The organism is Microbacterium sp. P26 (assembly GCF_023712585.1).
Lineage (GTDB): Bacteria > Actinomycetota > Actinomycetes > Actinomycetales > Microbacteriaceae > Microbacterium > Microbacterium algihabitans_A.
Genome location: NZ_JAMAXZ010000003.1, coordinates 396,774 through 454,444, shown reverse-complemented (window position 1 = coordinate 454,444; position 57,671 = coordinate 396,774). Strand labels below are relative to the sequence as shown.

The window sequence follows — 57,671 nt, the reverse complement described above, 5'->3', positions numbered from 1 at the left end:
CCGATTCCCAGCAACGGTGGCACGGCCAGCGGCGCGAGGATTGACGCGATGCGACCGATGCCCGCGGCCCAGCCGGAGCCGGTCGCTCGCAGCGGCGTCGGATACGTCTCGGGGGTCGCAGCGTAGAGGGCACCCCAGGCGCCGAGGTTGAAGAACGACAGCGCCATGCCGGCGGCGATCACGGAGACCTCTCCGGATGCCGTGCCGAAGAACACCGCCGACACCGCCGACCCGGCGAGGAACACCGCGAGCGTCGGGCGACGCCCCCATGCCTCGATGAGCCACGCGGCGACCGCGTAGCCCGGCAACTGGGCGAGCGTGATGATGAGGGTGAAGCCGAACGAGCGGACGAGGTCGTAACCCTGGCTCACGAGGATCGTCGGGATCCAGATGAACGCGCCGTAGTACGAGAAGTTCACGCAGAACCACAGCACCCACAGGCTCGCCGTGCGCACCCGCAGCGCCGGGGCCCACAGGGCGCTCACTCGCGGGCGCGGAGCGGGGACGGATGCCGTGACCCCCTCGGCCGAGGGCTCGAGCGACACGCGACCGGCGGCGGCCTCGAGATCGCGCACGATCGCGACCGCTTCGGTGTTGCGGCCGCGCGAGGCCAGCCATCGGGGCGACTCGGGCAGGCCCCAGCGCACGACGAGGGCGTAGACCGCGGGGATCGCGCCGAGCGCGAACGCCCAGCGCCAGCCGTCGGCCGACGACGGGACGACGAGGTAGCCGATGAGCGCGGCGGCGGTCCAGCCGACCGCCCAGAACGCCTCGAGGAAGACGATGAGGCGCCCGCGCATGCGGGCCGGGGCGAACTCGCTCACGTAGGTCGAGGCCACGGGCAGCTCGGCACCGAGACCGAGGCCGACCACGAAGCGCAGCACCAGCAGGGCGGCGAGACCGCCCACCAGGGCGCTCGCCCCCGTCGCGACGCCGTAGATCAGCAGGGTGAGGGCGAACACGTGGCGCCGGCCGAACCGATCGGCGAGAAGGCCGCCGAGGCTCGCTCCGATCGCCATTCCCGCGAAGCCCGCCGACGCGATCCACGAGGCCTCACTCGGCGCGAGCTTCCACTGCACGCTGAGGGCGGCGATGACGAACGAGATGAGCCCGACGTCCATGGCGTCGAGGGCCCACCCCAGCCCCGACCCACCCAGGATCCGCCCGTGCCGCCGCGTGAACGGCAGAGCATCGAGGCGTTCGGACACCCGGATGGTGTCGGTGGCGATGCTCACCGGATGCCGAAGGCGCTGGCAGGCGTCTGGGCCGGGGTGTCGGCGAGCATGTCGTGAACGAGGGGCAGCACCTTCGTACCGTACAGCTCGATGCTCGACATCAGCTTGTCGTGCGAGATGGAGCCGCTGGCGAACTTGAGCTGGAAGCGCGAGTTGCCGAGGGCCCGCACGGTGGCGGCGATCTTCGTGGCGACCGTCTCGGGCGAACCGATGTACATCGATCCCTCGGGCCCGACGTCGTGCTGGAAGCGCATGCGGTTGTATTCGGGCCAGCCGCGCTCGCGTCCGATCGTGTTGTTGAGCTCGGCGACGCCTTCGAACGCCTCTTCCCAGGCCTGCTGGTCGGTCTCGGCGACGTGGCCGGGCGAGTGCACCGAGATCGGCATCTGCGGCTTTCCGAGCTCGTCGAGCGACCGGCGGTACAGGTCGGCGTAGGGGCGGAACCGCGCGGCCGATCCGCCGATGATCGCAAGGACGAGACCGTAGCCGTAGCGCGCCGTGCGCACGACCGACTCCGGAGAGCCGCCGACGCCGACCCACGCCGTCAGCCCGTTCTCGGTCTTGGGGTACACGTCGGCATCCTGCAGCGCGGCGCGCGTGCGGCCCGACCAGGTGACGGGCTTCTCGTCGCGCAGCAGCGAGAACAGCTCGAGCTTCTCTTCGAACAGCTGCTCGTAGTCGGCGAGGTCGTAACCGAACAGCGGGAACGACTCGATGAACGAGCCGCGCCCGAGGATGACCTCGGCCCGGCCGTTCGAGAGGGCATCGAGCGTCGCGAACCGCTCGTACACGCGTACCGGGTCGTCGCTCGAGAGCACCGTCACGGCGCTGCCGAGGTGGATGTTCTCGGTGCGGGCGGCCGCGGCGGCCAGCACCATTTCGGGGCTCGTGACGGCGAAGTCCTTGCGGTGGTGCTCCCCCACGCCGAAGAACGACAGCCCGACCTGGTCGGCCAGCACCGCCTGTTCCACGACGTTGCGGATGGTCTGAGCGTCGGACTGCAGCGACCCGTCGGGGCCGCGCGAAATGTCTCCGAAGGTGTCGAGGCCGAGCTCGAGGGGGCGAACGTCCATGAGGTCTCCTTGCATTCGGATGAATGAACTTTACGCGGGCGCCGGGTATTCCCCGAAACCGGCGAGGGGCGCGCCACCGTGGTGACGCCCCTCGAGGAGATCAGGCGGAGGCCAGAGCCGCGCGCAGCGTGTCGAGCCCCACGCCGCCGATGTCGAGCGCGCGCGTGTGGAACTGCTTCATCGAGAAGTCGGCGCCGCGGCGCTCCTGCTCCTCGTCGCGCACCTGCTCCCAGATGCGCTGGCCCACCTTGTACGACGGTGCCTGTCCGGGCCAGCCGAGGTAGCGGTTGACCTCGAAGCGCACGAACTCCTCGCTCATGTTGACGTTCTTCAGCATGAACGCGAGCGCGTAGTCGTGGTCCCACGTGCCGGTGCCGTCGAGGCGGGGCTTCTGCAGGTGCACGCCGATGTCGAGCACCACACGCGCGGCGCGCATGCGCTGGCCGTCGAGCATACCCAGGCGGTCGGCGGGGTCGTCGAGGTAGCCGAGCTGCTCCATCAGGCGCTCCGCGTAGAGCGCCCAGCCTTCGGCGTGCCCGCTCGTGCCGGCCAGCAGCCGGCGCCACGAGTTGAGCTCGGCGCGGTTGTGCACGGCCTGCGCGATCTGCAGGTGGTGGCCCGGAACGCCCTCGTGGTAGACCGTGGTCAGCTCGCGCCAGGTGTCGAACGTGTCGACGCCCTCGGGCACCGACCACCACATGCGGCCCGGGCGCGAGAAGTCGTCGGTGGGGCCGGTGTAGTAGATGCCGCCCTCGTTGGTCGGGGCGATCATGCACTCGAGGTGGCGGATCGGCTCGGCGATGTCGAAGTGCGTGCGACCGAGCTCCTCGACGGCTTTGTCGCTCGTGCGCTGCATCCACTCCTGCAGGGCCTTGGTGCCGCGGAGCTTGCGCGACTCGTCCTGCTCGAGGAACGCCACGGCCTCCTCCACGGTGGAGCCCGGCAGGATCTCGTTCGCGATGGCCTCCTGCTCGGCGACCATGCGGGCGAGCTCTTGAACACCCCACTCGTACGTCTCGTCGAGGTCGACCTCCGCGCCGAGGAAGTGCCGCGACTGCAGGGCGTACACCTCACGACCCACGGCATCGACCTCACCCGCGGCCGGTGCGAGCTCCTTCGACAGGAACGCCGCGAGACCGTCGTAGGCCACCCGCGCCGCGTTGGAGTTCTCGGCGAGGTCGCGCGCGAGCGAGGCCGGCAGCTGCCCCTCTTCGGGGGCGGCGTCCCCGACGAATTCGGCGAAGAAGCCCGTGTCGGAGGTGTAGCGAGCGATCTGGGTCACGACCTCGCTCACCTGGCGACGCGCGGGAACGACGCCCTCGGCGATGCCCTGGCGCAGCGTCGCGACGTACCCGTCGATGGCCGCCGGCAACGCCCTCATGCGGTCGGAGATGGTCGACCAGTCGTCGACCGTCGCGGTGGGCATGAGGTCGAAGGTCGAGCGGATGTCCTGCGCGGGCGAGGCGATGACGTTCAGGTCGCGCAGGTGGGTCTTGGCCTCGTGCTGCTCGATCATGAGGTCGAGCTCGCGCACGAGGTCCATCTTGGTGACGGTGTCGATCGCGTCGGTCGCCTCGGCCGTCTCGAGCGCGGACTTCGTCGAGCGCGCCTCCGACACGAGGGCCTCCGCGCCCGCGGGGCTGTAGTCGCCGAAGCGACCGTTGTGCTCGAAGCGGCCGATGTAGGTCGCGAGCGTCGGGTCCTTCTCCGCCAGGGTGTCGACCCACGCGTCCGCGATCGTGTCGATCGGCGTGGGGGTGCGTTGTGCGTCAGTCATCTTCCGAGCCTAGGGAAGGCGCGGCGCCCGCGCACACCCCCGGGGATGGTTCCGGATGCCGGCGTTCGCCCCCGCCGCGCGCGTGGGTCACGTCGCGGTGGGTGATTCCTGATGCTGTGCCCCGGTTCGACCGCGCGCGGCGAGGACCCGCGTCGCCACCGGTTCCGGATGCCACACGCCGGGCTCGGTGGCGGGGCGCGGCGACCTCAGGGGCTAGTGCCCGGCCTCGTCCCAATCGCCGCCGCGGCCGATCTGCACGTCGAGCGGAACCGACAGATCGGCGGCGTCGGCCATGCGCGCGCGCACGATCTTCTCGACGTCGTCCCACTCCCCCGCGGCCACCTCGACCACGAGTTCGTCGTGGATCTGCAGCAGCACGCGCGAGCGCAGGTCGGCGTCGGCGAGATCGCGCTGGATGTGGAACAGCGCGACCTTCATGATGTCGGCGGCGCTGCCCTGGATGGGCGCGTTGAGCGCGGCGCGCTCGGCGTTCTCGCGCAGCACGCGATTCATGCTCGTGAGGTCGGGGAACGGCCGGCGTCGACCGAAGATCGTCTCGGTGTAGCCGTCTTGGCGGGCCTGCTCGACCGACCCGCGCAGGTAGTCGCGCACGGCGCCGAAGCGGGCGAAATACTCGAGCATGAGCTTCTTGGCCTCGGACTGCTCGATGCGCAGCTGCTTCGACAGGCCGAACGCCGACAGGCCGTAGACCAGGCCGTACGACATTGCCTTGACCTTCGTGCGCATGGCCGGGGTGACCTCGGCCGGCTCGACGCCGAAGACGCGCGCGCCGACGAAGCGGTGCAGGTCTTCGCCCGAGTTGAAGGCCTCGATGAGCCCCGGGTCGCCCGAGAGGTGCGCCATGATGCGCATCTCGATCTGCGAGTAGTCGGCGGTCAGGAGCGTCTCGTAGCCCTCGCCCACGACGAACGCCGCGCGGATGCGACGGCTCTCTTCGGTGCGGATCGGGATGTTCTGCAGGTTCGGGTCGGTGCTCGACAGGCGCCCGGTCTGACTGCCGGTCTGCACGTAGGTGGTGTGGATGCGACCGTCGGCACCCGTGGCCGTGTCGAGCGCGTCGATGATCTGCTTCAGCTTCGTCGCCTCGCGGTGGCGCAGCAGCAGGTCGAGGAACGGGTGCGGCGCGCTCTCTTGCAGGTCGGCGAGGGCCGCGGCATCCGTCGTGTATCCGCTCTTGGTCTTGCGGGTCTTCGGCAGCTGCAGCTCGTCGAACAGCACCTCTTGCAGCTGCTTCGGAGAACCGAGGTTGACCTCGTGACCGATCGCGGCGTAGGCGTCGCGCGCGAGCGCATCGGCGCGGGCGCCGAGCTCGGTCGAGAAGCTCGACAGCTTCTCGTGCGACACCGCGACACCCGCGAGCTCCATGTCGGCGAGGGCGGTGAGCGTGGGCAGTTCGATGTCGTCGAGCACGCTCGCGACCGTCTCGGGCATGTCGGCGCGCTGCGCCTCGGCGACGCGGCGCGTGAACCACGACAGCTGGCTCGGGGTCGCACCCTCGGTCTCGGGAACCAACTGCGTCGGGTCGGCGACCGGCAGCTTCTCGTCGAGCATGCGCTCCACGAGGTCGCCGAGCGTCTTGTCGGGGAAGCTCGGGCGCACGAGCCACCCGGCGAGGATCACGTCGAACGCCACGCCGGCCACCGTCACGCCCTCGCGGGCGAGCGCCTTGATCTGGGGCTTCGCGTCGGCGAAGACCTTGGGGGCGTCGGATGCCAGCCACTCGGCCAGCGCGTCGCGCACCGCCGGCGTCCACTCGGCCTCGACCGCGGCGTCGGCCGAGGCGAGTCCGATCGCGGTGGGCGCGCCGCCGGCCAGCGTCACGGTGACCCCGACCTCGCCGGTTGCCGCTGCGGCCCACGCCGCGAGGGCGGCGGCATCGAGCTGCGAGGGCGTCGGGGCGGTCGCGGTGGGGCGCTGCTCTTCGACGATGCCCGCGTCGCCGCCGAGCGCGTCGAACACGCGCGGCAGGAGGGTGCGGAACTCGAGGCGAGCGAAGATGTCGCGGACGGCCTGGGCGTCGAGCGGGTGCATCTTCAGCTCGCCGGGACCGACGGGGAGCTCGACGTCGCGCAGCAGGCGGTTGAGCGAACGGTTGCGGCGCACGCCGTCGATGTGCTCGCGCAGGTTGTTGCCCACCACGCCGGTGATCTTGTCGGCGTTCTCGAGCAGGGCATCGAGCGAGCCCCACTGGGTCAGCCACTTCACGGCGGTCTTCTCGCCGACCTTGGGCACACCCGGCAGGTTGTCGCTCGTCTCGCCGACGAGGGCGGCGATCTCGGGATACTGCGCGGGCGGCAGGCCGTACTTCTCGATGACGGCCTCGGTGTCGTAGCGCTTGAGCTGCGAGACACCCTGCACGTTGGGGTACAGCAGCGTGACGTCGTCGGTCACGAGTTGGATCGTGTCGCGGTCGCCCGAGCACACCAGCACCGTGAAGCCCTGCTCCTCGCCCTGGGTGGCGAGGGTGGCGAGGATGTCGTCGGCCTCGAAGTCTTCTTTCGTCAGCACCGGCACGCCCATCGCGCGCAGGCAGTCCTGCAGCAGCGGGATCTGCCCCTTGAACTCCGCGGGCGACTCGCTGCGGTTCGCTTTGTACTCGGCGTACTCGCGCGTGCGGAACGACTGCCGCGACGTGTCGAACGCCACGGCGAGGTGCGTGGGCTTCTCGGCCTTGACGAGGTTCACGAACATCGACAGGAACCCGTAGATGCCGTTGGTGTGCTGGCCGTCCTTCGTCGAAAAGTTGTCGACCGGCAACGCGTAGAACGCCCGATAGGCCAGCGAGTGGCCGTCGACGACGAGGAGAGTAGGCTTTTCGGCATCCGTCACCCCTCCAGCGTAACGAGAACCACGGACACTCCCCCGGCCCGGCCCGATCGAAGGCGATGATGACCTCCACGACCCCTGACACGTCCGCCGGCCTCGACTGGGCGAAGCAGCGCGGAATGGGCGCCCTCGCCGAGAAGATGGGCATCGAGTGGGTCGAGTTCACCGTCGACCGCTGCGTCGCCACCATGCCCGTCGAGGGCAACACCCAGCCCGTCGGCCTGCTGCACGGCGGGGCCTATGTGGTGCTCGGCGAGTCGCTCGGTTCGATGGCCGCGAACCTCTTCGCCGGTTCGGGGCGTCTCGCTGTCGGCATCGACATCAACGCCACGCACACCCGCTCGGCCACCTCGGGCATCGTCACGGGCGTGTGCACCCCGATCCACCTCGGTCGCTCGCTCACCGTGCACGAGATCGCGGTGTCCGATGAACAGGGTCGCCGATGCTCGACGATCCGCATCACGAACCTCATCAAGGACGCCCCCGCGCGCTGACCGCGGGTGGAGGTCCCTGAGCTCGTCGAAGGGTCCGGGCCCTGCGTGCGACCGAGGGCTTCGACGGGCTCAGCCACCTGTGCCGCGCGGGTTCTGCGTGTGTCCGGTGGCTTCGACGGGCTCAGCCACCTGTGCCGCGAGGGTCTTGCGTGCGACCGGTGGCTTCGACGGGCTCAGCCACCTGTGCGCCGGAAACGACGAATGGATGCCACCGAAGTGGCATCCATTCCGTGTCGCAGAGAGCGTCAGGCCTTCTTGGGGGCCAGCTGCTCGATGATCGCCTTGGCGACGTCCTGCATGGTGAGGCGGCGGTCCATCGACGCCTTCTGGATCCAGCGGAAGGCCTCGGGCTCGCTCAGGCCCATCTTCTCGTTGAGCAGGCCCTTGGCCCGGTCGACGAGCTTGCGGGTCTCGAAGCGCTCGACCATGTCGGCGACCTCGGCCTCGAGCGTGATGATCTGCTCGTAGCGAGCCAGCGCGATCTCGATCGCCGGGAGCAGGTCGTTCGGCGTGAAGGGCTTGACCACGTAGGCCAGGGCGCCGGCCTCGCTCGCGCGCTCGACCAGCTCTTTCTGGCTGAACGCGGTGAGCAGCACCACGGGGGCGATGTGGTTCTTGCTGAGCTTCTCGGCGGCGCTGATGCCGTCGAGCTGCGGCATCTTGACGTCCATGATGACGAGGTCGGGGCGCAGCTCGGTGGCCAGCTGGACGGCGGTCTCGCCGTCGCCCGCTTCGCCCACGACGTCGTACCCGTTGTCGCGGAGGATCTCGACGATGTCGAGGCGGATGAGCGACTCGTCTTCCGCGACGACGACGCGGCGGGGTGCGGTCGGGGCGGTAGCCGGAGCGGCTTCTTGATCAGTCACGGGACCATCCTAGAACGACGAATACGGACAACCCCGGTCTCGACCGGGATGTGGGAAAGCGTGCCGGTGGTGGGACTCGAACCCACACGTCTTGCGACAAAGCATTTTGAGTGCTCCGCGTCTGCCATTCCGCCACACCGGCAGGTGTTGCGTTCCCAACTTACCGGGGGGAACGCGACGACGCGCGCCGGAGAACCGGCGCGCGTCGTCGGAGGGTCAGACCTCCTGGTAACCGGGAGCCGCACCGTGCACGGCATCGCCCACGCGGTGCACGCGCAGGTCGTTGGTCGAGCCGGCGATTCCGGGAGGGGAACCCGAGATCACGACCACCTTGTCGCCGACCTTGGCCAGGTCGTGCGAGAGCAGGTAGTCGTCGACCTGCAGGAACATCTTGTCGGTGTGCGACACGTGCTCGACCAGAGTCGAGCGCACGCCCCACGTCAGCGCCAGGCGGCGGCGGATGCCGGGCTCGGGCGTGAACGCGATCATGGGGATCGTCGAGCGCAGGCGCGACATGCGACGGGCCGAGTCGCCCGACTCGGTGAAGACGCAGAGGTACTTGGCCTCGACGAAGTCGGCGACCTCGACGGCGGCGAGGGTGATGGCGCCACCCTGCGTGCGGGGCTTGTTTGTCAAGGGCGCGATGCGCTCCAGGCCGTGCTCCTCGGTCGACTCGACGATGCGGGCCATCGTCTCGACGACGACGACCGGGTAGTCGCCGACGCTGGTCTCGCCCGAGAGCATCACGGCATCCGCGCCATCGAGCACGGCGTTGGCGACGTCGCTGGTCTCGGCGCGCGTGGGCACCGGGCTGTTGATCATCGACTCGAGCATCTGCGTCGCCACGATGACGGGCTTGGCCATGCGACGGGCGAGCTCGACCGCGCGCTTCTGCACGATCGGCACGGCTTCCAGCGGCAGCTCGACGCCGAGGTCGCCGCGGGCGACCATGATGCCGTCGAAAGCGTCGATGATCTCTTCGAGGTTGTCGACCGCCTGCGGCTTCTCGATCTTCGCGATGACGGGCACGTATCGCCCCTCTTCGGCCATGATCTCGTGCACGCGCTCGATGTCTTTCGCATCACGCACGAACGACAGCGCGATGAGGTCGGCACCGGCGTTCAGGCCCCAGCGGAGGTCGGCTTCGTCCTTCTCGCTCAGCGCGGGGACGTTGACGGCGACGCCGGGCAGGTTGATGCCCTTGTTGTTCGAGACCGGACCGCCCACGACGACGCGGGTGGTGACGACGGTGCCGTCGGTCTCGACGACCTCGACGCGCACCTTTCCGTCGTCGATCAGCAGGAAGTCGCCGGGGCGGACGTCCTGGGGCAGACCCTTGAAGGTCGTGCCGACGATCTCTTTGGTGCCGAGGATGTCTTCGATGGTGATCTTGAAGATGTCGCCGGGCAGCAGGTCGTGGGGACCGTTCTCGAACTTGCCGAGGCGGATCTTCGGTCCCTGCAGGTCGACGAGGGCGGCGACCGGGCGACCGGCGTCCTCCGCGGCCTTCCGCACGTTGGCGAAGTTGGCGTCGTGCACGGAGTAATCTCCGTGGCTCAAGTTGAGGCGGGCGACGTCCACCCCGGCGTCGATGATGGCGCGAACCATCTCATACGACGACGTGGCGGGCCCGAGTGTTGCGACGATCTTGGCGCGTCTCATCCGTTTTCAAGCTCCGTGAGGATTTTCGGGAAGTGGCCGATCGGCCCTTGCCAGCTTAGGCGGGCAGGAGGCCGATGGCGACATCGGTCGGGCGCACCGGTGCGGGCAGCACCGTTTCGCCCATGAGGAACGTGTCGACCTCCGCGGCCGCGGCGCGACCCTCGGCGATGGCCCACACGATGAGGGACTGACCGCGACCCGCGTCGCCGGCCACGAACACTCCGGGCGTCGTGGTGGCGTACGTCGCGTCGCGCTCGAGGTTGCCGCGGTTCGTGAACTGCGTGCCGAGCTGCTGCTCGAGCGCTTCGCGCTCGGGGCCGGTGAAGCCCATCGCGATCAGCACGAGGTCGGCGGGGATCTCGCGCTCGGTGCCGCTCTTGGGCACACGACGACCGTCGAGGTACTCGGTCTCGGCGACGCGCAGTGCGCGCACCTCGCCCGCGGCGTTGCCGAGGAACTCCACGGTGGAGGCGAGGAACGTGCGCTCCCCGCCCTCTTCGTGAGCGGATGCCATCTCGAACAGGTTCGGCATCATCGGCCACGGCTGCTCGGCCGGGCGCTCCGAGGGGGGCTGCTTGCCGATCGCGAGGTTGGTCACGCTCAGCGCGCCCTGACGGTGCGCGGTGCCGATGCAGTCGGCGCCGGTGTCGCCGCCGCCGATGACGACGACGTGCTTGCCCTCGGCGGTGATCTGGTGCGGCACCTGGTCGCCCGCGACGGCCTTGTTGCCCTCGATGAGGTACTCCATCGCGTAGTGCACACCGTCGAGGTCGCGGCCCGGGATCGCGAGGTCGCGCGGCACCGTGGAGCCGGTGGCCACCACGACCGCGTCGTAGCGCGCGCGCAGGTCGCTCCACGAGATGTCCTTGCCGATCTCGACGCCCGCGCGGAAACGCGTGCCCTCGGCCTGCATCTGGCGCAGGCGCAGCTCGAGGTGGCGCTTCTCCATCTTGAAGTCGGGGATGCCGTAGCGCAGCAGACCGCCGATGCGGTCGTCGCGCTCGAACACGGCGACCGTGTGCCCGGCGCGCGTGAGCTGCTGGGCGGCGGCGAGTCCGGCGGGGCCGGAGCCCACGACGGCGACCGTCTTGCCGGTCAGGCGCTCGGGCGGCTCGGGCTCGACCCAGCCGTTGCCGAACGCCTCGTCGATGATCGAGACCTCGACCTGCTTGATCGTGACGGCCGGCTGGTTGATGCCGAGCACGCATGAGCTCTCGCAGGGCGCGGGGCACAGGCGACCGGTGAACTCCGGGAAGTTGTTGGTCGCGTGCAGACGCTCGATGGCCGCGCGACCCTCGCCGCGCCACGTGAGGTCGTTCCACTCGGGGATCAGGTTCCCGAGCGGGCAGCCCTTGTGGCAGAACGGGATGCCGCAGTCCATGCAGCGACCGGCCTGGCGCTTGATGACGGCCGAATCACCCGGCTCGTACACCTCTTTCCAGTCCATGATGCGGACCGGAACGGGACGACGCTTCGGAAGCTCGCGCTCCGTGGTCTTGAGAAAACCTTTCGGGTCAGCCACCCGTCACCTCCAGAATGCGCTTCCAGACGACGTCGCCGTCGGGGTCGAGCCCCTCCGACACCGCCTCCTGGCGGGTCTGCAGCACGGCGGCGTAGTCGCGCGGCAGCACCCGGACGAAGTTGTCCACCTCGGTCTCGAAGTCGTCGAGCAGACGACGCGCGAGGGTGGAATCGGTCTCCGCGACGTGCTTTTCGAGCAGGTCGCGCAGGATCTCGGCATCCCCTGCTCCGAGGGGACCGAGTTCGAGCTCACCGGATGCCATGGCCTCGCGGTTCACGAGGTCGCGGTCGAGCCTGTAGACGTAGGCCTGGCCGCCCGACATGCCGGCACCCAGGTTGCGGCCCGTGGCGCCGAGGATCACGGCGAGACCACCGGTCATGTACTCGAGCGCGTGGTCGCCCACGCCCTCGACGACCGCGGTCGCACCCGAGTTGCGCACGAGGAAGCGCTCACCCACGACGCCGTTGAGGAACATCTGCCCCTGCGTGGCGCCGTAGCCGATGACGTTTCCGGCGATGACGTTCTCGGACGCGGCGAAGGTCGAACCGCGCGGCGGGCGCACGACGATCGTGCCACCCGAGAGGCCCTTGCCGACGTAGTCGTTCGAGTCGCCCTCGAGGCGCAGCGTGATCCCGGCGGGCATGAACGCGCCGAACGACTGCCCGGCCGAACCGGTCAGGCGCACGTCGATCGTGTTCTCGGGCAGTCCGTGCTCGCCCCGCGCCTTGGTGACGTGGTGGCCGAGCATGGTTCCGACCGCGCGAGCGGTGTTGCGGATCGGCAGGTCGATCGTGAGCTGACCGCCGTGAGCGATGACGTCCTGCGCGCGCTCGATGAGCTGCACGTCGAAGTGCTCCTCGAGTTCGTGGTCCTGGTCGCGCGCGTGGCGACGCGGCTCGTCGTCGGCGAAGCGGGGTCCTTCGAGGATGGGCGCGAGGTTGAGGCCGCGCGCCTTCCAGTGCTGGATCGCTTCGTTGGCATCCAGGAGCTCCGAACGGCCGACGATCTCGTCGATCGAGCGGTAGCCCAGGGCGGCGAGGTACTCGCGCACCTCCTGGGCGATGAACTCCATGAAGTTGATGACGTACTCGGCCTTGCCGGTGAAGCGCTCGCGCAGCACGGGGTTCTGCGTCGCGACGCCCACGGGGCAGGTGTCGAGGTGGCACACGCGCATCATGATGCAGCCCGAGACCACGAGCGGGGCGGTGGCGAAGCCGAACTCCTCGGCGCCGAGCAGGGCGCCGATGATGACGTCGCGACCGGTCTTCATCTGACCGTCGACCTGCACCACGACGCGGTCGCGCATGCCGTTGAGCATGAGCGTCTGCTGCGTCTCGGCCAGGCCCAGCTCCCACGGGGTGCCGGCGTGCTTGAGCGAGTTCATGGGGCTTGCGCCCGTGCCGCCGTCTTGACCGGAAACCAGGATGACGTCGCTCAGCGCCTTGGCGACACCCGCCGCGACCGCACCGATCCCCGACTGGCTGACCAGCTTGGTGTGGATGCGGGCCGAGGGGTTGGCGCGCTTGAGGTCGAAGATGAGCTGCTTGAGGTCTTCGATCGAGTAGATGTCGTGGTGCGGCGGGGGCGAGATGAGCCCGACGCCCGCGGTCGCGTGACGCGTGCGCGCCACCCACGGGTACACCTTGGTCGGCGGCAGCTGACCGCCCTCGCCGGGCTTGGCGCCCTGCGCGAGCTTGATCTGGATGTCGTCGGCCTTCGTCAGGTAGAGGCTCGTCACCCCGAAGCGACCGGATGCCACCTGCTTGATGGCACTACGACGCTCGGGGTCGAGCAGACGGTCGACGTCTTCTCCGCCCTCACCGGTGTTCGACTTGCCGCCGATGCGGTTCATCGCGACGGCGAGCACCTCGTGCGCCTCTTTCGAGATCGAGCCGTAGCTCATCGCACCGGTGGAGAAGCGCTTGACGATCGCCGAGACGGGCTCGACCTCGTCGATCGGCACAGCCGGACGCAGGCCCGTGCGCAGGCCGAACAGACCACGCAGCGTCTTCAGCTCGTGCGCCTGGTCGTCGATCAGGTTCGTGTACTCGCGGAAGATGTCGTACCGGCGCTCGCGCGTGGCGTGCTGCAGACGGAACACCGTGTCGGGGTTGAACAGGTGCGGTGCCCCGTCGCGGCGCCACTGGTACTCGCCACCGGTCCACAGGCGCTCGTGCGCACGGGCCGCCGCGTCCTGCGGGTAGGCGTACTCGTGGCGCGCGGCGTTCTCGGCCGCGATGACGTCGAGTCCGACGCCGCCGAGCTTGGTCTCGGTGCCGGTGAAGTACGCGTCGACGAAGTCGCGCGAGAGGCCCACGGCCTCGAACACCTGGGCGCCGGCGTACGACGACACCGTCGAGATGCCCATCTTCGACATGATCTTCAGCACGCCCTTGCCGAGCGCGTAGATCAGATTCTTGACGGCCTTCTCGGGCGTGATGTCGGTGATGAAGCCCGCGCGCACCAGGTATTCGACGGTCTCCATCGCCAGGTACGGGTTGACCGCCGAGGCGCCGTAGCCGATGAGGGTGGCCACGTGGTGCACCTCGCGCACATCCCCGGCCTCGACCACGAGACCGACCTTCATGCGGGTCTCTTTGCGGATCAGGTGGTGGTGCACGGCCGCGAGCATGAGCAGCGACGGGATCGGCGCCAGGTCTTTGTTGGAGTCGCGGTCGCTGAGCACGATGAACTCGGCGCCGTCCTCGATGGCCTGGTCGACCTCGGTGCACATCTGCGTCAGGCGCTTCTGCAGACCCTTGTGCCCGGCCTCGACGCGGTACAGACCGCGGATCGTCACCGACGACCGGCCCGGCAGGGCGGTGTCGATGTGCTGGATCTTCGCGAGCTCGTCGTTGTCGATCACAGGGAAGTCGAGGGTCACCGTGCGCGTGTGGTCGGGTCCCCACGCCAGCAGGTTGCGCTCGGGGCCGAGACCCAGCGAGAGAGACGTGACGACCTCTTCGCGGATCGAGTCGAGCGGCGGGTTGGTGACCTGCGCGAACTGCTGCGAGAAGTAGTCGAACAGCAGACGCGGGCGGTCGCTGAGCACCGCGACGGGTGCGTCGCTGCCCATGGCGCCGAGCGGCTCGGTGCCGCCCTGACCCATCGGGGTCAGCAGCATGCGCACCTCCTCTTCGGTGTAGCCGAAGGTGCGCTGGCGGCGCGTGATCGAGGCGATGGGGTGCACGATGTGCTCGCGCTCGGGCAGCTCGCTGAGCTTGACGCGGCCCTTGCTGACCCACTCGCCCCAGGGCTGCGAGGCGGCGAGGTCGGCCTTGATCTCCTCGTCTTCGACGATGCGGCGCTGGGCCGTGTCGACGAGGAACATGCGGCCCGGCTGCAGGCGGCCGCGGCGCTTGATGCGCTCGGGCGCGAAGTCGAGCACGCCGGTCTCGGAGCCGATGACCACGAGGCCGTCGGTCGTCTCTGTCCAGCGGCCCGGGCGCAGCCCGTTGCGGTCGAGGGTGGCGCCCACGAGCGTGCCGTCGGTGAAGATCAGCGCGGCGGGGCCGTCCCACGGCTCCATCTGCATGGAGTGGTAGTCGTAGAAGGCGCGCAGGTCGGGGTCGATCGTGGCCTGCTTCTCGTAGGCCTCGGGCACCATCATCATCACCGCGTGCGGCAGGCTGCGACCGGTGAGGGTCAGCAGCTCGAGCACCTCGTCGAACGACGCCGAGTCGCTCGCGCCCTCGGTGCAGATGGGCAGCAGGGGGCGAACGTCGCCGATGAGCTCGGACTCGAGCTGCGACTGACGCGCCCGCATCCAGTTGCGGTTGCCCTTGACGGTGTTGATCTCGCCGTTGTGCGCGAGCATGCGCAGCGGCTGCGCGAGCGGCCACGACGGGAACGTGTTCGTGGAGTAGCGCGAGTGCACGACCGCGAGCTCCGAGGCGAAGCGCTCGTCGGAGAGGTCGGGGTAGAACGGCTCGAGCTGCAGCGTGGTGACCATGCCCTTGTAGCCGAGCGTGCGGCTCGACAGCGACACGAAGTACGCCTCGAGCTCGTGACGCGCGCGCTTGCGCAGGCGGTAGACGCGGCGGTCGAGCGCGATGCCCGAGAGCGCCGTCTCGTCGCCCGTGGCCGGACGCGAGACGAACAGCTGCTCGAACGCGGGCCGCGCCTCGAAGGCGAGCTTGCCGAGGTGCTCCGTGTCGACGGGCACCTCGCGCCAGCCGAGCACCTCGAGGTTCTCGTGACGCGCGAGCTCCTCGATGCCCGACTTCATGGCCTGACGCTCGTCGTGGCCGAGCGGCAGGAAGATCATGCCCGCGGCGTACTCCCCCACCGGCGGCAGATCGAAGTCGACGACCTCGCGCAGGAACGCGTCGGGCATCTGGGTCAGGATGCCGGCACCGTCACCCGTGCCCGCGTCGGAGCCGATGGCGCCACGGTGCTCGAGGTTGCGCAGCGCCGTCAGCGCCAGGTCGATGATGTCGTGACCGGCTTCGCCGCGGAGAGTGGCGACCATGGCGAGGCCACAGGCGTCTTTCTCGAACGACGGGTCGTACATTCCCTGTCGGGCGGGGAATGTGCCTCCGACGGTGTCGGAGCGCAGGCTGGAAGCCATATCAACCGTCCTCACGTTGATGCTTCGAATGGGACGACGTCGGCCCAGAGTGTTAGTTCGTGGCGGGGCTGCTTGTGGCGCTGGTGCCGACGGTGTCGCTCGTCGCGGGCGGCTCGCTCACGTCGACGAAGTCAGAGGGGTCGCCTGAGTCTACAGCCCCCGGAGCCTTCGACTCGCGCCCGGGCGCGTAGGGCGAGGGCTCGAGACCGAGGTGGCGGCGCGACTGCACGATGAAGATGACGATGCCGAGGATCGCGCCGAAGATGGCGGCCCACACGTTCGTGCGCAGCCCCAGGATGATGTCGCTCGGGTCGACGCGGATCGACTCCCACACGATGCGGCCGGCGGAGTACCAGACCAGGTAGATCGCGAACTGCTTGCCCCACTGCAGGGTGAAGCGCTTGCCGACGGAGAGGATGACCGCGGCGCCCAGCAGGTTCCAGATGACCTCGTAGGCGAAGGTGGGGTGGAACAAGGTGCCGGCGGGCAGGCCGACCGGGATGGCCGGGTTGCCGGAGTCGATCTGCAGACCCCAGGGCAGGTCGGTGGGCTGGCCGAAGAGCTCCTGGTTGAACCAGTTGCCGAAGCGACCCATGGCCTGGGCGATGATGAGGCCCGGCGCGAGCGCGTCGGCGAAGGTCCAGAAGCGGATGCCGGTCCACTTGCACCCGAGGAAGGCGCCGATCGCGCCGCCGATGAGGGCGCCGTAGATGGCGATGCCGCCCTCCCAGATGGCCCACACCGATCCGGGCTGCGTGATGTTCCACGGGTTGGAGCCGGGGCCGAAGTAGAAGCCCGCGTGCGTGGCCACGTGGTAGATGCGCGCCGCGACGATCGCGAGGGGCACCGCCAGCAGGCAGATGTCGATGACGACCCACTTCTCGGCGCCGCGACGCGTCAGACGGGCGTTCGTGAGGAACACCGCGACGATGATGCCCGCGACGATGCACAGGGCATAGAAGTGGATGCGGAGCGGACCGAGATCGACGTAGGAGATCGTCGGGCTCGGGATGCTGGCGAGCACGCCGGAGGCGGCGCTCGAGAGGGCGAACGTCATGCAGACGAGTCTAGGCGCGCTTCGAAGCGCCCGCGGACAGCTCCTTCGCGAGCGAGGAGAGCCCCTCGACGCCGCCGTCGCGCAGCGCTTTGACCAGTGCGGTTCCGACGATCGCGCCGTCGGCGTACTCCACGACACCCGCGACCTGCTCGGCGTTCGAGATGCCGATCCCGACGCACGCGTGCGCGGCACCGAACGAGCGCAGGCGCTCGACGAGGTTCCGCGCGGCGGCATCGAGCGAGGTGCGCTCGCCCGTGATGCCCATGGTCGACACGGTGTAGACGAAGCCGGTGGAGGCCTCGACGATCATCTTCAGACGCTCGTCCGACGAGGTGGGGGCGGCGAGGAACACGCGGTCGAGGCCGGCGCGCTTGCTCGTCTCGATCCACTGCGACGCGGCATCCGGGGTCACATCGGGCGTGATGAGGCCCGCACCGCCCGCGGCGGCGAGCTCGTCGGCGTAACGGTCGACGCCGTACTGCTCGACGAGGTTCCAGTACGTCATGACGAGGATCGGCACCTCGGTGCGCGCGGTGACCTCGCGGATGATCGTGAACAGATCGCGCATGCGGAACCCGTTCGCGAGCGCCGTCTGCGTCGCTTCCTGAATGACCAGGCCGTCCATCACCGGGTCGCTGTAGGGCGGGCCGAGCTCGATGACGTCGGCTCCGGCCTCGGCCAGAGCGACGGCCGCCTCGATGCTCGTGGCGACGTCGGGGAAGCCGGCGGGAAGGTAGCCGACGAAGGCGCCGCGGCCCTCGGCGTGGGCGGCGTCGATGGCCGCTGAGACGCGAGAGGTCACAGCTCGACTCCCGCGCCGCTGGCGGCGTCCGGAGCCGGGGTCACGTCGACGGGCGAGCCGGGGGCGGATGCCACGGTCTCGGCCGCACGCGTCTGCGGGGTGCCCTCGGGCCCCTCGGGTGCGTGCTCGGCGTCGTACAGGTCGAAGTAGCGCGCCGCGGTGTCCATGTCCTTATCGCCGCGACCCGAGAGGTTGATGGCGATCACGGCATCCGGACCCAGCTCGCGACCGATGCGCAGGGCTCCGGCGAGGGCGTGGGCCGACTCGATGGCCGGGATGATGCCCTCGGTGCGCGAGAGCAGACGCAGGGCCTGCATGGCCTCGTCGTCAGTGGCGGGGATGTACTGGGCGCGGCCGATGTCAGCGAGCCACGCGTGCTCGGGGCCGACGCCCGGGTAGTCGAGCCCGGCCGAGATGGAGTGCGACTCGGTGGTCTGGCCGTCTTCGTCCTGCAGCACGTAGGTGCGCGCACCGTGCAGGACGCCGGGGCGACCCCGCTCGATCGAGGCCGCGTGCTTGGGAGTGTCGACGCCGTCGCCCGCCGCCTCGACGCCGTAGAGGGCGACGCCCTCGTCGTCGAGGAACGCGTCGAACATGCCGATCGCGTTCGATCCGCCGCCGACGCACGCGAACACGGCGTCGGGGAGGCGGCCGAGGCGCTCGAGGAACTCCGCGCGGGTCTCTTCGCCGATGATCTTCTGGAAGTCGCGCACCATCGCCGGGAACGGGTGCGGCCCCGCGGCGGTGCCGAAGATGTAGTTGGTCGTCTCGACCGAGGCGACCCAGTCGCGGTAGGCCTCGTTGATCGCGTCTTTCAGCGTGCGCGAGCCGGTCGTGACGGGGATGACCTCGGCGCCGAGAAGTCGCATGCGGGCCACGTTGAGCGCCTGGCGCTCAGTGTCGACCTCGCCCATGTAGACGACGCACTCGAGACCGAACAGGGCGGCGGCGGTCGCGGTGGCGACGCCGTGCTGGCCGGCTCCGGTCTCGGCGATCACGCGCGTCTTGCCGAGGCGCTTGGTCAGCAGCGCCTGGCCCAGCACGTTGTTGATCTTGTGCGACCCGGTGTGGTTGAGGTCTTCGCGCTTGAGGAAGACGCGCGCGCCTCCCGCGTGCTCGGCGAACCGCGGAACCTCGGTCAGCACCGAGGGGCGACCCGCGTAGTCGTGCAGCAGAGCGCGCAGCTCGGTGTGGAACTCCGGGTCGGCCATCGCCGACTCGTAGACCGCGGTGAGCTCGTCGATCGCCGCGATGAGCGATTCGGGCATGTAGCGCCCGCCGAAGTCGCCGAAGAACGGCCCCTTCTGATCGCGCAGCTTCTGGTCGGGCACGGTGGTCATCAGGACTCCTGGAGGAACGCGCGGAGCGTGGCGACGGGGTCGCCGGTGACGAGGGCCTCGCCCACGAGCACGACGTCGGCACCCGCCGCGCGGTAGTGCGCCACGTCGGCGGGGGCGAGGACGGCCGATTCGGCGATCTTCACGGCATCCGCGGGAAAACGCTCGACCAGCGAACCGAACAGGTCGCGGTCGAGCTCGAAGGTCGAGAGGTTGCGGGCGTTGACGCCGATCAGCTTGGCGCCCAGCTGCGACGCGCGCTCGAGCTCGTCGGCCGAGTGCGTCTCGACGAGGGCGGTCATGCCCAGGTCGCTGACGAGGCCGTAGAGCTGGCCAAGGGTCTTGTCGTCGAGGGCCGCGACGATGAGCAGCACCAGGTCGGCTCCCGACGCGCGCGCCTCGAGCACCTGGTAGGGCGTCGCGATGAAGTCCTTGCGCAGCACGGGGACACTCACGGCGGCACGAACGGCCTCGAGGTCGGCGAGGCTGCCCTTGAACTTGCGCCCCTCGGTGAGCACCGAGATCGCCGACGCGCCGCCCTCTTCGTACAGGCGCGCCTGACGAGCGGGGTCGGGGATCGAGGCGAGGTCGCCGCGCGAGGGGCTCGCGCGCTTGACCTCGGCGATGATCTTCACGCGGTCGGCGGGGGCCAGCATCGCGAGCGCATCGCGAGCCGGGGTCTGCGCGAGGGCATCGCGCTCGACGTCCGCGAGCGGACGCGCCTGGGCGCGCTGCTCGGCGTCTTCCACCGCTCCGGCCGTGAGATCGGCCAGCACGATCAGTGGGCCTTCGGGTTGGACTTCGCGCCGTTCGCGCCGTAACCGGCCTTGGTCATGACGAGGCCGACGATCGCGCCCACGACGAGCAGACCCACGGACGCCCACACCATGACCGGCATGTCGAACCAGAAGAACAGCGTGCCGAGCGTGATGGCGACCAGCATGATGATCACGGTCGTCCAGGCGGCGGGCGAGTGTCCGTGGCCGGGATCGCCGATGGGGTTGCTCATGGGGCTCCTTACAGTCGCGCGCGAGCGCGGGGGAAAGCGTGCGTCCAGTCTACCGAAACGGTGGTGCGGTCCCCGCGCCGACGTCTCGATGTCGCGAGGATGGCTCAGGCGGTCGGGTCGTCGCCGCGCGAGAGGTCGTCCCACGAGTCAATCGCGTCGTGCGGACGACCGGTGCCGGTCACCGCCGCCTCCTCGGCCGTGCGGTACTTGCGGCTCGCGCCCGAGGCCCAGCGTCGCGCCGTGACGAGGGTGAAGACGGATGCCGCGAGCAGCACGATCTGCGCGACGAAGGTCACGGCCGGCCACGGCGTGAGCGAGAGGTCTTGGACGAGGGCGGCCACGGCATCCGTGCCTGAGATCCCCGTCGCATCGGTGACGGTCGCCGCGGTCGCCGACACGGGGGTGGCGAACAGCAGCTGCGCGGTGCCGAACCCGACGAGGGCGGCGATCAGCACGCCGAGCGCCCCGAAGACGTACCGCATGACGGGGCCGACGATCGAGAGGGCGGCGCCCAGGGCGAGGGCGGCGAGGCTCAGCGGGGTGAGCACGGGCAGGGCCTCGGCGCCGGGCACCGCGAGCGTCTGCTGCGATCCGTCGTCGAGGGTGACGTCGATCCAGGTCTGGGTCGACGCGATCACGCCGATCGCGCCGGTCAGGAGCATCGCGAGCACCGCCGTCGAGCGGGCGCGACGCATCAGCGCTCCCCCACGACCGGGTGCAGGTCGTCGGCGTCGAAGCAGGTGTGGTCGCCCGTGTGGCACGCGGCGCCGACCTGGTCGACCTCGATCAGCAGGGTGTCGCCGTCGCAGTCCAGGCGCGCGCCCTTGACCAGCTGGATGTGGCCGGACGTGTCGCCCTTGCGCCAGTACTCCTGCCGTGATCGCGACCAGAACGTCACGCGACCGGTGGTGAGCGTGCGGTTCAGAGCCTCGGCATCCATCCACCCCACCATCAGCACCTCGCGCGAGTCGAACTGCTGGATCACCGCGGCCACGAGACCGTCGGCGTCGTACTTCACACGGTCGACGCTCATCGGCGCACCTCGATCCCTTCGGCGGCCATGGCGTCTTTGACCTGTCCCACGGTGAGCTGGCCGGAGTGGAACACGGATGCCGCGAGCACGGCGTCGGCGCCGGCCTGCACGGCCGGGGCGAAGTGCTCGAGCGCGCCCGCCCCGCCCGAGGCGATGACCGGGACCGCGGCGACCTGACGCATGAGGCGCACGAGCTCGAGGTCGAAGCCCTGCTTGGTGCCGTCGGCGTCGATCGAGTTGACGAGAAGTTCGCCGGCTCCGCGCTCGACCGCCTCGCGCGCCCATTCGAGGGCGTCGAGCGTGGTCTCGGTGCGGCCGCCGTGGGTGGTCACGACGAAGCCCGAGGGGGTGGATGCCGCGCGCTTGACGTCGAGCGAGAGCACGATCACCTGCGCGCCGAAGCGGTCGGCGATCTCGTCGATCAGGGCCGGTCGCGCGATCGCGGCCGAGTTGACGCCGATCTTGTCGGCGCCCACGGCGAGCAGGCGGGCGACGTCGTCGCTCGAGCGCACTCCTCCGCCGACGGTGAGCGGGATGAAGACCTGCTCGGCCGTGCGGCGCACGACGTCGTAGGTCGTGGAGCGCTCGTCAACGGTGGCGGTGACGTCGAGGAAGGTGACCTCGTCGGCACCCTGCTCGAAGTAGAGCTTCGCGAGCTCGACCGGGTCGCCCATGTCGCGCAGGTCGAGGAAGTTGACGCCCTTGACGACGCGGCCCGCGGCGACGTCGAGGCAGGGGATGACGCGACGCGCGAGGGTCATCAGAGCCTCGCGGCGAGGATCTCGGTGACGAGGATCGCGCGCGCGCCGATCGCGTAGAGGGCGTCCATCACCTGGTTGACGTCGCGGCGCGGGCTCATGACCCGCACGGCCACCCACTCGGGGTCGCGCAGCGGCGAGATCGTGGGCGACTCCAGGCCCGGGGCCACGGCGACGGCCTGCTCGATCAGGTGAGCGGGCAGGTCGTAATCGATCAGCACGTAGGTGCGGGCGGCGAGCACGCCCCGCAGGCGCCGCAGCAGCGTCTCGGTGCCCTCGGCTTCCTGGGGGCCGGCGATCAGCACGGCGTCGGACTCGAGCAGGACCGGCCCGAAGATCTCGAGACCGGCCTGGCGCAGCGTGGTTCCGGTCGAGACGACGTCGGCCACGGCATCCGCCACCCCGAGCTGCACGGCCGATTCGACCGCGCCGTCGAGCGGGACGATGTCGACGGCGATGCCGCGCTCGTCGAGGAAGGCGTCGACCAGGCCCGGGTAGGCCGTCGCGACGCGCAGACCCTCGAGGTCGGCGATGTCGGTGAAACGGCCGGGGCGGCCGGCGAAGCGGAACGTCGAACCGGCGAAGCCGAGCGACTCGACCTCGCGGGCGCCGGGCATGCGGGCGTCGAGCAGCAGGTCGCGGCCGGTGATGCCGACGTCGAGCGCACCCGAGCCGACGTAGGTCGCGATGTCACGCGGACGGAGGTAGAAGAACTCGACCTCGTTCACGGGGTCGACGGTGTACAGGTCTTTCGAGTCGCGACGTCCGGTGTACCCGGCCTCCGAGAGCATCTCGGCGGCGGTCTCGGCGAGCGACCCCTTGTTCGGCACGGCGATTCGCAGCATGACGGGGGCTTTCGTGTTGTGTGAGCGTGTGGAGGGCGAGCGCGGCTCAGAGATGTCGGTAGACGTCCTGGAGCGACAGGCCCTTCGCGAGCATGAGCGTCTGCAGGTGGTAGAGCAGCTGCGAGATCTCTTCGGCCGCGGCCTCGTCGGACTCGTATTCGGCGGCCATCCACACCTCGGCGGCCTCTTCGACGATCTTCTTGCCGATGGCGTGCACGCCGGCATCCAGCTGAGCGACGGTGCCGGAGCCGGCGGGTCGCTCGACGGCCTTGGCGCTGAGTTCCGCGAACAGGTCGTCGAAAGTTTTCACGGTTCCAGGGTATCGGGTCGGCGGGGGTGGGGCTGTCCGCCCGGGGGTGTGTGCGGGGCGGGGAGCGTTCCCGAGGGGTGAGGTTCGGCGGCCGGGCTCAGTGGCGGTGGCGGGCGGCCGAGGCGCGCAGCGACTGGATCGCGCGGTCGGGGTCGTCGGCGCCGAACACCGCGGAGCCCGCGACGAACGTGTCGGCCCCGGCTTCGGCGGCCTGGGCGATCGTGGATTCGCCGATGCCGCCGTCGACCTGCAGCCAGACGCTCGCGCCGCGGCGCTTCGCCTCGTCGGCGAGCGAGCGGAGCTTCGGCATGGTCTCGGGCATGAACGACTGCCCCCCGAAACCGGGCTCGACGGTCATCACGAGGATCTGGTCGAACTCGTTGAGCGAGTCGAAGAGGTTCTCGACCGGGGTTCCGGGCTTCACGGCCACTCCGGCCCGCGCGCCCATCGCGCGCAGCTGCCGGGCGAGCGCGACGGGCGACGCCGCGGCCTCGAGATGGAAGGTCACGGAGGCCGCACCCAGCTCGGCGTACGCCGGAGCCCAGCGGTCGGGGTCGTCGATCATCAGGTGCACGTCCAGCGGAACGGGGCTGGTCTCCTGGATGCGGCCCACCATCTGCGGCCCGAACGTGAGGTTGGGCACGAAGTGGTTGTCCATGACGTCGACGTGCACGAAGTCGGCCCCCGCGATGCGTGCGAGCTCGGCCTCCATGTTCACGAAGTCGGCGGCGAGGATGCTCGGGTTGATGCGCGGGGCGTCGGTAGGCACCCGACCATTATGGGCGCGTCGTCGTCGCCGCCGATCGCGTGAGGGGTCGATAAGTGTCGCCGAGAGCTCGTCCAGGCGACACAAACTGACGCCTCGCGCGCTCCCCGCGCCGGCGCGTGCGCGGGCTCAGCGCTTGCGCAGCAGCGCGATCGACATCGCGTCGGTGCCGTGGCGGTGCGGCCACAGCTGCGCCCGCAGCGACCCGTCGGCCTGGGCGGGCAGGTCGATCTCGACCTCGGCGATCTCGCGCACCACCGCGCGCGCGTCGAGCTCCTCGACCTCCTCGCCGAGCGCGCGCTTCACCTCGGCCAGCACGCCCGAGGTCTCGGCCAGGTGTGGCGAGCACGTGACGTAGGCCACGACTCCCCCGGACCTCAAAGCCTCGAAGGCCGCGAGCACGAGCTCCTGCTGCAGCGCGGTGAGGTCGGGCACGTCGGCCGGCGTCTTGCGCCAACGCGCTTCGGGTCGACGTCGCAGGGCGCCGATGCCGGTGCACGGGGCGTCGACGAGGATGCGGTCGTACTCCCCCGGCATCCGCGCCGCGCGCTCGCGCCCGTCCTCTTCGCTCACCTCGACGTCGAGGGGCACGGATGCCACGGCCTGGCGCACCAGCCCCGCTCGGGCCGGAGCGATCTCGTTGGCGTCCAGCGTGGCCCCATGGGCGAGGGCCTCGGCGGCGAGCAGCGCGGTCTTGCCGCCGGGGCCCGCGCACAGGTCGAGCCAGCGCTCGCCCTCGCGCACGGGAAGGGCGCGGCTGAGGGCGAGGGCGGCGAGCTGCGACCCTTCGTCCTGCACGCGGATCGTGCCGCCGGACGAACGGATCAGCCCCTCGGGGTCTCCCCCGCGGGTGGTGAAGGCGGTCGGGGCGTACTTCGTCGGGGTCGCGTCGTCGGGCACCGCGGCGAGGCCCGGCAGGGCGATCATCGCCACGCGTGGGGCGGCGTTGTCGGCTTCGAGCAGTCCGTCGAGCTCGTCGGCGCGGCCCTCGGCGGTGAGGGCGCGGCGCAGCGCCCGCACGATCCACACGGGGTGCGAGGTGGTCAGGCCGAGGCGCTCGTCGTCGCTGCGCGCGGCCGCCGAGATGGTCTGCATCCACTGCCCCGGATTGTCGCGCGACACCCGGCGCAACACCGCGTTGGCGAAGCCCGCGGCTCCGCGGCCCCCGCCGTGCCGACGCGCGAGCTCGACCGACTCGTTCACCGCGGCATGCGAGGCGACGCGGGTCGACAGCAGCTGATGCACGCCCAAGCGGAGGGCGTCGAGCACGGCCGGGTCGATCCGGTCGACCGTGCGGTCGGCGGCTGCGGCGATGATCGCGTCGTACGTGCCCCGCCGGCGCAGGGTGCCGTAGGTCAGCTCGGTCGCGAGACCGGCGTCTTTGGCATCGAGCTTTTGACGGGTGATCGCGTGCGGCAGCAGCAGGTTGGCGTACGCCTCGTCTCCCGAGACGGCGCGCAGCACCTCGTAGGCCACAGCACGGGCTCCCTGCACGGTCATGCGCCGAGCTCCGGCTCGTCGGTGCGCAGGCCACGAAACCAATCGCTCGCGTTCATCGCTCCCTTTCCTGCGGGTTGCACGGTGTCGAGGCGCAGCGGCGTGGTGCCCGTGCCGACGACGACGTCTTTTCCGGATGCCGCGACCCGGCCCGGCGGCAACGGGGGCGCATCGGCGGGGGCGGCGCGCAGCACTTTGAAGCGCGCCCCGTCGAGAGTGGTGTGGGCCCCGGGTTCGGGCGTGACCCCGGCGATCTGGTGCAGGAGGCTCTCGGCATCCCGGGTGAGATCGAGGGCGCCGTCGTCGAGGGTGAGCTTGGGTGCGAGGGTCGGCTCGCCCTGCTGAGCTGTCGCGGTCGCCGAGCCGTCGGCGATGCCGTCGACCACGCGGGCCAGCAGCGGAGCGCCGATCTCGGCGAGGTCGTCGAGCACCGTGGCCGAGGTGGCCCCGGCCGGTACCTCGTAGCGCTCCTCGGCGAACACGTCGCCGGCGTCGAGCGCGGCGACGAGCTGGAAGACGCTCGCGCCCGTGACCGCATCGCCCGCCATGAGCGCGCGCTGCACGGGGGCGGCACCGCGCCAGCGCGGGAGCAGCGAGAAGTGCAGGTTGATCCAGCCGTGCGCGGGCATCGACAGCAGCGGTTCGCGCACGAGCCCGCCGTAGGCCACGATCACCCCGAGTTCGGGCTCGAGCTCCGCGATGCGGGCGGTGACGTCGGTGTCGAGGCGGTCGGCCTTGATGATCGGCAGACCGAGCTCGTCGGCGGCCTGCGCGACCGGCGACGGGGTCAGCACGCGCTTGCGGCCGAGGGGCGCGTCGTCGCGCGTGACGACCGCGGCGATCTCGTGCGGCCCCGACGCGAGGGCGCGCAGGGAAGGGACGGCGACGGCGGGTGTGCCGGCGAAGACGAGGCGCATGGGTCTCCTCAGAGTCTCGGGGTCGTGACGGGTGCGTGACCCGCTCAGAGGTCGGGCTCGGGGATGTCGAGGCGGACTCTGAGCGTACTGCGCGGCTTGGGGCCCCGATCTTTGCGCGACTTGCGCGCGCGCAGGGCGTCGGCGATCACCCCGGCGCGCAGGGCCTCGGCGACGGCGCGGCCGTGGGCGTAGTCGAAGCGCACCAGCGCGCGGGAGGTCGCGACGTCGGGCGTCTCCGACGTGTCGACCGGGCCGAGGATCGCGAGCGGGTCGAGGTCGGGCACGCTCTCGCGCAGCGACTCGAGCAGCACGTCGACGCTCCGGGCGTGTCCGTCGACGCTCGCGACGCGCACGGCGGGCGGCATCCGCAGGGGAAGGCGCTCGATGAGTTCTCCGCGCGCGTACGCCGGGTGGGTCCAGGTCGCCAGCGCCCGGGCGACCGGCCCCGCGACACCGACCAGGTGCACGGGGGCTCCGGGGGCGGCCAGGGCTGCGGCGTTCGACCACCAGCGCAGGCAGTGCTCGGCGATGCGCAGGGCTTCGTTCTGCAGCATCCGGTCGCCATCGAGCAGGATCACCGCCTTGTAGCCGCCGCGCGCGAGCGGCTCGGCCCCGCGCGTGGCGATCACGAGGGCGGGGGTGGCGTCGACCTCGGCGACGGGATGGGCGCCGTCGGCGACGATCACCCGCGTGTTCGGGAAGGCGCGGCCGAGCTCGTCGGCGGTGCGCTCGCTGCCCGAGGAGGCCATGCGGAGCTTGGTCGAGCCGCAGTGCCCGCAGGCCCACGCGTGCGCGCTGCGTCCGCACCACGCGCACACGGGCACGGCGCCGGGGCGCGCGGCGCGCAGCGGGCCGGCGCAGTGCTGGCAGCGCGCGGGGCGTCGGCAGTCCGCGCAGATGAGCGACGGGGCGTAGCCGGGGCGGGCGACCTGCACGAGCACGGGGCCGTGCTGGAGAGCCTCGCGCGCCGCCGCGAACGCCGACGAGGGCACGCGCGACTGCCGCTGCTCGCCCTCGCGCGTGGCGCTGAGCACGACGCGGGGGCTCTGCCGCCGCGCCTGCGGCACCTCCCGCGCGTAGCCGACCTCGACGAGGCGCTGCACGTCGGTGGTGCGGGTGTGGCCGGCGAACACGAGCGCCGATCCCTCGAGCTCCTGGCGCACGAGCGCGGCGTCGCGAGCGTGCACGCCGGGCGACAGGGGCTCGGCGAGCAAGGTGTCGCCGTCGTCCCAGATCGCGACGAGACCGGTGTCGTGCGCGGGGGCGTAGACGGCGGAGCGGCGGCCCACGACGATGCAGGGCACCGGCGCGAGGGCGCGGAGATACTGGGCGTAGCGCGCGGGACCGGACTGGTCGGAGTCGTCGCGCACCACGGCATCCGGAGTCACGAGCTCGGCCAGAGCCGCCAACAGCTGCGCCTGGTCGCGGTAGTCGGGCACGACGAGCACGGCGCTGCGCCCCCGCGCGAGCGTGTGCACGGCGGCCGCGGCGAGCAGGTCGGCCCACGCACCGCGCGGACGTTCCGGATGCGGATGCGGCGGGGCGTCGACGGCCAGTCGCTCCCCCGCGTCGAGGGCGTCGGCCAGCCCCGGGTAGGGCTGCAGCAGGGCCGTGGCGCGCTCGCGCGCCGCGGGCACCACCTCGGGCGTCTCGGGCGCGGGGGCCGCGGCCCACGCCTTCTCGGCGCGGACCATGCGCTTGGGCACTGCCAGGCGCAGCACGTCGCTCACCGAGCCCGCCGCGCGGTCGGCGACCCGCCGTGCGAGCGTGTACAGCCGCTCGGGCAGCACTGGCATGGGCGAGACGACCGCCTCAACCGCCGACAGGGGCCGCTCGGTGCCGTCGTCGGCGACCACCTCGATGACGAAGGCGTCCATCATGCGACCGGCCGAGCGCAGCGGCACCTTCACCCGCACGCCCGGCGCGACATCGGCGACGAGCGGGTGCGGGACGGCGTAGTCGAACAGCCGGTCGAGCTGGGGCACGGGCGACTCGAGCTGCACGCGCGCGACGCGCCGCTCACTCACGAGATCGCTCCCCGGGGGCTGCGTCGATCATCGAGCCGGGGCGCACTCCCCCACGCACTCTCAGAGTCCGGCGGCGGTGCGGAGCTCGTCGACGCGGTCGGTGCGCTCCCACGGGAAGTCGGGCAGCTCGCGGCCGAAGTGGCCGTAGGTGGCCGTCTTCGCGTAGATCGGGCGCAGCAGGTCGAGCTGCTCGACGATCGCGGCCGGGCGCAGGTCGAACACGTCGCGGATCGCCTTCACGATCACCTCGTCGGCCACGTGCGCGGTGCCGAACGACTCGACGTACAGACCCACGGGGTTGGCCTTGCCGATCGCGTAGGCGACCTGCACCTCGAGGCGGTCGGCCAGACCCGCGGCGACGGCGTTCTTCGCGACCCAGCGCATGGCGTAGGCGGCCGAGCGGTCGACCTTGGACGGGTCTTTCCCGCTGAACGCACCGCCGCCGTGACGCGAGGCGCCGCCGTAGGTGTCGATGATGATCTTGCGGCCGGTGAGGCCGGCATCGCCCTTGGGGCCGCCGATGACGAAGGGACCGGCCGGGTTGATGTAGTACTTCACGTCGGGCAGCGCGAGGCCCGTCTCGGCGAGCACCGGGTCGATGACCGCGGCCTGCACCTCGGCGCGCAGGTCTTCCTGCGAGATGTCGGGGTGGTGCTGCGTCGACAGCACGACCGAGTCGACCGTGCGCGGAACGTGACCCTCGTAGCCGAGCGTGACCTGGGTCTTGCCGTCGGGGCGCAGGAACGGCAGCGAGCCGTCTTTGCGCACGGATGCCAGGCGCTCGGCGATGCGGTGAGCGGTCCAGACGGCCATGGGCATGAGCTGCGGCGTCTCATTGGTCGCGAAACCGAACATGATGCCCTGGTCGCCGGCACCCTGCAGGTCGCGGGGATCGACCGAGCCGCGCTCGCGCTGCTCGAACGCCTTGTTGACGCCCGCGGCGATGTCGGACGACTGCGCGCCGATCGACACGCTCACGCCGCACGACTCGCCGTCGAAGCCGGTGTCGCTCGAGGTGTAGCCGATGCGGTTGACCACGTCGCGCACGATCGCGGGGATCTCGACGTAGGCGCTCGTGGACACCTCGCCGGCCACGTGCACGAGCCCCGTGGTGACGAGCGTCTCGACGGCCACGCGACCGGTGGGGTCGTCGGTGAGGATCGCGTCGAGGATGCTGTCGGAGATCTGGTCGCAGATCTTGTCGGGGTGTCCTTCGGTGACGGACTCGGACGTGAACAGGCGCAGGTCGGTCAAGACGACTCCGGGAAAGTTGAGGGCTGGGGACGGGCACAAGTATGCCCCGGGCGGCGGTGGGCCGCCCGGGGCATCGTCACATCTGTGAACAGATCACGAAATGCGTCGGCTGTGGATCACTCCGCAGCGCGCAGGCGCAGCTTGTCTTCGTGGATCTCGTGCAGCGCAATCGTGAGGGGCTTGTCTTCGACGGTGGAGTCGACCAGCGGTCCCACGTTGTCGAAGAGGTTTCCCTCGTGCAGGTCGGAGTAGTAGTCGTTGATCTGGCGCGCACGCTTGGACGCGTAGATCACAAGCTGGTACTTCGAGTCGACCTTGTCGAGCAGAGCGTCGATGGGCGGGTCGATGATGCCCTTGTCACGTCCGGCCATGGGGAACCTCCTGGTTCGGCGGGATGGGGTGGATGCGGCGCTCGAGCGCCGAAGCATCCTCGTATTCTAGCCGACGCCGACGCGGCCTGTGCCGAGGGGCGTCGGGTGGGTCGGGGTGAGCGGGTTCGAAGCGGATTCCGCACGTCGGGGCGGGAAAATTCCGCCCCGACGCACAGACCGCGCCCCGAACCGGGAAGCTCAGTGCTGCGCCGACGCGAGCTCGACGACCTGGGCGGCCGCGTGAGCCACCTCGTCGTTGACGACGCGGTAGTCGAACTCGTTCTGCGCGGCGAGCTCGACGCGGGCCGTGCGCAGGCGTCGGGCGCGCTCCTCGGCATCCTCGGTCCCGCGCCCGACCAGGCGCTGGACGAGCTCGTCCCAGCTCGGCGGCAGGAGGAACACCAGGGTGGCCGATGGATCGGCCGCGCGCACCTGACGGGCACCCTGCAGGTCGATCTCGAGCAGAGCGGTGCCGCCCTCGGCGAGAACGCGCTCGATCGGAGCGCGCGGCGTGCCGTAGCGGTTCTTGTTGTGCACGACGGCCCACTCCAGCAGCTCCCCCGCCTCGACCAGACGGTCGAACTCGGCGTCGTCGACGAAGTAGTAGTGCTCGCCCTCGACCTCTCCCGGGCGGGCGCTGCGCGTGGTCGCCGAGACCGAGAGGTGGATCTCGGGGTAGTTCTCCTTGATGTGCGCGGCGACCGTGCCCTTGCCCACCGCGGTGGGACCGGCGAGCACGATGAGGCGGCTGCGACCCTCGCGGGGGCCGGGCTCGGGCCAGCGCGTGTCGAGGTAGTCGCGCAGCGCGTCGCGCTGACGCGAGCCCAGACCGCCCAGACGCTTCACCGGCGAGATGCCGAGCGAGGCGAGGATGCGGTCGCGCTTGCTCTCGCCGATCGCGGGGATCGCCGTGAGGAACTCGGTCACGCGCATCGCCCCGGCCGCCGACAGCGGGTCGGCGAGGCCGCGGCGCAGCAGCTCCTGCGGCGAGATCACGCGGGTCGACACGTCGCGCTTGAGCGCGGCGCGCTCGCGACGAGCCTCGACGGCGCGGCGCGAGGCGGCGGCGCGGTCGACCTCGGGCGGACGACGGGTTTCAGCCATGCAGGGACTCCCGGTAGAGCGCGGCGCGCTCGTCGATGCGGGCGGCGAGACGGTCGGGTCCGACCGCGAGGATGCTGCGGCTCTCGTTCGCGACGACGGCGGATGCCACGTAGCCGAACAAACGGCGCAGGTCGGCGGGCGCGGCCCCCTGCGCGCCGAAACCGGGAGCGAGGATCGGCATGCCCGCCAGCGCCACGTCGCCCAGCCCGAACGCCGAGCGATCCACGGTGGCGCCGACCACGACGCCGACCGGGCCGAGGGCTCCGGGGGCGCCGATGTTCGCCTGGTTCACGTCGTGCGCCACACGGGCCGCGACGTGCTCGTGATCGCCCACGGCGAGGGCGTCGTCGACGATCGCGCTCTGCAGCGCACGCGCCTCGGGGTTGCTCGTCGCGGTCAGCACGAACGCGCCCTTGCCGTGGTGCACGGCCAGGGCCAACGCCTCGCGCAGCGAGTCGGCGCCGAGGTAGGGCGAGAGGGTCACGGCATCCGCCTCGAGAGGAGAACCGGGCGAGAGCCAGGCGTGCGCGTAGCCCTCCATGGTCGTGCCGATGTCGCCGCGCTTGGCGTCGGCGATCACGAGGAGCCCCGCGTCGCGCGCGGCGGCCATCACGTCTTCGAGGGCGGCGAACCCGCGGGAGCCGTAGCGCTCGTAGAACGCCACCTGCGGCTTGACCACGCCGACCCGCCCGCGGGCGGCCTCGACGGTGCGCAGGCCGAACTCCCGCGCGCCCTCGGCCGTGGCATCCAGCCCCCACGCCGACAACAGGGCGGCGTGGGGGTCGATGCCGACGCACAGGGCGCCGTGCAGGTCGAGGGCGGCGGAGAGTCGCTGACCGAACGTCTCGCTCACAGGCGTCCCGCGCGATCCACGGCGTACTCCTGCAGGCTGCGGACCTCGAAGCCGTCCTTCATCGCACCCAGGGCGCTCACCGCGGCACCGAGCACGGCCATCGTGGTGAACAGGGCCTTGTCGGCGGCCACGGCCGCGGCGCGGATCTCGTAGCCGTCGGCGCGTGCCGTGCCACCCGAGGGGGTGTTGACGATCATGTCGATCTCGCCCGCGTTGATCAGGTCGACCACGTTCTGCTGGTCCGACCCTTGCGTCTCGGAGTACTTCTCGACGACCTTCACCCGAATGCCGTTGCGCGCCAGGATCTCTGCGGTGCCCTCGGTCGCGAGCAACGAGAAACCGAGCTCCTGCAGACGGTGGGCGGGCAGGATCACGGCGCGCTTGTCGGCGTCGGCGACCGAGATGAACACGGTTCCCGAGGTCGGCATGCCGCCGTACGCGGCTTCCTGGCTCTTGGCGAACGCGGTCGGGAAGTCGCGGTCGATGCCCATGACCTCACCGGTGGAGCGCATCTCGGGACCGAGCACACTGTCGACGGTGCGGCCGTCGGCGGTGCGGAACCGCTTGAACGGCAGCACGGCCTCCTTGACGGCGACCGGAGCGTCGAGCGGCACCCGTGAGCCGTCCTGCTCGGGCAGCAGGCCCTCGGCGATGAGCTCGGCGATGGTGTTGCCGGCCATGATGCGGCTGGCGGCCTTGGCGAGAGGGATGCCCAGCGCCTTCGAGACGAACGGCACCGTGCGGCTCGCGCGCGGGTTCGCCTCGATGACGTAGAGCACGCCGGCCGAGATCGCGAACTGCACGTTCAGCAGACCCCGCACGCCCACGCCCTTCGCGATGGCGAGGGTCGCTTCGCGGACGCGGTCGACCTCGGTGCGGCCGAGCGACACGGGCGGGAGGGTGCACGAGGAGTCACCGGAGTGGATGCCGGCTTCTTCGAGGTGCTCCATGACGCCGCCGATGTACAGGTCGGTGCCGTCGAACAGCGCGTCGACGTCGAGCTCGATCGCGTCGTCGAGGAAGCGGTCGACCAGCAGCGGGAGGCCGGGTCCGATGATCGCCTGGTCGGCGACGCGCACGAAGTAGTCGCGCAGCGCGTCGGTCGAGTAGACGATCTCCATGCCGCGACCGCCGAGCACGAAGCTCGGGCGCACCAGCACCGGGTAGCCGATCTCCTCGGCCACGGTCACGGCGCCCTCGACGTCGATCGCGGTGCCGCTGCGCGGGGCCACGAGCCCGGCCTCGTCGAGCAGGCGCGAGAACAGCTCGCGCTCCTCGGCGAGGTCGATCGCCTCGGGGCTCGTGCCGAGGATCGTGTACCCGGCGGCCTCGATGCCCTTCGCGAGGCCCAGCGGCGTCTGTCCGCCGAGCTGGCAGACGACGCCGAGGATCGTGCCCGACTGCGCCTCGGCGTGCAGCACCTCGAGCACGTCCTCGAGCGTCAGCGGCTCGAAGTACAGGCGGTCGGAGGTGTCGTAGTCGGTCGACACGGTCTCGGGGTTGCAGTTGACCATGACGGTCTCGTAGCCGGCATCCGACAGCGCGAACGAGGCGTGCACGCACGAGTAGTCGAACTCGACGCCCTGACCGATGCGGTTGGGGCCCGAGCCGATGATGACGACCTTCGTGCGGTCGGAGGGGGTGACCTCGGTCTCGGCGTCGTACGAGGAGTAGTGGTACGGCGTGAGGGCCGGGAACTCCCCCGCGCAGGTGTCGACGGTCTTGTAGACCGGGCGCACGTCGAGCGCGTAGCGGCTCTCGCGTACCTCGGCCTCGTCGAGCCCGCGGATCTGCGCGATCTGGGCGTCGCTGAAACCGTGCTCCTTCGCGACGCGGAGGGTGTCGGCATCGAGGTTGTCGGCGTCGCCGATGAACTCCGCGACCTCGTTGATCAGCACGATCTGGTCGATGAACCACGGGTCGATGGCCGTCGCGTCGAACGCCTGCTCGGGCGTGGCGCCCTTGCGCAGGGCCTGCTGCAGCACCACGATGCGGCCGTCGGTCGGGGTCTTCGAGATCTCGAGCAGCTGCTCGACCGAGCGCGACTCCTCGCCCCAGTGGAAGCTCGACCCGCGCTTCTCGAGCGAGCGCAGCGCCTTCTGCAGGGCCGTGGTGTAGTTGCGGCCGATCGCCATGGCCTCGCCGACCGACTTCATGGTGGTGGTCAGGGTGGTGTCGGCGGCCGGGAACTTCTCGAAGTTGAACCGTGGCACCTTCACCACGACGTAGTCGAGCGTGGGCTCGAAGCTCGCCGGGGTCACCTTGGTGATGTCGTTCGGGATCTCGTCGAGGCGATAGCCGATCGCGAGCTTCGCGGCGATCTTGGCGATCGGGAAGCCGGTGGCCTTCGACGCGAGCGCCGACGAACGCGAGACGCGCGGGTTCATCTCGATGACGATGATGCGGCCCGTCGCCGGGTCGACCGCGAACTGGATGTTGCAGCCACCGGTGTCGACGCCCACCGCGCGGATGATGTCGATGCCGATGTCGCGCAGCTTCTGGTACTCGCGGTCGGTCAGGGTCAGCGCGGGCGCCACCGTGATCGAGTCGCCGGTGTGCACGCCGACCGGGTCGACGTTCTCGATCGAGCAGACGACCACCGTGTTGTCGGCGGTGTCGCGCATGAGCTCGAGCTCGTACTCCTTCCACCCGAGGATCGACTCCTCGAGCAGCACCTCGTTGGTGGGCGAGTCGTGCAGGCCCGCGCCGCCGATGCGGCGGAGGTCGGCCTCGTCGTACGCGAAGCCCGAGCCCAGGCCTCCCATGGTGAACGACGGACGCACGACCAGCGGGTAGCCGAGCTTCTCAGCGCCGGCGAGCAGTTCGTCCATCGAGTGGCAGATGACGGATGCCGCGACATCGGCGCCCGCCTCGAGTACGAGCTCCTTGAAGATCTGACGGTCCTCACCGCGGTTGATCGCGTCGAAGTCGGCGCCGATGAGCTCGACGTCGTACTTCTCGAGGATGCCGCGCTTGTGCAGCTGGATCGCCGCGTTCAGCGCGGTCTGCCCGCCGAGGGTGGGGAGAACGGCATCCGGCTTCTCTTTGGCGATGATCGACTCGATGACCTCGGGGGTGATCGGCTCGATGTAGGTCGCGTCGGCGAAGTCGGGGTCGGTCATGATCGTCGCCGGGTTGGAGTTGACGAGGATGACGCGCACGCCCTCTTCGCGCAGCACGCGGCACGCCTGGGTGCCGGAGTAGTCGAACTCGCAGGCCTGACCGATGACGATCGGGCCGGAGCCGATGACGAGGACGGAGTGGATGTCGTCGCGCTTAGGCATTGTTGTCTTCCTGGGTCGAGTCCTGAGCGTCGGAGGGGGCCAAAGCCGCGGCATCCGGTCCCTGAGCCTGTCGAAGGTTCGCGATCACCATGTCGCGGAAGCGGTCGAACAGGTAGTTGGCGTCGTGCGGGCCGGCGGCGGCCTCGGGGTGGTACTGCACGCTGAACGCCGGAATGTCGAGGGCGCGCAGGCCCTCCACCACGTTGTCGTTCAGGCCGATGTGGCTGACCTCGACGCGGCCGAAGCCGGCGGGGCTGTCGACGATCTCATCGAGCGGCGCCTCGACCGCGAAGCCGTGGTTCTGCGAGGTGATCTCGACGCGGCCGGTGGTCTTGTCGAGCACGGGCTGGTTGATGCCGCGGTGGCCGAACGGCAGCTTGTAGGTGCCGAAGCCGAGCGCGCGTCCGAGCAGCTGGTTGCCGAAGCAGATGCCGAAGAAGGGCAGCCCGTCGCCGAGCACGGCGCGCAGCAGTTCGACGTGCTGGTCGGATGCCGCGGGGTCGCCGGGGCCGTTCGAGTAGAACGCCGCGACCGGTTCGACCGCGCGGATCTCGTCGATCGTCGCGGACTGCGGGAACACGTGCACGTCGAAACCGCGCGCGGCGAGGTTGTCGATCGTGGACTGCTTCACACCCAGGTCGAGCACGGCGAGGTTGCCGATGCGCTCGGCGGTCGCGGGGGTCACCTCGACCTCGCTGACCGACACCTCGGCGGAGAGGTTGCGGCCCGCCATGCCCGGAGCCTCGCGCACGCGGCGCAGCTGCTCCTCGGCATCCAGGTCGGCGGCCTCGCCCGAGAAGACGCCGCCGCGCATGCTGCCCTCGGAGCGGATGCGACGGGTGACGGCGCGGGTGTCGATGCCGGAGATGCCGACGATGCCGTCTTCGACGAGAGCGTCGTCGAGCGAGCGGTTCGCGCGCCAGTTCGACACCATGCGCGAGGGGTCGCGCACGACGTAGCCGGCGACCCAGATGCGACGCGACTCGGGGTCTTCGTCGTTCACGCCGGTGTTGCCGATGTGGGGGGCGGTCTGCAGAACGATCTGGCCCGCGTACGAGGGGTCGGTGATCGTCTCCTGGTAGCCGGTCATGCCGGTGGCGAAGACGACCTCGCCGAGGGTCTCGCCGCGTGCGCCGTAGGCGCGGCCGGTGTAGCGGGTGCCGTCTTCGAGTACGAGGACGGCCGGGTCGCGCGAAAGGCGCGAGGAAGGGATCAGGGCGGTCATGCGTCGCTTCCTGTCGAGGTGAGGGGGCGGATGGCGTCGGCCAGAGCTTTGGCCGAGGCGTCCTGAGGACGGAGGTAGGTGTCGACGATCGTGTCGTCGTCGATGCGCCAGCTGACGCGCGTCAGGCCGTCGCGCTCGACCACGCGGTCGATGGCGACCGTGGCCTGAGAGGCATCGACGAGGCGGTCGCGGGTGAGCGCGATGCGGGGCTGGCCCTGCAGGTCGAGGGCGACGCCGGCCGAGGTGACCGTGACGTCGACGCGGGAGCGGAAGCCGAGGCCCTTGATGGCGAGACGCTCGAGCGGCTCGTCGTGTCGGGTCGTGGCGACGTAGAGGCCCGAGAACACCGCCGTTTCGACGGCGTCTGCGGGCAGCTCCCCCACCGGGGCCGTGTAGCGCGCATCGCGCCGCGTTCGTCGCACCCAGGCCCAGGCGAGCACGGCCAGCAGCACGAGGGCCACGCCGATCATCACGACGAGGGCGCCTTCGCGGCTCATGCGAGCACCCCGGGAGCGTCGAGCACGGCACCGTCGACGACGGTCGGGATGCCGGCGCGCACAGTCCAGCGCACCTCGCCGGGCAGCTCCCGGCCGAGGTAGGGCGAGTTGGTGCTGCGCCCGCGCAGGTCGTCGAGGCCGAACGTGCGCGAGGGGCGCGGGTCGTACAGCGTGAAGGTCGCCGGCTGCCCCGCGGCGACGGGCGTGCCGTGTCCGTCGAGGCGTCCGATGCGGGCCGGGTTCGCCGACATCACGCGGGCGACGTCGGCCCAGTCGAGCAGGCCGGTCTCGACCATGGCGTGGTGCACGACGCGCAGGGCGCTCTCGAGACCCACCATGCCGTTCGCGGCGGCCGCCCACTCGCAGGCCTTCGCCTCGGCGGGGTGCGGGGCGTGGTCGGTGGCGACGATGTCGATCGTGCCGTCGGCCAGGCCCTCGCGCACGGCCATCACATCTTCCTCGCGGCGCAGCGGCGGGTTCACCTTGAACCGCGCGTCATAGTCGCGCACGAGCTCGTCGGTCAGCAGCAGGTGGTGCGGGGTGACCTCGGCGGTGACGTTGACGCCGCGCTTCTTGGCCCAGCGGATGATGTCGACCGAGCCCGCGGTGCTCAGATGGCACACGTGCAGGCGCGAGCCGACGTGCTCGGCGAGCAGCACGTCGCGCGCGATGATCGACTCCTCGGCGACCGCCGGCCAGCCGGTGAGACCCAGCTCGGCCGAGACGGCGCCTTCGTTCATCTGCGCGCCCTCGGTCAGGCGCGGGTCCTGCGCGTGCTGCGCGATGACGCCGTCGAACGCCTTCACGTACTCCAGCGCTCGCCGCATGATCAGCGGGTCGAAGACGCAGAAGCCGTCGTCGCTGAACACGCGGACGCGGGCGCGGGAGTCGGCCATCGCGCCGAGCTCGGCGAGCCGCTCGCCCTTCTGCCCCACGGTCACGGCGCCGATCGGCTGCACGTGCACGTAGCCGGCGGCCTCGCCGAGGGCGAGTTCCTGCTCGACCACGCCCGCCGTGTCGGCGACCGGAGAGGTGTTCGGCATGGCGAAGACGGTGGTGAATCCACCGGCGGCGGCGGCCCGCGAACCGGTGAGGATCGTCTCGGATGCCTCGTACCCGGGCTCGCGCAGGTGCACGTGCAGGTCGACGAGACCCGGCAGGGCGACGAGACCGTCGGCATCCACGACCGTCGCGCCCTGGTGCGAGAGGCCGGAGCCGGTCTCGACGATGACGCCGTCGCGCACGAGCAGGTCGGTGGCGTCGTGACCCTCGACGCGCGCGCCGCGCACCAGAAGGGTCTGTGCGGGGGCGTGGCTCATCGGAGGTCCTCTTTCTCGGTGTCGGGGCGCTCGCCCGCCAGCAGCAGGTACAGCACGGCCATCCGCACGGAGACGCCGTTCGTGACCTGCTCGAGCACCGTCGAGCGAGGCGAATCGGCGGCTTCGGCGGAGATCTCCAGACCTCGGTTCATCGGACCGGGGTGTAGAACGATGCTACCGCCCGGAAGCGCCTGCAAACGTCGCGCGTCGAGCCCGTACCGGCGGGAATACTCCCGTTCAGTCGGGAAATACGCCGCCGACATCCGCTCGAGCTGGATGCGCAGCATCATCAGCGCGTCGGGACCGGCGGCGATCGCGTGGTCGAGGTCGTAGTCGACATCGACCGGCCAGCGGCTGACATCCTGCGGCACCAGCGTCGGCGGAGCCACCAACGTCACGTGCGCGCCCAGGGTGTGAAGGAGCCACACGTTCGACCGCGCGACCCGCGAGTGCAGCACGTCTCCGACGATCGTGACGCGGATGCCGTCGAGCCCGCGACCGCGGCTGTCGTCGCCGAACAGGCGCTTGCGGATCGTGAACGCGTCGAGCAGGGCCTGCGTCGGGTGCTCGTGGGTGCCGTCGCCGGCGTTCACCACACCGGCGCTGATCCAACCGGACGTGGCGAGGGTGCGCGGAGCGCCGGACGCGCCGTGGCGGATGACCACGGCATCCGCCCCCATCGCCTGGAGCGTCTGCGCCGTGTCCTGCAGCGACTCGCCCTTGCTGACGCTGGAGCCCTTCGCCGAGAAATTGATGACGTCGGCGGAGAGGCGCTTGGCGGCGGCTTCGAACGAGATGCGCGTGCGCGTGGAGTCCTCGAAGAAGAGGTTGACCACCGTCTTGCCGCGCAGCGTCGGGAGCTTCTTGACCTCGCGACGCTGAGTGTCGGCCATGTCCTCGGCGACGTCGAGGATCTCGAGCGCGTCTTCGCGAGACAGATGCTGGGTGTCGAGGAGGTGCCTCATGATTCGATCGTCACCTCCTCGATGCCGTCGATCTCGGCGAGGCGCACGTTGACGCGTTCGTCGCGGGCGCTGGGGAGGTTCTTGCCCACGAAGTCGGGGCGGATCGGCAGTTCGCGGTGGCCGCGGTCGATCAGCGTCGCGAGGCGCACGGCGGCGGGGCGGCCGATGTCCTGCAGTGCGTCGAGGGCGGCGCGGATGCTGCGGCCCGAGAACAGCACGTCGTCGATGAGCACGACGACCTTGCCGTCGATGCCGCCGGCGGGGATCTCGGTGCGACGCGGGGCCCGCGTGGGGTTGCGGTGCAGATCGTCGCGGTACATCGTCACATCGAGCGATCCGACCGGGATGGATGTGCCGCCGAACTCGCTGACGAGGGGGCCGATCCGGTTCGCGAGCGTGACGCCGCGGGTCGGGATGCCGAGGAGGACGAGTCCTTCCGGTCCTTTGTTGGACTCCAGGATCTCGTGCGATATGCGCGTCAAAGCGCGGGCGATATCGGCATCGTGCATGACAGTGCGCGTATTCATCCGCCGCTCCCTTCTCCGCCTCACGGGACGGGGTTAAAGGTTGCTGTGGTTCTTCGTCGAGTCTAGCGGGTGCGGGCGGGTGAACCCTGGGTGGTTGAGGGTGGTGTCGCGCTCGGGCTCTGGCGGGGAGGGTGGGTTATTCGTACCTTTGTTCTATGGAACTGCGCGCGCCGATCGACCGCCTTCGGGTGGCGAGCGAGCGCGTCGTCGCGCTGGTGGCGGGGCGGGAGCTCGAGGCGTTGGACGACCGCGAGGTCATTGGCGTCATGGCGGAGATCACCGCGGCGCGGAATGCCCTCGACGTGTTGGCGGCGTGTGCGGCCCGCGTGATCGACGCCCGGTCGGCGCGCGAGCGGGGCGGGGCAGGACTGGCGCAACGGCAGGGGCACCGCAACGCGACCGAGCTGCTGCAGACGCTGACCGGGCGGAGTAGGCGCGAGGTGACGCGGTCGATGAAGACCGGGGGTGATCTGCTCCCCTCGCTTTCTCCGTCGGTCGGGCCCGATGGCGGTCGATCCGAGACCGTGTCGGAAGATTCCGGCGGGGAGTGGCTCGACCGCATGAGTGGGGCGCTTCGTGACGGGGCAATCAGTCACGCGCAGTTTCAGGCGATCCGCGTGGGGTTGGGTGAGCCGCCGGTCGAGAGGTATCCCGAGCTCGATCCGGACTTCCTCCCCCACGCCTGGGCGACGGCCGTCGAGCGGCTGGTCGACGAGGCTCCGCACCTGCCGGTCGAGGAGTTGCGGGCGGCTGCGCGGATCGCGCGGGACCGTCTCGACCCCGTCGGGGTGACCCTGCGGTTCGAGGAGCGCTTCGCGGCCCGGTCGTACCGTTCGTGGGTCGACGAGCAGGGGCAACGGCACGGGCGGTTCGTGTTCGACGACGACGCGGCGGCCTGGGTCGATGCGATCCTCCAGGCGGCGTTGCGTCCGCGACGGGGCCCGCGGTTCGTGGATCCGGATGCCGTGGTGGCCGACGCCTCCGACGAGCGATCGGGTGAGCAGATTGCGTACGACACGCTGATGGCCGTCATGCGGACGGGTGCCGCCGCGGATCCGACGCAGGCGTTCGGCGACCGGCAGCCCGGGGTGCGGATCGTGCTGGAGGCGTCGGCGCTGGCGGAGACGTCGGCGCCGGCGTCGGTGGAGGCCCCGGCGGAGGCCCCGGCGGAGACCCCGGCGCTGGTGGAGGCCTCGGCGCTGGTGGAGGCCTCGGCGGAGGCCCCGGCGGAGGCCCCGGCGGAGGCCCCGGCGGAGGCCCCGGCGCTGGTGGAGGCCTCGGCGCTGGTGGAGGCCTCGGCGCTGGCGGAGACCGAGTCCCCTGGTGCCGAGTCGATGGGTGTCGTGACCACCGTGCGCGGGGTCGGACACCTCGAGGACGGTGGCGAAGCCCTCCCCGGCGGGGTCGTCGAGAGCTACCTGTGCGATGCGGGTGCGGTAACGGTCTCCCTGGGCGACGTGGGGCGGCCGCTCGACGTCGGTCGTCATCAGCGACTCTTCACCCGCGCGCAGCGGATCGCGATCGCGGTGCGCGACGGCGGGTGCGTCGGTATCGGATGCCGCGCCCCCATCTCGCAGTGCGAGATGCATCACATCGACCATTGGGCGGCCGATCGGGGCAGGACCGACGTCGACGACGGCGTCCCGCTCTGCCGGAACCACCACCTGGGTCTGCACAATCGGGGCGAGCGGATCGTGCGCGAGCGGGATCCGGTGACCGGGCGCGACTCGTACTGGTTGCACGCCCCGCCCCATCCGCGCACGGGTGAGGTGCGACCGCCGACGTTGCTGCGGTCGAGGTCTCCGCGCCGCTTCGACGCGGCGTGACCGAGCATGGCGCGGCGTGACCGAGCGCGACGCACGTGGCCAAGCGTGACGTGGCGTGGCCGGGCGCGATGAACGTGACCGAGCGCCACCCGCGGGAGGGGGCGCGTCGTGGCGTGACCGAGCGTGACGTGGCATGGCCAAGCGCCACCCGCGGGACGGGGCGCGTCGCGGCGTGACCGAGCGCGACGAACGCGACCGAGCGCCACCCGCGGGACGGGGTCCGTCACGGCGTGACCGAGCGTGACGTGGCATGGCCGAACGCGACGCGTGTGGCTGAGCGCCACGCGCGTGGCCTGGTGCGACGCGCCGTGCCCGGGCACCACGTACGTGATCGAGCGCGACGATCGTGACGGGGCGCGTCGCGGCGCTACCGAGCGTGTCGCTCGTGAGGGCCCACGTCGCTCGTGAGGGACCACGTCTCTCGTGACGGGGCGCGTCGCTCGTGATCGCGCACGACACTCATGAGCGCCACGCACGTGACCGGGCACGACGTACGCGGTCGGGTCAGCCCTCGTCCGCGACGATCTCCACCTTGAACCCCGCGGAATTCTCCAGCCACCCCGCGTAGTGCGAAGGACCACCGGCGAACGGATACCGCTCCTGGTACAGCGACCGCCACCCGTGAGCGCTCGCCGCGGTCATTACGGCATCCACCTGCGCCCGAGAGCCGCCGAGGAACGCGAGATGGTTCACGCCGGGAGCACGCCGATCATGCTCGGGCCTCGACAGGTTCGGCGATGTTGTCAGCGTCAGGTACGGGCCGTCCCCCGCACTCCATGTCTCGCCCTCTGCCCACCGGCCGGTCCGTTCGAATCCGACCGCGGTGAGCAGCCATCCCCACTCGGCACGCGCCGAAGCCAGGTCGGCGACCCACACCTCGACGTGGTGGAAACCCGGCACAGGTCAGCTCGCGGCGACCTCGACCGGCTCGGCGGCGCGGGTCGAACGGATCGGGTGACCGGTCGTCGTCAAGCACCGTCCCGATGCCAGATCCCACTTCCAGTCGTGCAGCGAACAGGTCAGCACGCCGTCCTCGATCTTGCCGGTCTTGGTCAGGTCGGCACGCAGGTGCGGGCAGCGACGCTGAACGGTCCAGCCGTCGATCTCTGCATCCTCGGTCTGGTCCGACTGCTCGGCGTACCAGTTCTCCACGTACTCGATCCGGTCGCGCGACAGGCACTTCAGGAACGTCGTGAGGAACTCGTTGAACTTGCCCGAACGCCCCACCTCGAACTGCATCGAGAGGAAGATCGAGTTCGACCAGTCGATCTCGTGATCGCGGATGTTCGTCGACACGAGGTCGGCGGGGATCGTGTACCAGTAGATGCACTCCTCGCCGGCGTACTCGCGGAGCTTCGCCTTCGGGAAGTCCACGACCATGTCGAGCTCGCCGATGCGGAACCGCACCATGCCGCCCACGCCATTGCGGATCGTGCGGGCGCGCCGCAGCAGCGGCTCCCACCACTCCTTCAGGGCGGCCAGCATCTCGGCCGGCGGGATGACCTCCGCGCGCGTCGCCTCTTCGGCCTGAACTTCGGCCTGGCGGCTATCGCGCTGCTCGGCCAGATAGTTCCACTTGTCGCCGAAGACGCGTTCGATCTCGGCATCCGTGTATAGGGTCTGGGTGACCGTGACATCCGACCCCTGCACCTCGACCTCGGTGCCCGGAAGGAACAGGTACCCCTTCTGGTCGGGACGCTGCTCCTTCATGTGGGCGAGGAACTCGCGCTGGTCGGTGAAGATCGAGTCGTCGTCCATGCCGGTGCCGTTGTAGCGGAACAGCTCCTCGCGCAGGAACATCGGCGGACCGGCCATCGGGAACACGTGCTCGGCGTCGACCTTGTCGATGTAGTACATCGCACGCTTGTTCTGCGCGTCGCGCTTGAGCTTGGCGAAGTTCTGCTTCGCGTCCTGCGGCAGGTCGTAGACCATGGGCCACCAGATCGCACCCGACACCTGGGTGAAGTACGCGTCGGGCTTGCCGAAGTCGAACAGCTTGTCGAGATCGAGCGGGTGCGAGTCGTTCTGGTTCAGGATCGACGCGGTTCCGTCATCGAGCGACAGCGACGAGTCGCCGATCGGACCGTCGGAGGGCGCGCGCAGCGGCGTCACCATGAGCTTCAGATCGCCGAACTGCAGGGGAACGCCCGCCTCGGTGCGCACGAGGTTGGTGTAGCCGAGCGCGAGGAGGTCCTGCTCGAGGTCATCGGTGGGGTACTCGGGGAGCAGCACCTTGATGTCCTTCGACACGTACCGCTCGAGCATCGCCTGGTCGAAGTGATCGCGGTGGCGGTGCGAGATGTAGAGGAAGTCCGCCTTGCCGAACCGCTCCCAGTCGAGGGCGCGGTTGTCGGGGAACGGGAACCAGGAGCCGAAAAAGCTCGGACCGATGACGGGGTCGCAGATGATGCTGCCGCCGCGCGTCTCGATGAACATTCCCGCGTGGCCGAGGCCGGTGATCTTCATGTCGCTCCTGGGTCGTGGCTGGAACCCGACGAGTCTACGCGGGCGCGACTGCGAGAGCCCGGGGAGAGCGACGGTGTCGGGAAGTCTCCGTCAAGCCACTCCCCCACATACCGGGCATGAGTACCGTGCCGGGCGTACCGACGAAAGGACCCTCGAATGCCCCTTGCCATGATCGACACCATCCGCGGACAGTACGACGAGACGGAGCTGCGCACGTTGATGGATGCCGTGCAGGAGGCCGTCGTCGACGCGTTCGGCGTCCCCGATACCGACCGCTACCAGATCCTCACCCAGCACGAACCGTTCGAGCTCGTGGCCCTCGACACCGGTCTCGGGATCACCCGCAGCGAGCGACTCGTCATCGTGCGGTTCGCATCGAAGGCGCGCACGGAAGACGCCAAGGTCGCTCTGTACCGTGCCCTCGCCCGCAACCTGAAGGACCGTCTCGACATCGGCGGAGAAGACCTCGTCGTGAGCATCACGGAGAACGGCGACGCCGACTGGTCGTTCGGCCACGGCACCGCGCAGTTCCTGACGGGCGAGCTCGGCTGAGATCCCGGATGCCGCGTCATCGGCGACCGACCGGGAGACCACGAACAACGCGCGTGGGTGGAGAATCCGCGGCAGGTTCCGCGTCGACTCCGGCGATCGGCGCCGAATACCTGAGGGACCTCGAACACCCGCGCTGACATCACCCGCTCCCACGGCGGCGCGCGGATCGCGAAGCGACCGCGGGGGCGACTCTCGGAACTGACTTCGATGAGCTCGGTGTCGGAGGATGCCATCGGGCAGATTGGGGGTGGGCTCCTGCAGGTGATGGATGCAGACGCCTCGTGAACGGGGTGCCGAACATCGCTGCCGGCGCCGACCATCTCCTCAGTGCCGCGGGAGCGATCGTCGACGGGTTGTTCTCCCGAGCCGCCGGGCGGATCACGGCCCGAGCAGCCCCCGGATGTCGTCCGCATCCAGCGCCGCGGCGAACGCGTCGTCGTCATCGATCACCGCGTCGAACAGGGCCGCCTTGCGATGCTGCAGCGCCCGCACCTTCTCTTCGACGGTGCCCGCCGCGATGAGGCGGTACACGAACACGCTCTTGGTCTGTCCGATGCGGTGCACCCGGTCGATCGCCTGGTTCTCGGCGGCGGGATTCCACCATGGATCGAGCAGGAACACGTACTCCGCCTCGGTGAGGGTCAGACCGAACCCGCCGGCCTTGAGGCTGATGAGGAACACGGGAGCATCCCCCTCGCGGAACCCGTCGATCACCTCGCCTCGGCGAGCAGTGGACCCGTCGAGGTGCGCGTACGCGAGACCCGCGGCATCCAATCGCTCGGCAGCTAGATCGAGGAACGTCGTGAACTGACTGAACACCAGGGCACGGTGTCCCTCGGCGGCCACCTCGACGAGACGGTCGAGCAGCACGTCGAGCTTCGCCGACCCCAGATGCGCATCGCGCTCGTCGACGAGACCCGGAGCCAGCGCCAGCATGCGCAGCAACGTCAGCGAGCGGAAGACGATGAAGCGCTGCCGATCGAGATCGTCGAGCAACCCGAGCACCTTCTGCCGCTCGCGCTGCAGCACACGGTCGTAGAGCTCCTGGTGCGCGGGACCGAGGGGAACCGCGATCTCCTGCTCCTGCTTGGGAGGGAGGTCGGATGCCACGACGTCTTTCGTGCGACGCAGCAGGAACGGCCGCACCCGACGGCGCAGACGATCCAGCGTCTTTTCGCGGTGCGCGCTCGCCGCGATCGCCGACAGGGCCGTCGGGGCGTCGGAGGGCAGGTGCTCGATCGCGCGGGTGTAGTCCTCACGGAACTGCCGGATCGAGGGGAACAGCCCCGGAGCGGTGAGCGAGAGCAGCGCCCACAGGTCGTCGAGACCGTTCTCGATGGGCGTTCCGGTGGCGGCGAACACCGCGTCGGTCTGCAATGCCGCGATCGCGCGATGGATCCGCGTCGCGGGGTTCTTCACGAACTGCGCCTCATCGAGCACGACGCCGGCCCAGTGCGCAGCGGCGAACTCCGCGGCATCCGCCCGCACGACCCCGTAGGGGGCCACCACGATGTCGACTCCCCCGGCGATGTCGGTGATGGCGGACTCCCGGCGAACGGCCGTCGCCTCGACCACCGCGACCCGCAGGTCGGGGGCGAAGCGCGTCGCCTCGTCGCGCCAGGTCGGGAGGACCGAGGTGGGCGCGACGACGAGCCACGGCCGCCGCTCCCCGGACGCCTTCGCGTGGGCGATGAGGGCGAGCAACTGCAGGGTCTTGCCGAGCCCCATGTCATCGGCGAGGATCCCGCCGAGCCGGTGCCGGTGCAGCAGCGCGAGCCACGAAAGCCCGTCGCGCTGGTACGGGCGCAGCTCGGCGCGGAACCCGGATGGGGTCGGCACCTCCGGCACCTCGGAGACATCCCGCAACGCGCGTGCCAGGCCGCGCCACTCGACGGCTGCCTCGGACTGGTCGGCGAGGTCTTCGAACTCCGCCCACAAGGCGAGGTGCGTGCGCGGAAGCCGCGGACCGGTCTCCCACTCATCGAGCGCCGCCGCCTCTTCGAGCAGGTCGCGAAGCCGCTGCAGAGCCGGATGGGCGAGCGAGAACCACGCGCCGTCCGAGAGCTTGATGCGCGTGCGCCCCCGGGAGAGCGCCGAGAACAGCGTCCCGAACGGAATCAGGCGCCCCTCGATCGTCACGACGATGCCGAGGTCGAACCAGTCGCGATCGAGGGACTCGACCGCCGTGATCCGCAGCGACGGGTCGCCCCTGAGTTCGCGGAACGTCGGCGCCGTGCCGGTCGTGCGCACCCGCACCTCGTCGAGCACGTCGATCGCGGGCAGCACCCGGGTCGCGAACACGGCGGCATCCGCGTCGTGCAGATTCGCGCGGGGCGCGACGGGGAGGTCGGATGCCGCCATCCACGCCGTCTCGAACCGCTCGCCGATCTGTGCCTCGGCGCGGAGGTCGCGCTCAGTGTCGTCTGCCGCGTCGTACGCCACGCGACGAGCACCCGGGTAGACCCACTCGAGTCGATAGGCGACGTCGTCATCGGCATACGTCACCGCGACCTCGAGGATCGGACGATCCGGCGGCGGCGTCGGGACACCCGCGCCCACCGACAGCGGCGCGCGCCGCGCGAGCCGGGGGTACACCTCGGCGACGAACTCGTCTGCCTCGCCGCGGGGCACGTCGACCCCCGCGGTGCCGAGGAGAGTCGGCAGGGGCTCGGGCAACGCGACCGGAGCGAGCACGATCGGCACCGGGTCGCGATCGAGCTTGAACGAGAACAGCCCCGACTCCCCGATCGCGCGCGCTCGCGTCGCGTCGACGGTGTCACCGTCGAGCGTGAGGTCGGCCGAGATCCGTAACGCTCCCCCGCCCACGGCGTCGAGCGCCACCCGCGCGGTCGCCTCGCGCGCGAGCCGCACGCTCTGCTGGGGGTTCATCGACACGAGCGGGATGCCGAGCCGCTCCGCCGCCGCCAGGTGCGGCCACAGCAGGGGCGAGGTGACGGTGTCGAGCGCGATCGTGTCGCCGGCGGGCGCGAAGGGGCCGGTCGTGCGGAAGGCCTGAGCGAGGGCGAACAGCTCGGCGAACCAGTTCACGTGGGCGGGATCGAAGCGGACGGGAGAGCGGCGGACCGTCTCCCATGTGGCATCCGCCTTGATCCAGGCTTCACGTGTCCCTCGCACGAGCGGACGGGCCGCGAGCTGCAGGTCGTCCTGGCGCTGCGCGAGCAGGCGCGGGGTCACCGGCACGACGGCCCGCGCCTCCCACCGCGCCGGGTCGTACGCCTCGCGCTGGCGCAGCTCGACGCCGAGTGCGAGCGCCTCGTACGACGGAGCGCCGCCGGAGGGGATGAGTTCACGCCACGACGTCACGCCGCGATCCTTCCGTGAACCTCCGACAGGGACGTGCGCGCCCCGCGCATGGTCGCCCCCGCCCACCCATAATCGCTTTCCCCGCGCCTGGATGTGCGCAGCTCGCGCTTATGCGCACCGACAGCGTTTACGCGTGAGCATCCGCCGCGGGGTCGGGCGATGCGAGCCGCCGCAGGCAGGCCGGTCTGCGGGCACGCGGCATCCGCCCCGCCATGCCCCGACTCGGCGCGACCCGACACCGTTCCGTCGACCTGCACGCACGCGGCATCCGCCCCGCTCGTGAAACGACACGACGCGACCGCCGACCGGGGGTCGGGGCCGCGTCGGGACACGTCGCGAGGACTCAGCGCGGGACTGCTCAGGACGAACGCGCGATCCGCGCGAGCACGCCGTGCACGAACGAACCGGAGTCGTCGGTGGAGAACTCCTTCGCGAGCTCCACGGCCTCGTCGATCGCGACGGCCGTCGGTACGTCGTCGTTGTAGAGGATCTCCCACGTGCCGATGCGCAGCAGGGCGCGGTCGACGGCGGGCATGCGCTGCAGCGACCAATCCTTCGAGAACGTCGTGATCTGCTCGTCGATCGCGTCGCGGTTGTCGATCACTCCGTCGACGATGTCGCGGGCGTAGAGCCATGAGGCCTCGCGGGCGGGCTCGGAGGCGGCGCGCTTGGCTTCGGTCGCGAGCATGATCGCGAGCTCTTCGCCGCGCACGTCGGCCTGGAACAGGATGTCGAGGGCGCGCTTGCGCGCCTTGGTACGGGCGCTCAAGGTCAGCTGATACGGCCGAGGTACTCGCCGGTGCGAGTGTCGACCTTGATCTTCGTGCCGGTCTCGAGGAACAGCGGAACCTGCATCTCGTAGCCGGTCTCGACGGTGGCGGGCTTGGTGCCGGCCGAGGAGCGGTCGCCCTGCAGACCGGGCTCGGTGTAGGTCACCTCGAGGATGACGGACGGCGGGAGCTCGATGTAGAGCGGGTTGCCGTTGTTCAGCGCGATCTGCACCTGCTGGTTCTCGAGCAGGAAGTTCGCGGCGTCGCCCACGGTGGCGGAACCGACGGTGATCTGGTCGTAGTCGGCGACGTCCATGAAGACGAAACCTTCACCGTCGTTGTACAGGTAGGTGAAGTCGCGACGGTCGACGTTCTCGAGGTCGATCTTGGCACCGGCGTTGAACGTGCGGTCGACGACCTTGCCGCTCATGACGTTCTTGAGCTTCGTGCGGACGAACGCGCCGCCCTTTCCGGGCTTGACGTGCTGGAACTCAACGACGCTCCAGAGCTGACCGTCGATGTTCAGGACGACGCCGTTCTTGATGTCTGCGGTGGATGCCATGAGTGCCGATATTCCGTTTCGTGAGTCGATGTGGGGCGAGAGCCCGACGTCAGAGTCTACGTGATGCGCGCCGTCAGCCGTCGGCGCGGCCCGAGATGACCTCGACGAGACGTTCGACCGCACGTGCGTAGCCCGGCACACCCTCACCGATCACGTGCACGACGGCGACGTCTTCGATGTACGAGAAGTGCCGGAAGCTCTCGCGCTCGCGGATGTTCGAGATGTGCACTTCGGCGACGGGAAGATCGACGGATGCCAGGGCGTCGCGCAACGACACGGAGGTGTGCGTGAGCCCTCCGGCGTTGATCACGATGCCGGCGCAGTCGAGCCGGGCGGCGTGGATCGCGTCGATCAGCACGCCCTCGTGGTTGCTCTGGATCGCGCGCACCTCGAGCCCCAACCGCGCGGCGGCGTCGGAGGTGATCCGCTCGACGTCGGCAAGGGTGTCGCGGCCGTAGATCTCGGGCTGCCGGGTGCCGAGCAGGTTGAGGTTCGGACCGTTGACGAGCAGCAGGCGGCGGGGCGTGGTCATGGTCGGCACGCTATCAGCGCCGACCCTGCGCGCTGAGGCGCACGGGGGCGGTGCCCGCGCCGTACCCGGCGTAGGCGTCGACGCGCTCGACGAACTCCAGGAACACCTCGCCGATCGTGCGCGTGTAGAAGTGCAGGTACTCCCCCGCGGCATCGCGGTCGTAGCCGAGGTGTAGCTCGCGCAGCTCGTCGACCGCGGCATCCGTCATCTCGAACCGCGCGGCGAGGTCGTCGTAGTAGTTGCCGGGCATCGCGAGCGGGATGAAGCCGCGCTCCCGGGCGGCGCGGGCGAGGGCGCGCACGTCGGTGCACGCGAACGCGACGTGCTGGGGCAGGGCGGCACCGGCGCGCTGGTCGGCGAGGATCGGCGGCGCGACGTTCAGCGGCAGGCGCACCTCGCCGCCCGGGGAACCGAGAACGCGACTGGCGACGAGACCCTGCGGCCCCGGGACCTCGGTGCTGCTGTCGACGCGCAGCGCGAAACCGGCGGTGTAGAACAGGGTGGCTTCCTCGATCGCCTGCCACGGCTGCGAGAGGCTGACGTGGTCGACTCCGGCGACGGTCGTCGGGGTCTCGGGCTCGCCGTGCTCGAACTCCGCGACCCACGCGGGTTCGCCCTCGTCGGCGGCCTGCGCCCAGTACACCTCCGTGCCGTCGGGGGCGACCGCGCCGTCGAGTCGCTCTTCGGTGGCGTAGGTGCGACGGTAGGCCCGGGGAACGCGCAGTTCGTGCATGCGCAGGTCGACGGCCTCGGCATCGTCGACCTCGAGCCCGATCGCGGCCAGACGCGGCTCCCACCCACGCGCGTGCTGCTCGTTGAGCACGACGCGGGCGTCGCCCGCGGTCCACAGGGTCACGGGCTTGGTGCGGTGCCGGCCGCGCGAGGTGAAGCCGAGCTGGTGCAGCAGCTCCTCGATCGCGGAGGTGTCCTCGGCCTTGATCTCGACGAAGTCCACGCCCGAGGGGGCGGCGGAGTCGGGCAGCATTCGCAGGTCGGCCGGGACCTCGTCGAGGGTGCGCGCGACGGCGTCCTCGAGCCAGCGCAGCGAACGCCGCGCGTGCAGGGCGGTGCGGCGGGGATCGGTCTGGCGGAACGTGTCGTTGAACACCTCGAGCGACAAGGGGCCGGTGTATCCCGCCTCCACGATGCGCGCGGTGAAGTCGGCCAGGTCGAAGTCGCCCTCGCCGGGGAACAGGCGGTGGTGGCGGCTCCACGACAGCACGTCCATGCTGAGCCGCGGAGCGTCGGCGAGCTGCACGAAGAAGATCTTCTCCCCCGGGATCCGCGCAATGTCGGTCAGGTCGTGCCCCCGCGAGAGGATGTGGAACGAGTCGAGGCACACCCCGACCGCGGGGTGGTCGGCGCGTTCGACGACGCGCCACGCGCGGCGGTAGTCGTCGATGTACTTCCCCCACGCGAGGGCTTCGAAGGCGATCCGGATGCCGTAGCCCTGGGCGAGATCGCCGAGTCGGCGCAACTGCCCGGCCGAGACGTCGTCGTCATCGATGCTCGCGGTGGCCACGTTGCTGCAGCACAGCACCAGGTCGATGCCGAGGCGGTTCATGAGCCGGAACTTCGCCTCGGCGCGGTGCAGGACGGCGGCGAACGCGTCTTCGTCGACGCCCTCGACGTCGCGCATGGGCTGGTAGAGGTCGAGGGTGAGGCCGAGACGTGCGGCGATCGCGGCGATCTCTTCGGGGCTCTCGGGGGCGGCGAGCAGGTCGGGCTCGAAGATCTCGACCCCGTCGAATCCGGCCGCCGCGCACGCGTGGAGCTTGTCGGCCAGGGTGCCGCTGATGCAGACGGTCGCCATCGAGGTCTTCATGGCGGCCGAATGTACCAGTTAGTACAAACGGGGTCCACTCCCCCGTCCAGTAGGTTGAAGCCATGGCCGAGGCACGTCGAGACGCCGAACGCACGCGTTCCGAACTGCTCGCGGTGGCGACCGAGGTGTTCGCCGAAGACGGATTCTCGGGTGCCCGCGTCGATGAGATCGCCGCCCGCACGCGCACCACGAAGCGCATGATCTACTACTACTTCGGCAGCAAAGAGGGGCTCTATCGGGCCGTCCTCGAGGAGGCGTACCGCGGGATCCGCGAGGCCGAACGCGCGATCGACGTCGATCACGCCGACCCGGTCGACGCGATCCGCGCCCTCGCCGAGCTGACCTACGACCACCACGTCGGGCATGACGCGTTCATCCGTCTCGTTGCGATCGAGAACATCCACCGCGGCACCTTCATCCGTCAGATCGAGGGACTGCGCACGCTGTCGCAGCCGGCGAAGGGTCTGCTCGACGAGATCCTCGAGCGCGGTCGCGCCGACGGACTCTTCCGCGCCGACGTCGACGCGATCGACGTGCACCTGGTGATCAGCGCCTACTGCGTGTTCCAGGTCGCCAACCAGTACACGTTCGGGCACCTGTTCGACGTCGACCTCGCCTCTCCCGACCGTCGCCCTCACCTGCGCGCGGTGATCGGCGACGTGGTGGTCGGCTGGCTCACGGCCCCCGCGCGCTGACACAGGTGGCTGAGCCCGTCGAAGCCACCGGTCACCCCGCGGGGGCTCGGGCCCTTCGACATGCTCAGGGACCTCGGTTCGCAGGTGGCTGAGCCTGTCGAAGCCACCCGGACACCTCGCTGGGCCCGGGCCCTTCGGCAAGCTCAGGGACCTCGGTTCGCAGATGGCTGAGCCTGTCGAAGCCACCGGACACCCGCGCGGCGCCCTGGGTCCACGGCATCCGGGATCTCGTCGTTGACACCGCGGCGCGAGCGTGGTTTCCTCTGAACGTACCGGTTAGTACATAAGCCGGTGTCGCGGAGACGAAGGAGTACCGTGATCGACTCGCACCCCTACCTCGTGGGCCTCATCGGCACGGGCGTGCTCCCGTCGCTGACGCCGCCCATGCACATGGCCGAGGCGCGTGCGCTCGGGCTCACCTACGTCTACCGCCCGCTGGACCTGACGGCTCTCGGCATCGACCCCGACCGCATCGGCGACGTGCTCGCCTGGGCGGAGCGCCTCGGCTACGACGCCGTCAACGTCACCCACCCCTGCAAGCAGAGCGTGCTCGCGCACCTCGACCGCATCGACCCGGTCGCCGCCGCCCTCGGCGCGGTCAACACCGTGCTCTTCACCCCCACCGGCCGCGTCGGCCACAACACCGACACGACAGGTTTCGCCGCCGCGTTCACCGACGGGCTCCCGGATGCCGAGACCCGGCACGTCGTCCAGCTCGGCGCCGGCGGGGCGGGGTCGGCCGTCGCCGACGCGCTGCTGCGCCTGGGCACCGCCCGGCTGAGCATCGTCGACCTCGACCCCGCGCGGGCGCAGGGCCTCGCGGACGACCTCGCGGCACGGCATCCGCTCGCCGTCGTCGACACCGCCGCCCCCGCCGACCTTCCCGCCGTGCTCGCCGATGCCGACGGCCTCGTGCACTGCACCCCGGTCGGCATGGCGGAGCACCCGGGACTCCCCCTCGACGCCGATCTGCTGCGCCCCGAGCTGTGGGTCGCCGACATCGTCTACCGCCCCCTCGACACCGAACTCCTCGTCACCGCGCGCGAGCGCGGCTGCCGCACCCTCAGCGGCGGACGCATGGCGGTCCACCAGGCCGTCGACGCCTTCGCCCTCATCACCGGGACGCGACCCGATCCCGACCGCATGACCGCCCATTTCCTCGACCTCGTCACCCCCGGCTCGACCGCCGACGTCCCCGTCGGCCCGGCCCTCTCCCGCTAAGGAGCATTCGTCCATGACCACCACCGCAACGACGCGGAAGACTCCCGTGAAGGCGGCCACCGCCAGCTTCATGGGAAGCGCCGTGGAGTACTACGACTTCTTCCTGTTCGGCTCTGCCGCCGCCCTCATCTTCCCGACGGTGTTCTTCCCCTCGGGTGATCAGGCGGCCCTCGTGATGTCGTTCGCGACTTTCGGGTTCGCCTACATCGCCCGCCCCGTCGGCGCCGTGATCCTCGGCCACTTCGGAGACCGCATCGGCCGTCAGAAGGTGCTGATGTTCACGCTCGTGCTGATGGGTCTGTCGACCTTCATCATCGGCTGTCTTCCCGGCTTCGCCCAGATCGGTTGGTTCGCTCCGGTGCTGCTCGTGCTCTGCCGCCTCGCGCAGGGACTCTCGGCGGCCGGTGAGCAGGCGGGCGCCTCGTCGCTCACCCTCGAGCACGCCCCCGACGGGCGTCGGTCGTTCTTCACCTCGTGGACCCTCACCGGCACGCAGGGCGGTCAGATCCTCGCCGCGCTCATCTTCATCCCGGTGGTCGCCCTGCCCGACGACATCAAGTTCTCGTGGGGCTGGCGCATCCCGTTCTGGCTGAGCGCCGTGGTGGTGATCGTGGCGTTCTTCATCCGCCGCAGCCTGCACGAGACGCCCGAGTTCGAGCAGGCCAAAGCCACCGGCCAGATCGCCCGCATGCCCCTGATCCCCCTGCTGAAGAACCACTGGCGCGACGTCCTGCGCGTGATCTGCTGCGCGTTCATCGCCGCCGTCTCGACCGTGTTCGGCACGCTCGCGATCGCCTACGGCAAGGAGCAGGGCCTCGCGGCCAGCGTCACCCTGTGGCTCGTCGTGGTCGCCAACGTCGTCGCGCTGTTCACGCAGCCGCTGTTCGGCAAGCTCGCCGACCGCGTCGGTCGCAAGCCCGTGTTCATCTACGGCGCGCTGTCGTCGGCGGTGTTCATGCCGTTCTACATGCTGTCGATGGGTGCGGGGAACGACCTACTGACCTTCGGCCTGGCCATTCTCACCTTCTCGTGCGGATACGCCGCGGCCAACGCCGTGTGGCCCTCGTTCTACGGCGAGATGTTCAGCACCCGCGTGCGCTTCTCGGGCATGGCGATCGGCACGCAGCTCGGTTTCCTCATGGCCGGATTCGCGCCCAGCATCGTCGCCGCCCTCGGTGGCGGTGCCGCCGGAGGCTGGGTCGTGATCAGCGTCTTCACCGCGATCATCGCGGTCATCGCGTCGGTGAGCGCCCTGACCGCTCGCGAGACGAAGGATGTGCCCACCGACCAGCTGGGTCTCGCGGCCGAGCGCCGCGTTCCCGCCACGGTCTGACCTCTGACGCGAAAGCCCCATCTCTTCCGGGAGGTGGGGCTTTCGTGCTGGCGGGGCTCGCGTGCGGCACATCGGCATCCGGAACCGCGGGTCACGGGAGGCGAACGACCTCAGCGGAACGGAAGCTCCGCGTGGACGGGGAGGAAACCACGCGATTCTCCGACGGGCGCGGTCGTCCCGACGCCCCTGCGCGTCAGAGCGTGCGCAGCGAGCGGCTCATCGCGAGTTCGGGGCCGATGGGACCGGTGAATTTCTCGCCGGTCGGTACGAATCCGGCGCGACGGTAGACCGCCTGGGCCCGGAAATTGTCCACGTGCACGTCGAGCGACACGGTCTCGAAGCCTCGGTCTGCGGTCCAGCGCGCGGCGGCGTCGAGCAGCGCGTCGATTGCGCCCGCACCGCGCGCCTCCGGCGCGACGTACACGCCCACGATGTCGGCGCGACCCTCGATCAGCGGACGCCCCGTGTGGTCGACCTGGCCTGCGAGACGCACCAGCACCGTCACCGATCCGACCCACGCATCGGCGTCTTCGGCGACGAACATCGCCACCGCGTCGCTCGACGCTCCCGCCGTGGCCCGCTCGTCCCAGAACGCCCGATCGCGCTCGAGCTCCTGCTCGAGGGTGGTGAGGAAGGCGATGGATGCCGCGGGATCCCCCACCGCGCGCAGGCGCAGCGCGCGGACGCGGTCGCCCTCCTCCGCGCGCACCCGGCGCACGGTGACGCTCACGCGCGCGTCTTCTCCACAAGGCACCGTGCGCAGCTCACGCACCGACCTCCTGGTACGCCGCGAACAGCAGCGACTCGTCCGGAGCCTGCAGCACGGTCGGGCGGGCGAGGTCGTCGAGCACGATGAAACGCAGCATGCTGCCGCGGCTCTTCTTGTCGCGCTGCATGGTGGCCTTGAGCGTCTGGAACGCGCCGGCGCGGTAGGTCGTCGGAAGGCCCAGCGACTCCAACACCGTGCGGTGACGCTGAGCGACGTCGTCGGACAGGCGACCGGCCAGACGCGACAGCTCGGCGGCGAACACCATGCCGACCGAGATGGCCGCGCCGTGGCGCCAGCGGTAGCGCTCGGCGTGCTCGATCGCGTGGCCGAGGGTGTGCCCGTAGTTCAGCACCTCGCGTAGCCCCGCCTCGCGCAGGTCTTCGCCGACGACGCGGGCCTTCATGTCGATCGCGAGCTCGACGCAGCGACGGAACGCGTCACCACGCGGGTCGACGATCCCCGTCGGGTCGGCCTCGATGAGATCGAGGATCTCCGGATGCCAGATGAAGCCCGCCTTGACCACTTCGGCGAACCCCGCGGTGGCCTCGTTCTTCGACAGCGTGTCGAGAAGGTCGAGGTCGCAGACCACGGCGACCGGGGGCCAGAACGCGCCGACGAGGTTCTTGCCCTCGGCGGTGTTGATGCCGGTCTTGCCGCCGACGGCCGCGTCGACCATGCCGAGCACGGTCGTGGGCACCTGCACGAGCGCGACGCCGCGGAGCCAGGTCGCGGCGACGAAGCCGGCGAGGTCGGTGACCGCTCCCCCGCCGAAGCCGATCACGACGTCGGTGCGGGTGAAGTCGGCTTGGCCCATGACCTGCCAGCAGAACGCCGCCACTTCGACGCGCTTGCCCTGCTCGGCATCCGGAATTTCGGCCAGCAGCACCTGGCGATCGCCGACGAGTTGCGCGCGCAGCGCCTCGGCCTGCTTCGCGAGGGTCGGCGGGTGCACGATGAGCACCTTCTGCGCCCCGGCGGGCAGCTTCTCACCGAGGGTCGCGAGCAGCCCGCGGCCGACGGTGATGTCGTAACCGGGGTCGCCGGCGACGGAGATGGTCGTGGTGTCGCTCATGGTGCCTCCTGGGCCGGGACGCTCTGCGCCCAGGCCACGATGTCGTCGACCACGCGGGACAACGGCCCCGATGACGTGTCGAACGCGATGTGGGCGGTGGATTCGTAGATGGGCCGACGCTCCTCGAAGATGCGCAGCCAGCGTTCGGCCGGGTCTTCGCCGCCCAGCAGGGGACGCTCGTCGCCGTGGATGCGAGAGGCCACCACGTGCGGCGACACCGTCAGCAGCACGACGCGGTGCGCGGTGAGGCGTTCGCGGGTGAGCGGGTCGAGCACGGCTCCGCCACCGAGGGCGACGACCCCGCCGCGCCCGAGGGCCTCGACGACGGCCTCGCGCTCGAGGGCGCGGAAGTGCGGCTCGCCGTGGGCGAGGAACAGGTCGCGGATCGGTCCGTGATCGCGAACGACGAGCTTGTCGGTGTCGGTGAAGGTCGTGCCGAGGGCACGCGCAACGCGACGCCCGACGCTCGTCTTGCCGGCGCCCATCGGACCGATGAGCACGACGGCGGGGCCGACAGCGCCGTCGGGTCCGGGTGCCGCGTCGGGCCCGGGTGCCGCCGCACCGCCGGGCGCGCGGGGAACACCGGGTGCCGCTGCGCTGCCGGTAACCCCCGCAAGCCCGGGTGTCCCGGCGTGCGGATCGTCGGCGGGCACCCGCTCAGGCGAGGTCATGCGCGAGCAGCGCCGCGTCGGACGCGTCGCTCGTGCGGAGCGTCTCGGGCAGGTTCGCCAGGTACGACTCGAGGTTGCGGCGCGTCTCGGCGACGTTGTCGCCCCCGAACTTCTCGAGCACCGCGTCGGCGAGGGTCACGGCGACCATGGCCTCGGCGACCACGCCCGCGGCGGGCACGGCGCAGACGTCGGAACGCTGGTGGTGGGCCGCGGCGGTGTCACCGGTGGCGACGTCGACGGTGCGCAGCGC

Annotated in this window: 49 protein-coding genes and 1 tRNA gene (2 of these 50 cut by a window edge); 6 read left to right on the top strand and 44 right to left on the bottom strand. The window is 70.5% G+C overall.

Annotated elements, in window-relative coordinates; genetic code table 11:
* From M3667_RS08650 to polA, 4 genes are all read right to left on the bottom strand, one after another.
* Positions 1-1,235 carry the 5' portion of an MFS transporter gene (locus M3667_RS08650; protein ID WP_251507324.1) on the bottom strand. The gene continues 100 nt to the left of window position 1, outside the view, so 1,235 of the gene's 1,335 nt are visible here — the first part of the coding sequence; it begins with the start codon at positions 1,233-1,235; its stop codon lies beyond the left edge, outside the window.
* Entirely contained in the window at positions 1,232-2,308 is a 1,077-nt protein-coding gene (locus tag M3667_RS08645) for an LLM class flavin-dependent oxidoreductase (protein WP_251507323.1), read from the bottom strand. The genes M3667_RS08650 and M3667_RS08645 overlap by 4 nt, the downstream gene beginning before the upstream one ends.
* A 100-nt stretch (positions 2,309-2,408) precedes the next feature.
* A complete protein-coding gene (locus M3667_RS08640) occupies positions 2,409-4,085 on the bottom strand; it encodes a DUF885 domain-containing protein (protein ID WP_251507322.1) in 1,677 nt (558 codons plus the stop codon).
* A gap of 213 nt (positions 4,086-4,298) precedes the next feature.
* On the bottom strand, positions 4,299-6,935 hold the full coding sequence (gene polA, locus M3667_RS08635) for a DNA polymerase I (protein ID WP_251507321.1): 2,637 nt from the start codon (positions 6,933-6,935) through the stop codon (positions 4,299-4,301).
* A gap of 59 nt (positions 6,936-6,994) precedes the next feature.
* Between polA and M3667_RS08630 the strand changes: the two genes are divergently transcribed.
* Positions 6,995-7,426 carry a hotdog fold thioesterase gene (locus tag M3667_RS08630; RefSeq protein ID WP_251507320.1) on the top strand — a complete coding sequence of 144 codons (432 nt, stop codon included), beginning with the start codon at positions 6,995-6,997 and terminating at the stop codon, positions 7,424-7,426.
* 245 nt (positions 7,427-7,671) lie between these two features.
* Here M3667_RS08630 and M3667_RS08625 read toward each other — a convergent pair whose 3' ends face one another.
* The 29 genes from M3667_RS08625 to pyrR form a co-directional block, all read right to left on the bottom strand.
* Positions 7,672-8,292, bottom strand: a complete 621-nt coding sequence (locus tag M3667_RS08625) for an ANTAR domain-containing response regulator (RefSeq protein WP_144833393.1) — start codon at positions 8,290-8,292, stop codon at positions 7,672-7,674.
* 61 nt (positions 8,293-8,353) lie between these two features.
* Positions 8,354-8,434 (bottom strand) — tRNA-Leu (locus M3667_RS08620).
* A 74-nt stretch (positions 8,435-8,508) separates the two neighbouring features.
* The gene (pyk, locus tag M3667_RS08615) at positions 8,509-9,954 is read right to left on the bottom strand and encodes a pyruvate kinase (RefSeq protein ID WP_251507319.1); all 1,446 of its coding nucleotides are present in this window, start codon (positions 9,952-9,954) and stop codon (positions 8,509-8,511) included.
* 55 nt (positions 9,955-10,009) lie between these two features.
* Entirely contained in the window at positions 10,010-11,476 is a 1,467-nt protein-coding gene (locus M3667_RS08610) for a glutamate synthase subunit beta (protein WP_144833397.1), read from the bottom strand.
* Complete coding sequence (gltB, locus tag M3667_RS08605; protein ID WP_251507318.1) at positions 11,469-16,046, bottom strand: glutamate synthase large subunit; 4,578 nt, start codon at positions 16,044-16,046, stop codon at positions 11,469-11,471. The genes M3667_RS08610 and gltB overlap by 8 nt, the downstream gene beginning before the upstream one ends.
* 52 nt (positions 16,047-16,098) lie before the next feature.
* The gene (gene lgt, locus M3667_RS08600; protein ID WP_251507317.1) at positions 16,099-17,103 is read right to left on the bottom strand and encodes a prolipoprotein diacylglyceryl transferase; all 1,005 of its coding nucleotides are present in this window, start codon (positions 17,101-17,103) and stop codon (positions 16,099-16,101) included.
* A 10-nt stretch (positions 17,104-17,113) separates the two neighbouring features.
* Positions 17,114-17,905 (bottom strand): tryptophan synthase subunit alpha, encoded by a 792-nt coding sequence (gene trpA, locus M3667_RS08595; RefSeq protein ID WP_251507316.1) that lies wholly within the window; start codon positions 17,903-17,905, stop codon positions 17,114-17,116.
* Positions 17,902-19,245: a tryptophan synthase subunit beta gene (gene trpB, locus M3667_RS08590; RefSeq protein WP_251507315.1), complete on the bottom strand. Its 1,344-nt coding sequence runs from the start codon at positions 19,243-19,245 to the stop codon at positions 17,902-17,904. Before trpB ends, trpA begins: the two co-directional genes overlap by 4 nt.
* Positions 19,245-20,018: an indole-3-glycerol phosphate synthase TrpC gene (gene trpC / locus M3667_RS08585; protein ID WP_251507314.1), complete on the bottom strand. Its 774-nt coding sequence runs from the start codon at positions 20,016-20,018 to the stop codon at positions 19,245-19,247. The genes trpB and trpC overlap by 1 nt, the downstream gene beginning before the upstream one ends.
* Before the next feature lie 2 nt (positions 20,019-20,020).
* Positions 20,021-20,251, bottom strand: a complete 231-nt coding sequence (locus M3667_RS08580) for a DUF6704 family protein (RefSeq protein WP_251507313.1) — start codon at positions 20,249-20,251, stop codon at positions 20,021-20,023.
* A gap of 104 nt (positions 20,252-20,355) precedes the next feature.
* Positions 20,356-20,946, bottom strand: coding sequence for a Trp biosynthesis-associated membrane protein (locus M3667_RS08575; protein ID WP_251507312.1), 591 nt, complete (start codon positions 20,944-20,946; stop codon positions 20,356-20,358).
* Positions 20,946-21,284 (bottom strand): phosphoribosyl-AMP cyclohydrolase, encoded by a 339-nt coding sequence (gene hisI, locus M3667_RS08570; RefSeq protein WP_251507311.1) that lies wholly within the window; start codon positions 21,282-21,284, stop codon positions 20,946-20,948. Before hisI ends, M3667_RS08575 begins: the two co-directional genes overlap by 1 nt.
* Complete coding sequence (gene hisF, locus M3667_RS08565; RefSeq protein WP_056231813.1) at positions 21,281-22,045, bottom strand: imidazole glycerol phosphate synthase subunit HisF; 765 nt, start codon at positions 22,043-22,045, stop codon at positions 21,281-21,283. The genes hisI and hisF overlap by 4 nt, the downstream gene beginning before the upstream one ends.
* Positions 22,045-22,887, bottom strand: coding sequence for an ATP phosphoribosyltransferase (gene hisG / locus M3667_RS08560; RefSeq protein WP_056231810.1), 843 nt, complete (start codon positions 22,885-22,887; stop codon positions 22,045-22,047). Before hisG ends, hisF begins: the two co-directional genes overlap by 1 nt.
* 46 nt (positions 22,888-22,933) lie before the next feature.
* A complete protein-coding gene (locus tag M3667_RS08555) occupies positions 22,934-23,197 on the bottom strand; it encodes a phosphoribosyl-ATP diphosphatase (protein ID WP_056231808.1) in 264 nt (87 codons plus the stop codon).
* 97 nt (positions 23,198-23,294) lie between these two features.
* Positions 23,295-23,966: a ribulose-phosphate 3-epimerase gene (gene rpe / locus M3667_RS08550; RefSeq protein ID WP_307210983.1), complete on the bottom strand. Its 672-nt coding sequence runs from the start codon at positions 23,964-23,966 to the stop codon at positions 23,295-23,297.
* Between the two features lie 126 nt (positions 23,967-24,092).
* Entirely contained in the window at positions 24,093-25,463 is a 1,371-nt protein-coding gene (locus M3667_RS08545) for an RsmB/NOP family class I SAM-dependent RNA methyltransferase (protein WP_251507309.1), read from the bottom strand.
* Positions 25,460-26,377, bottom strand: coding sequence for a methionyl-tRNA formyltransferase (fmt, locus tag M3667_RS08540; RefSeq protein WP_251507308.1), 918 nt, complete (start codon positions 26,375-26,377; stop codon positions 25,460-25,462). Before fmt ends, M3667_RS08545 begins: the two co-directional genes overlap by 4 nt.
* 44 nt (positions 26,378-26,421) lie before the next feature.
* A complete protein-coding gene (locus M3667_RS08535) occupies positions 26,422-28,404 on the bottom strand; it encodes a primosomal protein N' (RefSeq protein WP_251507307.1) in 1,983 nt (660 codons plus the stop codon).
* Between the two features lie 60 nt (positions 28,405-28,464).
* Entirely contained in the window at positions 28,465-29,658 is a 1,194-nt protein-coding gene (gene metK / locus M3667_RS08530) for a methionine adenosyltransferase (RefSeq protein ID WP_251507306.1), read from the bottom strand.
* Between the two features lie 116 nt (positions 29,659-29,774).
* Positions 29,775-30,029 (bottom strand): DNA-directed RNA polymerase subunit omega, encoded by a 255-nt coding sequence (gene rpoZ / locus M3667_RS08525; RefSeq protein WP_055837405.1) that lies wholly within the window; start codon positions 30,027-30,029, stop codon positions 29,775-29,777.
* A 198-nt stretch (positions 30,030-30,227) separates the two neighbouring features.
* A complete protein-coding gene (gmk, locus tag M3667_RS08520; protein ID WP_251507305.1) occupies positions 30,228-31,133 on the bottom strand; it encodes a guanylate kinase in 906 nt (301 codons plus the stop codon).
* On the bottom strand, positions 31,126-31,986 hold the full coding sequence (pyrF, locus tag M3667_RS08515) for an orotidine-5'-phosphate decarboxylase (RefSeq protein WP_251507304.1): 861 nt from the start codon (positions 31,984-31,986) through the stop codon (positions 31,126-31,128). Before pyrF ends, gmk begins: the two co-directional genes overlap by 8 nt.
* Positions 31,983-35,270: a carbamoyl-phosphate synthase large subunit gene (gene carB, locus M3667_RS08510; RefSeq protein ID WP_251507303.1), complete on the bottom strand. Its 3,288-nt coding sequence runs from the start codon at positions 35,268-35,270 to the stop codon at positions 31,983-31,985. Before carB ends, pyrF begins: the two co-directional genes overlap by 4 nt.
* Positions 35,263-36,495 carry a glutamine-hydrolyzing carbamoyl-phosphate synthase small subunit gene (carA, locus tag M3667_RS08505; protein ID WP_251507301.1) on the bottom strand — a complete coding sequence of 411 codons (1,233 nt, stop codon included), beginning with the start codon at positions 36,493-36,495 and terminating at the stop codon, positions 35,263-35,265. Before carA ends, carB begins: the two co-directional genes overlap by 8 nt.
* Complete coding sequence (locus tag M3667_RS08500; protein ID WP_186316624.1) at positions 36,492-36,992, bottom strand: hypothetical protein; 501 nt, start codon at positions 36,990-36,992, stop codon at positions 36,492-36,494. Before M3667_RS08500 ends, carA begins: the two co-directional genes overlap by 4 nt.
* Complete coding sequence (locus M3667_RS08495; protein ID WP_251507299.1) at positions 36,989-38,311, bottom strand: dihydroorotase; 1,323 nt, start codon at positions 38,309-38,311, stop codon at positions 36,989-36,991. Before M3667_RS08495 ends, M3667_RS08500 begins: the two co-directional genes overlap by 4 nt.
* A complete protein-coding gene (locus M3667_RS08490) occupies positions 38,308-39,276 on the bottom strand; it encodes an aspartate carbamoyltransferase catalytic subunit (protein WP_251507297.1) in 969 nt (322 codons plus the stop codon). Before M3667_RS08490 ends, M3667_RS08495 begins: the two co-directional genes overlap by 4 nt.
* Positions 39,273-39,803, bottom strand: coding sequence for a bifunctional pyr operon transcriptional regulator/uracil phosphoribosyltransferase PyrR (gene pyrR / locus M3667_RS08485; protein ID WP_251507295.1), 531 nt, complete (start codon positions 39,801-39,803; stop codon positions 39,273-39,275). The genes M3667_RS08490 and pyrR overlap by 4 nt, the downstream gene beginning before the upstream one ends.
* A 155-nt stretch (positions 39,804-39,958) precedes the next feature.
* Between pyrR and M3667_RS08480 the strand changes: the two genes are divergently transcribed.
* Entirely contained in the window at positions 39,959-41,629 is a 1,671-nt protein-coding gene (locus tag M3667_RS08480; RefSeq protein WP_251507293.1) for an HNH endonuclease signature motif containing protein, read from the top strand.
* Positions 41,630-42,133: 504 nt separating this feature from the next.
* On the opposite strand, the gene M3667_RS08475 is transcribed toward M3667_RS08480, so the two are convergent.
* Positions 42,134-42,529 carry a VOC family protein gene (locus M3667_RS08475; RefSeq protein WP_251507291.1) on the bottom strand — a complete coding sequence of 132 codons (396 nt, stop codon included), beginning with the start codon at positions 42,527-42,529 and terminating at the stop codon, positions 42,134-42,136.
* Positions 42,530-42,532: 3 nt separating this feature from the next.
* Positions 42,533-44,095 (bottom strand): Rieske 2Fe-2S domain-containing protein, encoded by a 1,563-nt coding sequence (locus M3667_RS08470; RefSeq protein ID WP_251507289.1) that lies wholly within the window; start codon positions 44,093-44,095, stop codon positions 42,533-42,535.
* Positions 44,096-44,263: 168 nt separating this feature from the next.
* On the opposite strand from M3667_RS08470, the gene M3667_RS08465 reads away from it, so the two are divergent.
* On the top strand, positions 44,264-44,647 hold the full coding sequence (locus tag M3667_RS08465; RefSeq protein ID WP_251507287.1) for a tautomerase family protein: 384 nt from the start codon (positions 44,264-44,266) through the stop codon (positions 44,645-44,647).
* 378 nt (positions 44,648-45,025) lie between these two features.
* Here the strand turns inward: M3667_RS08465 and M3667_RS08460 are convergent, their stop codons facing one another.
* The 5 genes from M3667_RS08460 to M3667_RS08440 form a co-directional block, all read right to left on the bottom strand.
* Positions 45,026-47,971, bottom strand: a complete 2,946-nt coding sequence (locus tag M3667_RS08460) for a DEAD/DEAH box helicase (protein ID WP_251507284.1) — start codon at positions 47,969-47,971, stop codon at positions 45,026-45,028.
* A 358-nt stretch (positions 47,972-48,329) separates the two neighbouring features.
* Positions 48,330-48,740 (bottom strand): transcription antitermination factor NusB, encoded by a 411-nt coding sequence (nusB, locus tag M3667_RS08455; protein WP_144833456.1) that lies wholly within the window; start codon positions 48,738-48,740, stop codon positions 48,330-48,332.
* A gap of 2 nt (positions 48,741-48,742) precedes the next feature.
* Complete coding sequence (efp, locus tag M3667_RS08450) at positions 48,743-49,303, bottom strand: elongation factor P (RefSeq protein WP_144833458.1); 561 nt, start codon at positions 49,301-49,303, stop codon at positions 48,743-48,745.
* Positions 49,304-49,376: 73 nt separating this feature from the next.
* Positions 49,377-49,835, bottom strand: coding sequence for a type II 3-dehydroquinate dehydratase (locus tag M3667_RS08445; RefSeq protein ID WP_251507281.1), 459 nt, complete (start codon positions 49,833-49,835; stop codon positions 49,377-49,379).
* 13 nt (positions 49,836-49,848) lie between these two features.
* Positions 49,849-51,660, bottom strand: coding sequence for a sugar phosphate isomerase/epimerase and 4-hydroxyphenylpyruvate domain-containing protein (locus M3667_RS08440; RefSeq protein WP_251507278.1), 1,812 nt, complete (start codon positions 51,658-51,660; stop codon positions 49,849-49,851).
* Between the two features lie 62 nt (positions 51,661-51,722).
* Between M3667_RS08440 and M3667_RS08435 the strand changes: the two genes are divergently transcribed.
* The 3 genes from M3667_RS08435 (at position 51,723) to M3667_RS08425 (ending at position 54,909) form a co-directional block, all read left to right on the top strand.
* Positions 51,723-52,355, top strand: a complete 633-nt coding sequence (locus M3667_RS08435) for a TetR/AcrR family transcriptional regulator (RefSeq protein ID WP_154096656.1) — start codon at positions 51,723-51,725, stop codon at positions 52,353-52,355.
* A gap of 315 nt (positions 52,356-52,670) precedes the next feature.
* Positions 52,671-53,576, top strand: a complete 906-nt coding sequence (locus tag M3667_RS08430; RefSeq protein ID WP_251507275.1) for a shikimate dehydrogenase — start codon at positions 52,671-52,673, stop codon at positions 53,574-53,576.
* A 13-nt stretch (positions 53,577-53,589) separates the two neighbouring features.
* Positions 53,590-54,909: an MFS transporter gene (locus M3667_RS08425; RefSeq protein WP_251507271.1), complete on the top strand. Its 1,320-nt coding sequence runs from the start codon at positions 53,590-53,592 to the stop codon at positions 54,907-54,909.
* Positions 54,910-55,102: 193 nt separating this feature from the next.
* On the opposite strand, the gene M3667_RS08420 is transcribed toward M3667_RS08425, so the two are convergent.
* From M3667_RS08420 to aroC, 4 genes are all read right to left on the bottom strand, one after another.
* On the bottom strand, positions 55,103-55,639 hold the full coding sequence (locus M3667_RS08420) for a GNAT family N-acetyltransferase (protein WP_251507268.1): 537 nt from the start codon (positions 55,637-55,639) through the stop codon (positions 55,103-55,105).
* 34 nt (positions 55,640-55,673) lie between these two features.
* Entirely contained in the window at positions 55,674-56,750 is a 1,077-nt protein-coding gene (gene aroB / locus M3667_RS08415; RefSeq protein ID WP_144833474.1) for a 3-dehydroquinate synthase, read from the bottom strand.
* Complete coding sequence (locus M3667_RS08410) at positions 56,747-57,235, bottom strand: shikimate kinase (RefSeq protein ID WP_144833783.1); 489 nt, start codon at positions 57,233-57,235, stop codon at positions 56,747-56,749. Before M3667_RS08410 ends, aroB begins: the two co-directional genes overlap by 4 nt.
* Before the next feature lie 172 nt (positions 57,236-57,407).
* On the bottom strand, positions 57,408-57,671 hold the end of the coding sequence (gene aroC, locus M3667_RS08405; RefSeq protein WP_251507265.1) for a chorismate synthase. 963 nt of this gene lie beyond the right edge of the window; the window shows 264 of its 1,227 coding nt (coding positions 964-1,227); the start codon falls outside the window, past its right edge — the gene reads right to left on this strand; the stop codon is at positions 57,408-57,410.

Excerpts from the sequence above, each read along its gene's own strand:
- M3667_RS08645 (WP_251507323.1), bottom strand. The coding sequence starts at position 2,308 with ATGGACGTTCGCCCCCTCGAGCTCGGCCTCGACACCTTCGGAGACATT.
- M3667_RS08640 (WP_251507322.1), bottom strand. The coding sequence starts at position 4,085 with ATGACTGACGCACAACGCACCCCCACGCCGATCGACACGATCGCGGAC.
- M3667_RS08630 (WP_251507320.1), top strand. The coding sequence starts at position 6,995 with ATGACCTCCACGACCCCTGACACGTCCGCCGGCCTCGACTGGGCGAAG.
- pyk (WP_251507319.1), bottom strand. The coding sequence starts at position 9,954 with ATGAGACGCGCCAAGATCGTCGCAACACTCGGGCCCGCCACGTCGTCG.
- gltB (WP_251507318.1), bottom strand. The coding sequence starts at position 16,046 with ATGGCTTCCAGCCTGCGCTCCGACACCGTCGGAGGCACATTCCCCGCC.
- lgt (WP_251507317.1), bottom strand. The coding sequence starts at position 17,103 with ATGACGTTCGCCCTCTCGAGCGCCGCCTCCGGCGTGCTCGCCAGCATC.
- trpB (WP_251507315.1), bottom strand. The coding sequence starts at position 19,245 with ATGACCACCGTGCCCGACCAGAAGCTGCGCGATCAGAAGGGGCCGTTC.
- M3667_RS08580 (WP_251507313.1), bottom strand. The coding sequence starts at position 20,251 with ATGAGCAACCCCATCGGCGATCCCGGCCACGGACACTCGCCCGCCGCC.
- M3667_RS08575 (WP_251507312.1), bottom strand. The coding sequence starts at position 20,946 with ATGCGTCGCGCCCGCTCGACGGCGGTGCTCGCGATGCTCCTGACCGGC.
- hisI (WP_251507311.1), bottom strand. The coding sequence starts at position 21,284 with ATGAGCGTCGACCGTGTGAAGTACGACGCCGACGGTCTCGTGGCCGCG.
- hisF (WP_056231813.1), bottom strand. The coding sequence starts at position 22,045 with ATGACCCTCGCGCGTCGCGTCATCCCCTGCCTCGACGTCGCCGCGGGC.
- hisG (WP_056231810.1), bottom strand. The coding sequence starts at position 22,887 with ATGCTGCGAATCGCCGTGCCGAACAAGGGGTCGCTCGCCGAGACCGCC.
- M3667_RS08545 (WP_251507309.1), bottom strand. The coding sequence starts at position 25,463 with ATGACCGTGCAGGGAGCCCGTGCTGTGGCCTACGAGGTGCTGCGCGCC.
- fmt (WP_251507308.1), bottom strand. The coding sequence starts at position 26,377 with ATGCGCCTCGTCTTCGCCGGCACACCCGCCGTCGCCGTCCCTTCCCTG.
- rpoZ (WP_055837405.1), bottom strand. The coding sequence starts at position 30,029 with ATGGCCGGACGTGACAAGGGCATCATCGACCCGCCCATCGACGCTCTG.
- gmk (WP_251507305.1), bottom strand. The coding sequence starts at position 31,133 with ATGGCTGAAACCCGTCGTCCGCCCGAGGTCGACCGCGCCGCCGCCTCG.
- carB (WP_251507303.1), bottom strand. The coding sequence starts at position 35,270 with ATGCCTAAGCGCGACGACATCCACTCCGTCCTCGTCATCGGCTCCGGC.
- carA (WP_251507301.1), bottom strand. The coding sequence starts at position 36,495 with ATGACCGCCCTGATCCCTTCCTCGCGCCTTTCGCGCGACCCGGCCGTC.
- M3667_RS08500 (WP_186316624.1), bottom strand. The coding sequence starts at position 36,992 with ATGAGCCGCGAAGGCGCCCTCGTCGTGATGATCGGCGTGGCCCTCGTG.
- M3667_RS08495 (WP_251507299.1), bottom strand. The coding sequence starts at position 38,311 with ATGAGCCACGCCCCCGCACAGACCCTTCTGGTGCGCGGCGCGCGCGTC.
- M3667_RS08490 (WP_251507297.1), bottom strand. The coding sequence starts at position 39,276 with ATGAGGCACCTCCTCGACACCCAGCATCTGTCTCGCGAAGACGCGCTC.
- pyrR (WP_251507295.1), bottom strand. The coding sequence starts at position 39,803 with ATGAATACGCGCACTGTCATGCACGATGCCGATATCGCCCGCGCTTTG.
- M3667_RS08480 (WP_251507293.1), top strand. The coding sequence starts at position 39,959 with ATGGAACTGCGCGCGCCGATCGACCGCCTTCGGGTGGCGAGCGAGCGC.
- M3667_RS08470 (WP_251507289.1), bottom strand. The coding sequence starts at position 44,095 with ATGAAGATCACCGGCCTCGGCCACGCGGGAATGTTCATCGAGACGCGC.
- M3667_RS08465 (WP_251507287.1), top strand. The coding sequence starts at position 44,264 with ATGATCGACACCATCCGCGGACAGTACGACGAGACGGAGCTGCGCACG.
- efp (WP_144833458.1), bottom strand. The coding sequence starts at position 49,303 with ATGGCATCCACCGCAGACATCAAGAACGGCGTCGTCCTGAACATCGAC.
- M3667_RS08445 (WP_251507281.1), bottom strand. The coding sequence starts at position 49,835 with ATGACCACGCCCCGCCGCCTGCTGCTCGTCAACGGTCCGAACCTCAAC.
- M3667_RS08440 (WP_251507278.1), bottom strand. The coding sequence starts at position 51,660 with ATGAAGACCTCGATGGCGACCGTCTGCATCAGCGGCACCCTGGCCGAC.
- M3667_RS08435 (WP_154096656.1), top strand. The coding sequence starts at position 51,723 with ATGGCCGAGGCACGTCGAGACGCCGAACGCACGCGTTCCGAACTGCTC.
- M3667_RS08425 (WP_251507271.1), top strand. The coding sequence starts at position 53,590 with ATGACCACCACCGCAACGACGCGGAAGACTCCCGTGAAGGCGGCCACC.
- aroB (WP_144833474.1), bottom strand. The coding sequence starts at position 56,750 with ATGAGCGACACCACGACCATCTCCGTCGCCGGCGACCCCGGTTACGAC.
- M3667_RS08410 (WP_144833783.1), bottom strand. The coding sequence starts at position 57,235 with ATGGGCGCCGGCAAGACGAGCGTCGGGCGTCGCGTTGCGCGTGCCCTC.